Origin of the sequence: Chitinophaga sancti (genome assembly GCF_034087045.1) — a bacterium.
Lineage (GTDB): Bacteria > Bacteroidota > Bacteroidia > Chitinophagales > Chitinophagaceae > Chitinophaga > Chitinophaga sancti_B.
The window spans coordinates 1,902,467-1,960,137 of record NZ_CP139247.1 but is presented as its reverse complement, the minus strand read 5'-3'; the positions used below and the strand labels follow the sequence as shown (position 1 = coordinate 1,960,137).

Genomic DNA, 57,671 nt, shown 5'->3' with positions numbered 1-57,671 from the left:
CCAAATACAATAACATCGTACGTCAGGATCAGGCAGTAAAAAGCAAGTGGAGCAATGTGGAAGCACAGTATCAGCGCAGAGCTGATCTGATCCCTAATCTGGTTTCGACTGTTAAAGGTGCAGCTAACTTTGAGAAAGAAACCCTCACACAGGTAATGGAAGCAAGAGCAAAAGCTACCCAGATCACCATCAAAGGTGAAGACCTGACTCCTGAAAAAGTACAACAGTACCAGGCAGCACAAGGTCAGCTGAGTACAGCACTGGGCAGACTGCTGGCTGTATCAGAAGCTTATCCTGAACTGAAAGCTAACCAGAACTTCCGTGACCTGCAGGCACAACTAGAAGGCACTGAGAACCGCATCACCGTAGCACGTAATGACTTTACCACAGCTGTGGAAAGCTTTAATGCCACTGTCAGCACTTTTCCTAACAATATCGTAGCTGGTTTCGGTGGTTTCAAAGCCAAAGAATACTATATGGCCGATAAAGGTTCTGAAAATGCTCCTAAGGTGCAGTTTTAATATCAAATAGCCCATTCTTCTATGCGTTTATTCCCTAAAAAAGAACTGCTCACTGAAGCAGAAAAACAGCAACTGGTGCAAGCGATCCGGAATGCGGAAAGAATGACCAGCGGAGAAATCCGGGTATTTGTCGAAAGCCGTTGCAAATTTGTTGATCCCATAGACAGGGCACAGGAGATATTCATTCAACTGGGCCTGGAGAAAACAAGGTTTCGCAATGGAGTGCTCCTCTATTTTGCACTGAAAGATAAACAGTATGCTATAGCCGGGGATAAAGGCATTCATGAAAAAGTGGGTAAAGATTTCTGGAAAGAGAAAACAAAAAGCATGCTGGCACATTTTGCCAAAAACCAGGTGGTAACAGGTATCGAAGCCTGCATCGGTGAAATAGGCGAAGCGCTGTGTAAACACTTTCCACATGAAGGAGATGACATTAACGAATTACCGGACGACATTGTAGTAGGGAGATGAGGTCAATAAAAATAATTAAGATGAGGCAAGTATATTGCCTGCTTTTAGGTTTCTTCTTAGCCCTGGGAATGGTACAGGCACAGGAATTAAAGATTCCTCCCCGCCCAAATCCACCCCGGCTGGTGAATGACCTGGCAGGCGTGCTGCAAAGCGATCAGGTAGCCACACTGGAAAACAAACTGTTAGAGTACAACGATACCACTTCTACACAGATCGCCATTGTGACCATCCCTTCTACCAATGGAAGGGACATTGCCGAAGTAGGTCTGGCTATACTCCGTGACTGGGGTATCGGTACCAAAGAGAAAAACAATGGTATACTGATACTGGCAGCCATAGACGACAGAAAGATTCGTATCGAAGTCGGCACCGGTATGGAAGGCGTAGTACCAGATGCTATCGCTAACCGCATCATCGATGAGAACATTAAACCAAACTTCAAAGCCGGCAATTACTATCAGGGTTTTGATGAAGCGATAGACAGGATCGTTGAAGCGTCGAAAGGAGAATACAAAGGCACCCCCAACAGGGCAAAAGACGGTAGCAATGCACCAGGTCTGGTTATACTGATCATCATAATTGTAGTGATCATTTCGATCCTGAATAATCGCGGTGGCGGTGGTGGTAATACATTTAGTCGTCGTGGATGGACAGGTTGGATTGGCCCGGCAGTCTTTGGCGGCAGTAGCCGTGGAGGCAGCTGGGGCGGTGGCGGAGGAGGAGGCGGCTTTGGCGGCTTCGGTGGAGGCTCCGGTAGCGGAGGTGGTGCAAGCGGCAGCTGGTAAAATAATTGAAAAGGGGGTTACAGTATTGTAATTCCCTTTTCTTCTGAAAATGGTTTTTATACCCGTTGATAAATCTCCGCTTTTCATGAATGCTTTTATTCTTCGTCGAGGGGAAACCATACATTCACTCTCGTGCCTGATGGCAAATCTTCTATATCAAAGGTCATATCCAGGTTAAATCGTTTGTTGTACAAAGTCAGCCTGTCACGTGTTATTTGTATCCCCCTGGAATGATGCTCATCGCCAGTTTGTTGCTTCAATGCTGCCGACCTTTCCCTGCCTATACCGTCATCTTCAATAATACATAGTACCCGATCTATTTCTTTCGTGAATATAATAGTGAGTTTACCCCTTTCCTTTTTGTGCAGTAACCCATGCCAGATGGCATTCTCCACAAAGGGTTGTAAAATCATGGTAGGGATATCTGTAAAATCAGGATCCAGTGCGGCATCTACACGTATATCACAATCAAATTGATCCGCAAAACGTAACTTTTCCAGCTCTATGTAGTTTTCAATCATCCTGATCTCTTTGGAAATAGGGATACTATTCAGCTGTGAGCTATCCAGTACATTCCTGATCAGTCTTGCAAAACGATTCAGGTAAGAAAGCGCCTGCTCTGTTTCACGCTTCATCATAAATGTCTGAATAGAGTTCAGGGCATTGAAAATGAAGTGCGGATTCATTTGTGCCCGGAGGGCTTTCATTTCCAGCTGGGCTATCTGTTGCTCTATTTCTGTACGGCGGCGGGCTTCTCTTTTGATCAGGTAGATTCTTATCCTGAAATAAGTATAGATGATCGCCACTACCAGCAGCAGCCCCAACATACGGAACCAGGTAGTTTGCCAGAAAGCAGGCAGGATATTAAAATACAATGTCGTTATACCCGATGAAAAAGTGCCGGCAGTGTTCATACTTCGTACCCTGAACACATAACTACCAGGAGGCAGATTCGTATACCTGGCTACCAGCAGACCATTGGCCTGTACCCAGTCTTCATCTACACCATCCAATTGATAAAAATAGCGGATGGCTTCATGGTGATATTGCAGACTTTTGAATTCAATGTTGATAAAGTTCTGACGATGATTCAGTGCCAGCGGTACATTTTTGTCATACAGGGTACTCAGCTGTATACTGCTGTCTATGGCCCTGAAATTGATAATGGTCACATTGGGTGGCGAAGGTGCGACTTTCAATGCGGCCGTATCCAATATCACAAAATGATCGGAGGCCCCTATCATCAACCGGCCATCTGCCAAGCGTACGATCCGTCTTCTCACCTTCCGGTTGTTATCTATGATCTGTCCTGTCTGTACAAAGGTTTCCAGACCGGAATTCCGTCTGTTAAAACGATAAAACCCATATGGGGTAGTAAACCACAAACCCTTATTGCCTGAAGGTAACATGCTTAGTACCCACTCGTCAAACAGGTCGCCATTGATCAGTAATGGATCGGCTGTATGATTATGAATATTGTATACCCACAAACCATGTTCTGTACCTGCTACGAGCATCGTATCATCCAGCAGTTTCAGACAGGTGATATTACTGACAGATAAATGTGCGTAGGGAAACAGCTCCCGAGACACTATCTTCTGGGTAATATGATTATACCGGATCAAACCAGCATCACTGGTAGCGAGCCATAATATACTGTCTCCCTGCCTCGCTATATCCATCACCGTAATAGGATGCCGGATTTTGTTCAGCAGGTTCTGACAGGCCATAAATGTATCTGTTACAGGGTTCCAGCGTACCAGTCCTTTTTTATACAACCCTATCCACACGGTGGTATCATTTTCCGGTAGCATGGTCATGAGTGTCTGATCACCAAATACATCTTTATGTTTTTGTGCTACAAATTCCCCCTGCTTAGGATCAAATATTGATAACCAGCCATTCTCCTGGCCTACCAGCACCTTGTCATCCGGCATTTGGGCAAAACTCCATACCAGCCCCCGCTCCTCAGGTACTTCTTTGAGGAACTGCTTTTTTAGCTGCAGACCAGGTGAGAGCCAGCTAAAGCCCTTGCCCCAATAACCTGCATAGATATTTCCCTTATTATCCTGGAAAAGACCGGTCACTTCTGCCTGGGGCAATTTTGCATTGGGATCCCGCTGATCCATGATGCGAAACGCCGGATCAGGAGGATTCAGAATATTTAATCCCCTGTCAGTACCTATCCATAGACGGCCATCTCTGTCATTCAGGAAACAATTGACTTCAAAGTCGTAGTGGAATCTTTTATCGTCTTCGTTATTCGCGCGAATGTTGAGGTGGAAATCGTTTGCCTTTTCATCATAGCGGTAGATGCCGCCCAGTTCCGTTGCTACCCATATCTGGTTGTCTTTGTCTTCAGTAATGTCGGTGACCATATTCCCTTCAGGAGGTTGATTAATCCTGAAGGGCCAGCCTTTCAACTGGTTTTGTGCGGGTATATAGCAGTAGAGTGTGTCGCCAAGCCTATCTGCAACCCAGAGCCGTTCGTGGCTATCGATGAAAAACTGCTTAACGCTACCCAGTGTATTTAGCAGGGGAATCTGTAGAGGATTGTTATTTCTGCCGTACAGGTGTTTCCGGTCGGCACTCAGCATGTAGATACCTTTCCTGCCACTGATCCAGAGGTTACCTTTAATATCTTCAGTAATGGCGCTGTACATTTCAGTTCGCTGTGCTTCGGGTACTTCTTTGGGAATAACGAAGGTGGAAGACGGTTCATCATAGCGATATAATCCTTCCTGAGTGGTGACCCAGATCACGCCAGCATGATCCTGTATAATATGACTACAATATACATTGCCGGTGCCCACAGGGAGCATATCCATTTTCAGGACCTTTACTTTGGAAGTGACAGGATCATAAAAACGAATGTTGTCCGGAGCCCCCATCCAGATCCTTCCTTTTTTATCTTCACACAGGCAGATATCGTCATAATAAATAGAGCCGGGTACCTTGTCAAAGCTGGCAATGGTGATCAGGTTACTCCCATCATAACGTTGCAATGCCGTGCTGGCAATCCAGATAAACCCTTTGCGGTCCTGTAAGATAGCTGATACGTGATTACTGGCCAGCCCATCGTTGAGATCCAGGTGGCGGAATGAATATGAAAGTGTCGACTCCTGTGCACGCACAGAATAGCTATATATTGTCAGCAGACAGAATATAAAAGCAGCAAAGCAGTACTTCATATTCATAAGTGGGAACTAAAAGTAACTAATATTACTGAACACCTACAGCCAGCTTATACTTTTCTTCATCAAAAGCTTTTTCACTTTTTGCCATCACGATAGTGGCGACACCATTACCGATCAGGTTTGTAATCGCCCTGGCTTCACTCATAAAACGGTCAACTCCTATCAGGAGTGCAAGACCTTCCGCAGGGATCACTTTGATAACAGCCAGTGTGGAGGCGAGTACGATAAAACCGCTGCCAGTTACACCTGCAGCTCCTTTGGAAGTGATCATCAGGATGCCGATGATGGTTAACTCCTGCCAGATGCTCAGGTCTACTTTTGCTGCCTGTGCCAGGAAGATCATAGACATACTGAGGTATATACTCGTACCATCCAGGTTAAAAGAATAACCTGCGGGGATAACGAGGCCTACAACCTCTTTATGGCAACCCATTTTTTCCAGTTTCTCCATAATACCCGGCAGGGCAGATTCGGAACTGGATGTACCCAGTACGATCAGGAGTTCGTTACTTATAAATTTGAGGTATTTCCAGAGGCTGAATTTGTACAGATACGCGATCGTTCCCAGTACGATGAAGATGAACAGGAACATAGTCAGGTATACACAGAGCATGAGTGAGATCATGGGGTGCAGGGCTTTGAGGCCGAACTTCCCAATGGTAAAAGCCATTCCTCCAAAAGCACCAATAGGCGCGAGTTTCATGATAAACTTGAGGATATTGAAAAAGACTTCTGAAATGCGCTCGAAAGTATTCAGGAGGCCATCACCCTTTCCATTCAGTTTTGTAATACCGTAGCCAAAAAAAATAGCAAATACCAGAACCTGGATAATTTCGCCTTTGGCAAAGGCTTCTACAGCATTGGCAGGAACAATATGGAGCAGGAATTCCGTCCAGCTAAAGCCAGCTGCATCCTGTTGGATCCTGGCCGCTTTTGCAATGTCGGCACCCGATACACTGGAAAAATCAATGCTTTTACCAGGTTTTAAATAGTTCGCAACAAGGAGGCCGATTGTGATGGCGAGGGTGGTCACGATTTCGAAATAGAGTAACGCTTTGCCACCTACCTTTCCTACTTTCTTCATATCTCCCATTCTGGCAATGCCGAGTACAATGGTAAGGAAGATGATGGGGGCAATCAGCATCTTTATCAGGTTGATAAAGACGGTACTGATCAATTCTCCTGTAGGAGCGATTTGAGGATAGTAGTGGCCGACGAGAATACCGATGATGATGGCGATGATAACCTGGAAATAGAGGTGGCGCGTTAGTTTACTCATTCCATCAAGATAATAAAAAACTTTCTGCCCATTCCAAAAAACAAAGACACCTGATGTTTTTAGCACCAGGTGTCTTTGTTATCTAAAAAACTCAATAATAATTATGCTTTTACAGCAGCAATACCAGGCAGGGTCTTTCCTTCGAAATACTCCAGCATAGCACCACCACCAGTAGATACATAGCTAACTTTGTCAGCCAGGCCAAACTGGTTCACAGCAGCAACAGAGTCGCCACCACCTACCAGCGAGAATGCACCCTGTGCTGTAGCCAGAACGATGGCATCAGCTACAGATTTGGTACCATTCTGGAAAGCCTTCATTTCGAATACGCCCATAGGACCATTCCACAGGATGGTTTTAGACTGTTGAATCGTTTCGCTGAAGATAGCTACGGATTTAGGTCCGATGTCCAGACCCATCCAACCAGCTGGGATGTTATCATTGCTAACTTCCTGGGTGTTGGCATCAGCTGCAAATTTATCAGCAGCGATAGAATCAACAGGCAGGATCAGCTGTACCCCTTTTGCCTTAGCTTTAGCGAGCAGGTCCAGTGCCAGGTCCAGTTTCTCATTTTCGCACAGAGAGCTACCGATTTCCTTACCCTGCGCTTTCAGGAAAGTATAAGCCATACCACCACCGATGATGATGTTATTAGCTTTTTCCATCAGGTTTTCGATGATCAGGATTTTGTCGCTCACCTTAGCACCACCCAGGATAGCGGTGAAAGGTTTTTCTGAACCATGCAGTACTTTTTCTGCATTGCTTACTTCAGCTTCCATCAGCAGACCAAACATACGTTTGTCAGTTGAGAAGAATTCAGCAATCACAGCAGTAGAAGCGTGTGCACGGTGAGCAGTACCGAATGCATCGTTTACATATACGTCACCCAGTTTAGACAGCTTTTCTGCGAAGCCCTTATCACCTTTTTCTTCTTCTTTGTAGAAGCGCAGGTTTTCCAGCAGCAGCACTTCGCCAGGTTGGAGGGCAGCAGCAGCTTTTTCAGCTACTTCGCCAATACAATCGGCAGCGAACTTAACGGTCACACCTTCCAGCAATTTGATCAGGTGGTTAACCAGGTGTTTCAGTGAATATTTATCGGTAGGACCATCTTTTGGACGACCCAGGTGAGACATCAGGATTACGCTACCGCCATCAGCAAGGATCTTTTTGATGGTAGGAACAGCAGCGGTCATACGGGTATCATCAGTGATCTGGAATTGATCGTTCAGTGGCACGTTAAAGTCAACGCGCACTACTGCTTTATGACCTTTAAAGTTGAAATCGGAAAATTTACTCATTGGTTCTGGTTTATCTCTCTGGTGAATAAACGATAAATGGTGAACAGTGAATGGTGGAAACAATTTCACCATTTACCATTCACCATTTACATCTTATGATCTATAAAGCTTATTTGCTGATCAAACCGGCAAAGTACTTAACGGTACGAACCAGCTGAGACACATAGCTCATCTCGTTGTCATACCATGATACAGTCTTAACCAGTTGTTTGTCGCCTACAGAAACGATCTTAGTCTGAGTAGCATCGAACAGGGAACCGAAGTGGATACCGATGATGTCGCTGCTCACGATTTCGTCTGTAGTATAACCGAATGATTCGTTAGAAGCAGCTTTCATAGCAGCGTTGATTTCTTCAACGGTAGTCTTCTTCTTCAGAACGGTAGTCAGTTCAGTCAGGGAACCAGTGATGGTTGGAACACGCTGTGCGTTACCATCCAGTTTACCTTTCAGGCTAGGCAGTACCAGGCCGATAGCTTTAGCAGCACCAGTACTGTTAGGTACGATGTTGGCAGCTGCAGCACGTGCACGACGCAGGTCACCCTTAGGATGAGGTGCATCCAGGGTATTCTGGTCGTTGGTGTAAGCGTGGATAGTGGTCATGATACCCAGTTCGATACCATAAGTATCTTCCAGTACCTTAGCCATTGGAGCCAGACAGTTAGTAGTACATGAAGCGCAGGAAATGATAGTTTCGCTACCATCCAGGATATCATGGTTTACGTTGAATACAACAGTCTTCAGGTCACCAGTTGCAGGAGCAGAGATAACAACTCTCTTAGCACCAGCCTTGATGTGAGCTTCAGCTTTGTCTTTATCGGCGAAGAAACCGGTTGATTCGATAACTACGTCAACACCATGGTTACCCCAGGGAATTTGAGAAGGATCTTTTTGAGCGTAAATTTTCACCTCATTTCCGTCAACGGAGATAGCGTTATCGGAGTGCTTCACATCAGCATCGAAACGACCCTGAGCTGAATCGTATTTCAGAAGGTGAGCTAAAACTGCGGGACTTGTAAGGTCATTAATAGCTACCACGTCTATACCTGGCATTTTGTAGATCTGACGGTATACTAAACGGCCAATACGACCGAAACCATTAATACCGATTTTAAGATTAGTTCCCATTTTACACTGAGTTTGTTGAGATTGAAAAAAATTGATTGCGAAGTTACATGCTAGACCGGGATAAAGCAATAGAATTTTAAGTTAACGAAATTTTTTTTGGAAATATGAAAATCCCGCTTACCTTTGCAATCCTAAAATATGGAATCGCGCCATAGCTTTTAGACAAGCCGCGTTGGTCAATCGGCTAAGACGCCTCCCTTTCACGGAGGAATGACGGGTTCGACTCCCGTACGCGGTACCAGTAAGAAGGTTGCTCAATTGGGCAGCCTTTTTCATTTTGTGCCGCATATGTTTATACCAGAATCCCTGCTCCAGACCTATTGTATATCCATAATTAGCTTTCTGATAGCCACGCTGTTTATGGCAAAACTCCGAAAGGTTAAAAGCACATATCTCTCTACTGCCAATTCTACTGCTGCTGTTCCTGCTTTGGTGAATGTGATGCTGATGACCGTTGACCTGGTCAATGCGTGGGAGGCCTCCCCGGATCACATATTCTTCAAATACCGTTCAGCAGTCTACTTGCCGTTAATTGTCATTTATGTGGCTGCAATTTCGCTCTCTCTTTTAAAGAAACTAAGAGCTACGGTCTTATTTTCGTTGATTTTAGTCATTGTTTATAGCTGTCTGATCTCTCATGAACCTGCCTGTATGATCATTACTGGTTTCAATGGGGCCTCTGGCTGGTCTAATTACAGCGCCCCATTGTGGACGTATGTAATGCTATTGTCTGCAGCTGCCATCTATTCGTTAATTTGCTACCTTATAGCTGTAAGGATACATGCACGACAAAATCACTAAATACGAATTTAAAGCAGGCTTACCCGTGGAATTCGAAATCATTCCGCTGGAGAAACTATACAGCAATAATGCTGAAATGCTCATCACCCCACACCGTACCGGCTTTTACCACATACTCTGGTTTCAGCAGGGCACACCCGTACATTGGGTAGACTTTGAACCCATACAAATAAAGCCGGGCACGTTACTGTTCTTAAACAAAGACAGGGTACACCGGTTTGATGTGCACGCTAATGCGGATGGATATGCGATTTTGTTCACTGACAATTTCTTTAACAAGAACCTCAAATACCTGCATGGCAACATTCTCTTTAATGACCTCATGAAAGTGGTCATGATCCATCTTGATGACAGCAAACCCTTCAGTGAACTGATCACCCTCATGCAATGGGAACTCACACATTCCAAAGATGGAGGACAACCCGACATCCTGCATAACCTGTTACACAATTTCCTCCTGTATGCAGAACGCGAATACCGCCAGCAAGACTTTACAGAACTGAAGAAGAATGCCGACCTGGATTATTTACTGTTATTCAGGGAAATGCTGGAAAAACATTACCAGTCAGAAAAACAGGTGCAATTCTACGCCCGCGAACTCCTGGTTACAGAGAAACGGCTGAACACCGCCACGGCCAAAACTGTAGGCAAAACACCCAAGGAAATGATCGACGACCGTGTCATGCTGGAAGCCAAACGCCTGCTCGTCCATACCCAGGATACCATCAAGGAAATAGGTTACACCCTGGGCTATGATGAACCTACCAACTTCATCAAATATTTTAAAAAACACGCTGCTCAAACACCCGTTGAATTCAGGGAACAATTCCTGATGGCGTAAAAGTATCATACTATATCCTGTTTCTACCTTTTCCCGCGCCGGTAAATGCTACAACTTTGCAGTATGAAAGACAACAAACAAAAGGTTATCGACCTCCTAAACAGCCTGGAAACCGGCGATGCGGCTCCGGTGGCTTATATCAATCCAGAAAATTACACCCAGCATAACCTCGCTATTGCTGATGGTCTGGCCGGATTTGGTGCACTGGTACAGAACAAACCTGCACAGGGTTTTAAAGTGAATATTGTACGTGCCTTCCAGGAGGGCGATTATGTATTTACACATACAGAATACGACTTCTTCGGTCCAAAGATCGGGTTTGATATCTTCCGCTTTGAAGACGGTAAAATCGTAGAACACTGGGATAACCTGCAGGAACCCGTTTCTCCTACCGCTAACGGACATACAATGACTGATGGTGAGACTACGATCACTGACCTGGACAAAACTGCCTCCAATAAAACGTTCATTAAAACCTTTGTGGAAAAGTTCCTGGTAGGCGGCGATACTTCCATCATTCCTGCTTACATCAAAGCACCCGGCTATGTTCAACACAATCCGCATATTGCCGATGGATTGGAAGGGTTACAACAGGCATTGGTCTATTTTGCAGCGAATAAAATTGGCTTTAGCTATACTAAGATACACAAGGTGCTGGGAGAAGGTAACTTTGTACTGGTGATCAGCGAAGGTCTGATGGCAGATGTACACAGCACGTTCTATGATCTGTTCCGTGTAGAAGATGGAAAAATTGCTGAACACTGGGATGTGATTGAAGCGATTCCTGCTGCCAGTGAATGGAAAAATCAAAACGGGAAATTCGGATTTCGTTGACAACACAATTGAAGAAATATTAATGCCTTTGGGCCATCGCAGGCCAATGACCAGTGGCTTAAGCACTGTGGTTACATGCAGATGGAAAAGAAAATGACCGGTATTATTGCTTCGTCATTCTGACCAGGAAGACACCGTGCTGAATGAAGGTACTTTCAAAGAACTGGTACTCAGCCCAAAGGCTGTCGTCGAAAGACAGGACCACCTGATGGGTGCTTAATAATAGTACTTCGCCAGTCTGATAAGGGCTGGCGATTTTTTTGTTTATACCTGAGAATTCCCTAAACTTGCGTTACCATATCACTATTCTTATTAAAGACCACAATAAAAAAACTATAATCTCTTCAAGGCCCAATTCAGACACCCATTGGTCCCTTTACTTTGATTTTTAAATACTCTCCGATGAAAACCAGATTTTCCCTCATTCCTGCGAAGGGAGGCAAGCTGCTGCGCCTACCCATATTCGCCACCATCCTGACGATGGTATCCCTCAAACCCACGTATGCACAGAGCTACAACTATGCAGAAGTATTGCAGAAGTCTATGTTCTTTTACGAAGCACAACGCTCGGGTACATTGCCTGCAGACAACCGTGTCACCTGGCGTGGCAACTCAGCACTCACTGATGGTAGTGATGTAGGTGTAGACCTGACTGGTGGTTGGTATGATGCCGGCGACCATGTGAAGTTCAACTTCCCGATGGCTTTTTCAGCGACTATGCTGGCCTGGGGCGCGGTTGACTTTGCAGATGGTTATAATAACTCCGGTCAGATGAAGTACCTGAAAAGCAATCTTCGTTTTGTAAATGACTATTTTATTCGCTGTCATACCGCGCCAAATGAACTGTATGGCCAGGTAGGCAATGGCGGTACAGACCACGCGTGGTGGGGATCTTCGGAAGTAATGGCGATGTCCCGTCCTGCTTACAGGATTGATGCTACACATCCGGGCTCAGACCTTGCTGCCGAAACTGCTGCTGCAATGGCCGCCGCCAGTATGGTGTTCAAAACAGAAGATCCTGCTTATAGTGCAACGTTGCTTACCCACGCTATTCAGTTGTATAACTTTGCTGATACTTATCGCGGGGTATATTCTGCTTCCATCACGGATGCTGCCAGTTATTATAATTCTTACAGCGGCTACAATGATGAACTTGTATGGGGCGCCATCTGGCTCTACCGCGCCACCGGCGATGTTGCATGGCTCACAAAAGCAGAGACGTACTATGCAAATCTTTCCACTGAGTCTCAGACAGCCATCAAATCTTACAAATGGGGTCTAGCCTGGGATGATAAATCCACAGGCTGTTATGCACTACTGGCAAAGCTGACAGGCAAAACCCAGTACAAAGAAGATATAGAAAGACACCTTGACTATTGGACAGATGGTTACAATGGATCACGCATTACTTACACAGCTGGTGGTCTCGCATTCCTGGATGTATGGGGTGCACTGAGATATGCGATCAACACAGGTTTCCTGGCTGCTTACTACAAAGATGCCGCTACTACGACTGCCAAAGGCACGAAGTACTACACCTTTGCACAGTCACAAATAAACTATGCACTAGGTAGCAATCCAAACAATCGTAGTTATGTATGTGGCTTTGGTACAAATCCTCCTGTAAAGCCTCATCACCGTACTGCACATGGTTGCTGGACGAATAACCTGACCGGCCCTCCTACCGAGTCAAGACATACCTTGTATGGAGCACTGGTAGGTGGCCCCAACAATGATGACTCCTATACAGATGATCGTGGTAACTATGTGAATAACGAAGTGGCGACCGATTACAATGCGGCATTCTCCGGACTGGCGGCAAAGCTGGTACAGGATTACGGAGGTACGCCCCTCACTAACTTCCCGGTGGCAGAAACACCTACAGGTGAATTCACGATCGAGGCCAGGATCAATGGCAGTGGTACTACCTACACTGAATGGTCTGTGTGGGTAAACAATCATACTGCATGGCCGGCTCGTATTGCATCAAAACATGTATTCCGTTTATTTGTTGATATTTCAGAAGGCCTTACCGCCGGTTATAAATCCACTGACTACGTCGTCTCTTCCAACAATGCAGATGTAACTTTTACACCCTTACAAGCGTGGGATACTGCCCAGCATCTTTATTATACAGAGGTGACTTACAACTCCTCGCTTAAGATCTGGCCAGGTGGTCAGAGTGAGTCAAAGAAAGAATCACAGATCCGTATCCGTCTTCCTTACGAAGCGCCAGCCAGTGCATGGAACGCAGCGAATGACTGGTCTTCACAGGGTGTAAATAGTACATTGAAGGAAGTAAGTAATATTCCACTCTATGTAAATGATCAACTGGTATATGGCAGCACACCTACACCAGCTGTAGTCGTGCCTGTAACAGGTATCACTGTTAACCCTGCTACCGATACACTGAACATCGGTACTACGGCACAACTCACAGCAACTGTATTGCCTGCTAATGCGACCAATAAGTTGCTGACATGGACATCTTCTGCTCCATCCATTGCTACTGTGAGCAACACAGGATTAGTAACAACACTGGCTTCTGGCAGTTCATTCATTTATGCTACAACTGCTGATGGCAACTTTAAAGATACCAGCAATATCTACGTGACTAGTGTAGTCGCACCTAAACAATATTCTATCACTACAGCAGTATCTGGTACCGGTACAGTGGCGCTCAACCCCGCTGGTGGTACGTATACAGAAGGTACTGTTGTAACATTGACTGCCGCACCAGGTAGTGGTTACCTGTTTAATAATTGGAGCGGTGGCATTACTGACACGCTCAATCCTGTTACCGTTACAGTAAATACCAACCTGTCTGTCACTGCTAATTTCAAACAGAACGTAACCGGTGGTAGCTGTGATAATCCTTCTGTGGTGGCATTACCATTTACAAAAAATGGTAATGGAGAGTTCTGTTATGTAATTGCAGGTAATATCTCTTATATCAATTCATGGAACCTGGCTAAACTCGAGATCAATGGAGTGGATTATACCAATACATGGTCTAATAGCATGCCTGCGAGAGTGAATGGTAATTACTATGTGCATTATGTAGGTGCGTATGACTGGTCACACTTTGAAGCAGCCGGTACCGAAGCGGGTGCAAGACAGGCTGCTGTCGAGGTAACCTCTCCATCTATTTATCCTAACCCTGTTACACAACGTAGCTTTGCCATTCGTATATCAGACAAGGCAATTACGGATGTGATTGTAACAATGACAGATATGTCAGGCAGAGTGGTGTTGAGAAAATCAGCGAAGGCAAACGAGACAATGACTATTCCATCTGGTATACCTACGGGTATTTACAGCGTGGAAGTAAGCACTAAAAAGAAGAAAGTGATGAGCACTAAACTGATGATTCAGTAATTTTAAAAGAGCTTCTGCTATCAAAGGCAGAAGCTCTTAACTTTTTAGGCAAGACGTACTACATTTCAACCCTGTATCTTTCCTTCCAATATCAGGTTAATATTCTCACCTGGATTTCTCCAAAGGAATTTCATTTGCCAGCTGCGCTAATTGCGCTGGCTTCCAGCTTGTAGCCATCACATCTTAATTGAAACCACTATTTTCCCACGCGTTCTACCTTTCAGCTGTTGCTCATGAGCCAGTTCCATCTGTGAAAAATCATACAGGTTCAGGTTAGGCTGTAAGATGCCTTTGCCTAACAAGTCTGCCAGCACTTTCATATCTGCTCCACTGGATTGTACGAGGTAGAAGAATGCGTTTATACCTCTTTCTGCTGCCAGTTGCTTCATCTCATCAGGTACCCCATTGGGGATTTTAATATAGGTACCACCGTTCTTTACTGTTTTGATAGTAGCTGCAAAATCCTGGCTACGTACATTGTCCATCACAAGGTCTGCATCATTTACGACCTTATCTTCCTGCTGAGTGTTGTAATCAATATGCTCATCAGCACCAATGCTGAAAACATAATCTTTATTAGCAGCAGAAGATGTACCGATGACATGCGCACCTATATGCTTAGCGATCTGCACAGCGAAATGGCCTACTCCACCAGCAGCAGCTGTAATCAGTACTTTCTGTCCCTGGGTGAGTTTACCCTGTTGTAATAATGCCTGATAAGCAGTGAGTGCCGCCAATGTCGTAGCTGCAGCCGCTTCATGACTTACATTTGTTGGTTTTAATGCCAGATGGGCTGCAGGCGCCGCTACATATTCAGCATAGGCCTTACCATGCCCCGGGAAATTGACCATCCCAAATACTTCATCTCCTACTTTAAATTCCTTTACAGCCTCTCCTACAGCAGTGATCACACCACTGATATCCCAACCCAGTATGATGGGAAACTGATCCTTCAAACGGCCGGAAATACCCGTTCCTCCATGGGTTTGCACATCTACCGGATTCACGCTAAGGGCCTTTACCTGTACTAATACTTCGTCAGCTTTAATGGTCGGCACAGGTAGTTCTGTATAGATCAATTTGTCATTCCTATTGAAACTATTGATAATAATTGCTTTCATTTTTCATTAATTTACAATGCAAAGATGCCACGAAGCGAGGGTGAGGGCATTGTAAAATTCAAGGTATTAAAAGTATGTTTTGAGGTTATGTTAATAGAAAATACCATACAACCGTTTTTTGTAAGTGTCGAAGAACTGGATGCGTGGAGCCGTCGTCCGCATCAACATAATTTCTTTGAGTTGGTGTACATTGAAAAAGGAACTGGCAGACAGTGTATCAATGATCATAACATCGCCTATGCGCCTGATAATATCTTTCTGCTACCCCCATTCGACTGTCATTCTTTTCAGATAGCAACACCTACCCGCTTTGTATTCATCCGCTTCAATGCCCTCTTTTTTCAGAAAGATGCCAACCAGCTGATGGACTATACCAACTGGTTTAATAACCTGCATTACATCATCAGCACTTATAATCGCCAGCCGGGTGATATTATTCACAATGCCAGTGAAAAAGTCCTGCTGATTAACCTGATTCGTGGAATTGAACATGAATTCAATAATAAACAGGAACAATCTGACAGCATTATCAGGGCCAATATGTTTGCACTTTTAAATATACTGGTACGTAATTTCGAAAGCACATTCAGAGAAAGTAACCCTGTGAATGATAAAGCAGCTGGCGATCTGCTACAGTATATTCAATACAACCTGTTTGACAATGATAAATTAAGAGTGGATGCGCTGGCTAGTGAATTCAATCTCTCTGCCAATTATGTGAGTGAATATTTCAAGAAAAAAACAGGAGAAACCCTGAAGGAATTTATTCTCAAATCCCGTGTGAATGTGGCTTATAGCCGTATACAAAATTCAGGCAAGTCTATGAATGAAATAGCCTGGGAACTGGGATTTACAGATGCGAGTCATTTGTCCAAGATGATTAAGAAGTATTTTCCACCCTCGCACCAGGCTGCAGCTGACAATACTACCAGCTGCGTGCATCCATCATTATAAACCTGCAACCCATTCATCAGCATTCCTGATGGCTGCATGACGGGGGAAGATCTTTTTTACCGGGAATTGGTGTACTTCTGCATCGCTGTCGGCACAGCCATCAGAAAGTATCCACCACTTTGCGGCAAAGCAGAAAAGCCCATATTTCCCGTAGTCATAATTCTGTCAATACAGAAAGCAGGTCCAGTGCCTTCTTAATCACATCCTTTTCTTCCGTCGTATATTTCTCCGATACCACGAGTGCCAGCCATTCTTCCCTTTCCCTGCGGGATAGTTCTACTTTTTGTTTGCCGTGTTTGGTGAGGGAAACCAATGTTTTGCGACCATCAGATGGGGCACTTTTCCTGGAGATGTATTTCAGTCCTTCCATCCTGTTCAGGATCTGCGACATGAATTGGGAGGATATGCTTAGCTGCGCACCCAGTTCAGAAGGAAATGCTTCTTTCTGGATCATGAGGATGCTCAGTACATTGAATTCAGAGATGGATAGTTGTTCCGGGTTGCTCATCTGCTTGCGCAATCGCTTGTTCATGATTGTCACCAGATTGCGGATACCGTAAGCAATTTCTTCGTCCTGATTATTAAACATATGCCTATTAAATTAACTTTGCAAAGCTACTTTGGTATCTTCAAATAAACAAGGAGAATTCCATACCTTGCAAATCCAATTACTCAACTCAAATACTATCAGATGAAATTCACACTCGGAACTCTGCTTGCCATACCAGCAGCTGCGCTCTTTATGACAGCATGTAACAATGGCTCGTCGACCACTGAAACTAAAGACAGCACAAAAACGCCTACTGTACAGGTAACAGATGTTACCATCGAATCAAATGGCGTACCCCTGAACAGTGTTGTCGCTTTCAATGATGACACTGCTACAAAGAAACCAGTTATCGTAATAGTACCGGAATGGTGGGGCCTCGATACCCACGTTAAAAATGTAGCACAGCGCCTGGCTGAACTGGGTTACTTTGCTGTAGGTCTGGATATGTATGGCAATGGCAAACTGGCCGACAATCCTGATTCTGCAAAGGCATGGGCGACCCCTTTCTACGCTAATCCTAAATTGGCGTATGAGCGTATTGCTGCTGCTGTAGCAAAAGCAAAGACTTATGCACAGGTAGATACAAGTCGTATTGCTGCGATCGGCTTCTGCTTTGGTGGCAGCTGTGTATTGAATGCGGCTCGCCTGGGTGCGCCACTGAAAGGGGTGGTAAGTTTCCACGGAGGTCTGGCTACATCATTGCCTATCTCTAAAGACCTGTTCACGGCATCTGCCCTGATCTGCCATGGTGGTGCTGACAAATTCGTATCTCCTGAAGAAGTAGCTACATTCAAAAAGCAAATGGATTCTGCAGGTGTGAAATATGTGTTCAGGGAATATTCAAATGCGACACATGCATTTACGAATCCTGCTGCCACAGCAACCGGTAAGAAATTCAATATGCCGATTGAATACAATGCCGCTGCTGATACTGCCAGCTGGAATGATATGAAAGCCTTTCTGGGTGCTGAATTAAAATAGTTGAAAGGGCTGAATTAAAATTATTGAAAAGAGCTGAATTAAAATTATTGAAAAGGGCGGGTTCAAATGAACCGCCCTTTTTATTTCCAGTCCTGCGTAGTCCGCAGGTCTGTGATAAACTGATACAATGCCTCTAGTTGAGGTGTACCCTTTTTTCCGTAATCGTATATATTCTTCACCTTGCCATCATGCGGTATATGCAGTGTGATAGATGCCATATCTGTAATGGGTAGTTTGAATGAATCCTGCAGATTTGCATAGTTTGTTTGTTGTAGCAGGTGCTGCAGTTTTACAAAGTCTTCTTCTTTGATAGTTGTTCCATAAGTTCCCTGCTGATCTTTATTGAACCGGATCGCTTCGTAAGTAGCAGAACGATCCTGGTTAATAGTCATTTTAAATACCGGGCAGGAGCCGAAACACGGACCTGCTTCAACCTGTATCAGTTGTCCGGCTGAACCCGGAGTGGTTGTTTTACAGCTGACAAGAACAATTGCCAACAGCCAGTATAATGCTTTCATATTAACATGATTATCAATTTCTGTATTCTTAACCAAATCGGTAATTGGTATCAAGCACCGCTTTGCGATTATGAAGAATGAATATGTGCGTATCGGTCTGGGAGCTGCGATAGTAGGTGTGAGTATTTTCATATTCCCTCACCTGTTTGGAGACAGCTATAGTGGGGTGAAAGATATGATTGAACAATCCAGTCGCACACCCCTCACCTATACATTGGCATTCACGATACTGGGTATTGTTGTGCTGAAGCCGATCATCTCTTCAGTTACACTGGGAGCTGGTGGTGATGGTGGGGTATTTGCACCAGGTATTGTGATAGGTGCTTTGCTGGGGCTACTGGTAGCGCTTACATGTAACCAGTTCTTCCACACGCAGCTGGTAGTAAGCAACTTTATCATCCTGGGTATTGCAGCAGTATTAAGCGGCGCCATACATGCACCGCTTACTTCATCTTCCCTGGCAGTACGTTTATCAGGTAGCTTCATACTGACTTTCCCTATTCTGTTAGCCAGTATGGCAGCTCGCTATACTGCCGGGAAAATATATCCTTACACTGTTTATAGCTATAAGGATCAACATTAATATCCATAGCCTAACTGGTCGGAGCGCCGCTCACCCAATACGCGGTAATCCATCCTTTCCAGGGCTTCAGAGACTTTAGGTCTGTCTTTATAAATGGATTTGTGCTCGTAATTGTATATCGCCAATCCAATGTGGAAAATGAAGCCACAATAGACTACGACCCTCAGCACTTTCAGCGCCACTGCCTTTTGGGAGATCAGCCATTCATAGCAATAGAAGGAATAGATCATGGGTAGTGGTAACAGTAAATAGAAGGTGTGTGAAGAAGGCCCTTTTATTGAAAAGAAAAAGCTCACAAACAATAACCCGTAAGAGAAGATATTCAGCCAGCGCACCTTTTTCCACTCCTCATTCTCAGTCTTTATAAAGAATCCAATAATCAAAAGCCCCACTTGCAGGAAGCCGATTACCAACAGGAATACGATAAACGGAATCATCCAGTATTGGGTATGAAAGATCACATCCTTGTCAGTAGAATCACCTAGTACATAAGGGATTTCGTAAGTGGCAAATGACAGGTAACGTAGTAATATCGTGAGGATATTGCCGAAATTCCCCCAGTTGATCACCACATTCTCCCCTACCTTACCGGCCAATGGGTCCGGATGTAACCAGGTAGGTATCAGGGTGAGTAACCCGATCACACCTCCCAGGATATAGAAAAATATAACTTTTTTATTGGCTGTCTTCATCGTGAATGCCATTGCCGCCAGCGTATATGGCACCATCAATACCCATGACATGTGCAGTTGCATGATGAAGGTAGTCGTGATTCCCATCGTGAAATAAGCCAGTCCGGGTTTCATAAGTTTTTCCGTATAAATGGGTAATAATTCAAGTACGGCAATGAAAAATGGAATGGAAAAGACCAGTACATACGATGGGTTGACCACCCTGGTGCTATAATACAATGTCCAGGGAGTTGTCATACATAGGATCCAGACGAGCCAGTCCGGCACTCCTTTCACCCTTTTAGTCACATACCAACCAAGCAGACATAGGCTACTAAACGACAGGATGTTTAATATAATCGTAGGCAGTTCCGGCAACTTTCCGAGGTAAAAAGGAAGGCTCACCAGCAACCCTTGCAGGGCGCCGGGAATCTGAGTATGGGTATATACTACATCTGGTCCGTAGGTAGGCCACGTACCGGTAGTGTAAGATTTTAACCCAATCAGGTAGATCTGCAGTTCATCTGCAAACCAAAATTCTGCACATAGGCCGTAAATAAGCCTGAACATAAATAAACCTGCCAGTAGCAGGCACAATTTCTTTTTCTCCATTTGTTATAACAGCGTAGGGGCTAAAACTAATACGGATGATGATAGGGATTTGTTAAAATTTCTTGATTTCGCATCAAAGTAAAGCATTTCTACGCTGTCATTATATAGACCATATTAAAAAACATCTTTTCCTCATCAAAATAAACCATCATGAAGTACACATTCATGACACTGGCTGTAGCTATGATCGCTTTCACCAGTTGTACTAAAGAATCTACCCAACAGGCAGCAACCCCTGCCACGGAAACTTCCGCTGCCAGAGCAAGCGCTGCGGCTTCCACGATTACGTTCAGTGGATATACCTGGACGGTCAGAACAGAATCCGGCACCTCCGGCCCGGGCCCCAATTACTGGAGCAATAGTTCCAGCAATGTATGGGTAGACAGCAATGGCTTTCTCCATCTCAAAATCAGGAAAGATGCCAGTACTGGCAGATGGCTTTGTTCAGAAGTGTATACCAATCAGTCATTGGGGTATGGCACCTATGTATGGCAGGTAGAAGGTAGAGTTGACTCCCTGGACAGAAATATCGTTTTTGGGTTGTTTAATTACAAATCCGGAGATGATGGGCACCATGAAATGGATATTGAGTTTGCCCGCTGGGGGAACAATGCATGGCCTAATTATAACTATACTGTGTATCCGCAAACAGGTAGTGGCAGTGCATCTTATACGGCTGAACTGAAGCTGAATGGTACTTATAGTACTTATCGGTTTGTGCGGAACAGCAGTAGTGTGTCTTTTTCCGGTTTTCATGGTCATACACAGGCAGCTGCGAATGCCTTTTTTCCATGGACAACGCCATCAGGGTATAATGTGAGTACGGTAGCGATGCCGGTGCATATGAATCTCTGGCTGTTTAATGGCAATGCGCCGTCAGATGCTAAGGAAGTGGAACTGATCGTCCATTCATTCACATTTACAGCGCTTTAGTAGTAATAGGATCAAAACCAGGGCCGGCCTTCAGACAGCCGGCCCATTTATTAATTCGTTTCTTTGCACACCACCCAATCTCTTCTTATTTACTTTTGTACATTATAGATCTCTTCTATCACCTCTTTGTACTTTTCCAACACCACTTTTCTCTTCAAACTCATTTTGGGCGTCATCTCCCCTCCTTCCACGCTCCACTCATCAGGCAACAGTGCAAACTTTCTCACCTGCTCCACATGGTTAAACCTCGAATTATACCCTTCTATCACCTCATTGTATTTTTCTAACACTTTAGGCTCCTTAATGGCCGCTTCATGGGTGGTAAAATTGATCCCCTGCTGCTGCATCCATTGCTTTAAGTATGGAAATGCCGGCACAATGAGGGCACTCACAAACTTCCTGTCTGCCCCTATCACCATCATCTGCTCGATGAAGGGATCTTCCTTACATTTATTTTCTATCGGCTGAGGGGCCACATATTTACCCCCGCTTGTCTTGAACAGTTCTTTTTTACGATCGGTGATCTTCAGGTATTTCCCTTCCTGAAGTATACCGATATCGCCGGTCAGTAACCAGCCATCTTTTACCACCTCTGCGGTCAGGTCAGGTCTTTTATAGTAACCCACCATCACAGAATCACCTTTCACGCAGATTTCCCCATCTTCTGCCAGTTTCACACTAAGACCTTCCAAAACGGGACCTACTGTACCAAATCTGACCTCTTTACGGGTATTTACGCTGATCACGGGACTATTCTCGGTAGGTCCGTAACCTTCGTAAACGGGTATTTTAGCCGCCCAGAAGATGCGTAGCAGCTTTTCCTGGCAGGCAGCGCCACCCGTCACGATGAAATCTATCTTACCACCCAGGGCAGCTCTCCATTTACTAAAAATGAGTTTATCAGCTAGTGCGAGTTGCAGGTTGTACCAGGCGCCGCCACTTTTGACATTGTCATAGCGGGTAGCCAGGTTCACCGCCCAGAAGAATAAAGTTTTTTTGATACCGGTCAATCTATTACCGGTAGCGAGGATCTTATCATATACCTTTTCCAGAAGGCGCGGTACGGTAGTAAATCCGTCCGGTTGTATTTCCCGCAGGTTGTCAGCGATGGTATCCAGACTTTCAGCGTAGTAAATGCTGGTGCCACTGTAGAAGTAAATATAGGTGACGCATTTCTCGAAAATATGGTTCAGCGGAAGGAAGCTCAGTGCTTTTTTAGCAGGATCGTCATAAAAAGGGAACGAGACCTTGCCCATAAAGGCATCACTCACAATATTGTGATGACTCAGCATCACACCTTTTGGTGTACCGGTGGTACCTGATGTATAGATGATAGTAGCCAGTTGTTGGGGCGATATGCCTGCTTTCACTTCCTGCACTTTTTGCAGCAGTTCAGGCGTGGCCATATCTGTGACGGCCGACCAATGTGATGCATCAGGCACTTCGTCTAACGTATAGATCCCTTTCAGAAACGACAATTGCGGTCGAATGCTGTTGATCTTATCATACAATTCCTGGTTGCCAATGAAAATGTACTTCACTTCGGCATCATTTAGGATAAATTCCAGTTCCAGCGTGCTGGTGGTGGGATAGAGCGGTACAAGTATCGCTCCTGTTTGCTGCACGGCCAGATCGGTAAAGATCCATTCTGGTCGGTTCGAGCTGATAATGGCAATTTTGTCGGCTCCGGCAGCAGAACCATCATTGCCACTAACGCCCAGTTGCAGTAACCCGGCACTGAATTTATCAGCGATTTCTCTTACAAAAGCAGTGCTGTAGCGAGTCCAGGTGCCATTCACCTTGGCGGCCAGCATGTCTTCCTTAGGAAATTTTTCGAGTTGATAATCTACGGCATCGAACAGCCTATCCTTACGTGAATGCATCATAAACGTGAAAATGCGAAAATACGCCCGACTTTTTTTAAATAAATTTTGAAATATTCAATAATTGATTACCTTTGCAATCCCAATCGCGAAATGCCGCGTTGGTCAATCGGCTAAGACGCCTCCCTTTCACGGAGGAATGACGGGTTCGACTCCCGTACGCGGTACGAAGAAAAGGAACATCATCAGATGTTCCTTTTTGTTTTAGGCAAATCCTTTTTCTGGACCGATATATCTCTCGATCTAAAGCACTTGTTAACAAATCCATTTAGCCTTTTTATGAACAATCAATGCTTCATCCCTGAATGATGTGCAACCTAATTCTCTTTTCAAATTTTTTGTTGTAATAACCAATTCAAATATCCATGTAATTGTGTTCCCAGGTAATAAGGTATATTCATCAATAAATAAGGTTTTTTACCCGGTGTAATGGCTCTCTCTAAAGAAAATGTACCTCCGTAAATTCTAACCGCATAAGCATGATCTGCTGCATCAATGAACTGATGAAGTGATCTAAGCGTACCCGTACTGCCCGACTTTATTTCTATAGGAATTAAATATTCTCCATTTACCTGTACTAAATCGACTTCTGCATTGGATTGTGATTTCTCTCTTACCCAAAAATGCGGATTGTTAGGAGAGATTTCGCTCATTGAAATAACTTCTTGGGTAATCAAATGAGGAATCACTGCCCCCTTATAAGTATTACTCAAATCGCTCATGCTTAACATTTGCGCTTGAATAGACAACGTATAGTTTACAAGGCCTGTATCCAGTATTTGAAATCTTGGTGATTTTTTTAAATCAGCCCTTGGAGGAGGTTGTAAATCGGTAGTTGGATAAATTAATCGAATTATCTTCGCGTCTTCAAGCGTCCTAAATGCCTCTCCTACCTCCCTTGATCTATAAGAGGAATTACCAAAACCCTGAAATTTAACACGCTCGTCTAAATACAGCGGAGCCGTATCCATAATATGTTTAATTATTTTTCTTTCTGTTTCATTCGTAGTATATTTTTCAACATCATTTTTATATGTTCCCCATATACTCTCATATATCCTGGTAAGATCTGCAAGGTTGTTTTTCTCAATATCCGTTTTAATGATTTCCGGCATTCCTCCTATAATCGCGTAGCGATGAAAAATATCCATCAATAATTGATGAGCAACAGGCCTAACCGGAAGTGTTTTCAACTGCTCGATTAAGTCCCCCCTACCAATTGCTTCCAGATATTCCTCGAAGTTCATTGGATGGAGATACAGAAATTCAACCCGTCCAACTGGAAAACTTTTTACTTTTTGAATAGCAAATTCCAAAAGAGAACCGGCGCTGATAATATGTAAAGTTGGAACTTCTTCATAAAAGAAGCGTAGTAATTGAATTGCTTTGGGGCATTCCTGTATTTCATCTATAAATAATAATGTATTACCAACTTCCGCTAAGGGTATATTGTAGGTTAGGAATAATGATTCACAAATGGCTTTTACATCATCAAAATCCTCAAAATACTTTCTATCTGTTCCTTTTTCAAGATTCAAGGAAATAAAATGGGCATAAGAACTGGAAAAATCATTTACTAATGTTGTCTTCCCGACCTGTCTGGCACCTCTGACAATCAGTGGCTTTCGAGAAGAATTAGTTTTCCAAATGTGAAGATATTTTTCAACATGTCTTTTAAATGCCATACTATTTTGTTATATAACAAAGGTAAAAAACATAAATCAATGTAACAAAACAAGCTCATTTTAACTATGAAATTGTAATAAAATATACCCAATTACAAAATAATGTTATCTAATACATATATGTTGCCTTAAAATTTGCATGGTAAAAGTTAGGCCTCAAACAGTCTCTATTTCAACTTTTCTAATAATCCTACATCTTCTTTCCACTTAGCCAACTCTCTTTCATACGCATATTGCGTTTTAGTCAGCCTAAGCGTATGAGGGGACCCTTTCCTGATGGTTTCCATTTTAATGTCAATTACAACATCTCTGATAGCACACTCCATTTCATTCCGCTTTTCCAGTATAGCTTGATAATCAAAAATCTGTAGTGTATCAGATTTAAGAAAATCTGCCAGGATATCCCAAATATATCCATAGATACCAGATTTTTTAGGCACAGGTCTTGACCAGCTAATGGGAGCCTTAGGTTTATCCAGCACCCTGCGTTGGAGATCCCTTATGCAAACTGATAATAACTGCATAGCAAGATCTGACTCATTCCCGGAACCCAGTATTTCAACTATCAGGATGTCATTTACGTATTCTCGCGTTAGTTTCTTTGTAAGGGCTCCTGTTATCTTCTTCGGCCAATTTTTTTCTTTGATCACTTTCTTCTCGTCTACTTGCAAAAGGCTTCGTAAAATTTCTCTAACGGCCCCCTTCTCATTTTCTGCAGTCAATTTCAGATTTTCCAGATAGTCAGGTATGCACGAGGCTTGTTGTTCCACAAATGCCTTTACTGAAAGGGAGCTATTCTCCAACAAATCATTGAAGATGCCTAACAGATGTTTGATAACAGGCACTTCTTTTTTATTGCCGGCGGTTAAGAAAATATTTTCAAATTGATCTATTGGATAATGTTCAACCAGCTTTATCCATTTGTCAACGGCGATCCGAACAAAATGGTCTGTCAAAAATTTCGAGCCTTTCTTCAATAGATACTTCTCATCATTCAAGTTTATCAGCCAGTCTGCTAATGGACTATAATCGGTTTTCCCTTTCAGGTGATTTACCGGTATCCCAGCTTCTACCAGTTTTTTTGTAAGGGCAATATCTTCCATTGTGAGGATTTTCCAATCCTGGTTATAATAGTCGATCCATTCCAGCTTATTATTCGCATCAAGGTTGATCACCATGTCATAATGGTACTTACGAGGCCACAGGAAAACAGCGCCGTAGTGATACCAATATTGCATTTCCATACCTGCATTGCCAGTATATCCTTCAGCGGCTTTTTGTATCGGCTCTCCCTCATTAAGGGTTATAGCTGATATAAGGTCCATTTCATCAAACTGGATATTTCGCAACGGGGGTATACCTCCTTTCATCCAATGCTCGATGGAAACATTTTCATCATACACCTCTCCTATTATTCCATTTTCTGTCAGACTCTCATCGTCATACTCCTCATAATAACGATGAGGTCTTCTATAGCTACGACCTGAAGACGATTGCTTGGTATCATCTTCCGTTAGCTCTCCCACTTGATAGGAAGTAACCAAGCCCAGCTTTGTATAAAACCCTGCCAGCTCCGCTGCCCGGATAAGTGCCTCTGCCTTATGCCTGTCGTTTAATTTCAAAGCATTCATAGTGAAATTGGAAGGGGTATACTGGTGCCCTAATAGCACAATTTTGGGAATATCCCTTTCTTCTTCACTGGCCTTCAAAAGTGCAGCCAATTTCTTTACCTGATCATGTAGTTGTTGTGGCTGGATCTTCTTATTCCCCTTAATCTGAACAAGGTTATATACCAGGCAAACCCGGTAACCAGATGTGATGGGCCTGATCTCATGCTCACAATCAGCATAAAAGGCCGCAAATGGAATTTGATACGAGTTGACCGGGGCAGAAAAGTCAATAGTTTCAATACATCCGTCAAATTTTACAACTAACTCACCACCTGTATGCTTGGAAGGCAAACCTATAATCAGCGTACCGAACATCCCCGGCTCCTTCTCAGAATCTTTATGAGGTAGAAAGAAGTCCCCTTTCTGATATATCAGCAACTTGTACAGGTTTGCAGAAACTGAAAGCCCGTCAAGCCCCATAGAAGGCGTAATTTGTCTCACAATCCCGTCTACAAACCCTCCCCATTTTTTATTAACAAATTTTATTTGGTCTGCATCGATTTCCCAGACACTTCTCACAGCTTTGTCGAGCACCGTCTTGCTTCCCTTACCGAATGGCGCCTGGTGTGCTATTTTGATCAACGTTTTAATTTGGGTAGCATTGATAGGAAACCCGATTTCATCCATGCCCCGGACCTGTAAACCAGGGAAGAGGAAAGGCAGAACTCCACTACTTACAAAGGAGCCTGTTCCTTTAATCTCTCCTAAAATGTTCAGCATCTGTTTCCCGAAGTTTGCCATGTTACCTGATTGAGGGTGTTAATAATATAAAGCCATGAAAAATATTGATGCCAAATATCGTTAAATAAAATTTCCATGTCATGTTCGCTCATCTATTATAAATAATCCTGAAATCGCATATCCAATAGTTCGACTTCCGTCTCCTTCCCTGTACGATAGAAAAAGAACATCAAATGATGTTCCTTTTCCATTATAATACACATTATGCTCACCGAGCCTAGACAAAATTTCCGGATTAAACCTGCGTGCCAACTACTGTTCCATCTGTATCCGATGTTGGTCTTCCATTTTTTATTCTTAATCTTCCATTTGCATCTACCCAAAAGAAGTAATTACCTAATATGAATTTCCCTTTATTATACCCCTGATCAGGAATACCAACATCCATGTTTTCATTCAGGATGAATACATCTTTTTCGACACCAGCACCTGCGGATACATAAAAACGCTGCCCTAATTGATCAGAGTAATTCCCCCTGACATATTTGACACCTGCCCTATATGAAGCATTAACATCATTGACAGCTGTAAATCCACAATCAGAATAAGCAGTTCCCGCACTTGCTCCGGAGGGGAGACCATAACCAATCGTACGATGATTGCCCAATGCAATAGTAGTACCGGAAACATTGGTAATGCCTGTCGCCGATCCAGAAAAAGTATTACCGAAGACCTGGGAAGATGAATCTGTTACCAGACCTCCATTTAGGTCGATATAATAATTACCTGATACAATAATATTTTTGCCGGAAAAAGAAAATGCATTACCGGAAACAACAGTCGCACCTGCCTGAACCTGATTCCCTACTATAGAAGCACCTGTCAGATTAACAGTTCCGCCGATGCCAATGAATCCATTTACTCCCCGTGCAGCAATCCAGTTACCATGGGCCACCAAGTTTTGCCCATTTGACTGAAAAATTCCATAAGTGCGGCAAAAATCAAAGACATTACCTATAAGGGAGATCTGTGTCCCTGTGAGAATATTGACAGCTGCATTGGCATACACAGTGATACATTCAGTAATCAGAATACCTTCAGACTTATAACCCGCTGTAGGATGAGGAGTGGAGGAAAAATAAAATGCATTGTCGCAATAACCTAACATTGATTGTGAAATGGTATTATTTACACAATAGGAAAAACTGAAAATATTACCAGTATATCCTGTAATATCATTATCCACACGAATCATATTAAAGTGACTTTCCTTCATATCGTAACAATCAAATACAATAGCAAAGGTGCTGCCCGTCTGTATGTTACGAAACTTATGACGAATACCTGAAATTCTGAAGACAGTTGCTGTCGTAACCGATGCATTCTTTTTAGAAATATTCAAATCATGAATATCTACTGTATTTATAATGTTAATGGCTGCATCAGCATTCCCAATACATACCAGTGAAGAACCTTGTCCATCGATTGTTATTAACCTGTTGCCTAGTTCTATTGCAGAAATATAATACGTACCAGTAGGAAACATAATTGAGCCTGTTTCACTTACAGGAACTGCATTGATGGTATTCGAAATCGCAACTGTGTCATCCTGGGGATTATTGGTATCTGTATATCCCCAAGCACCAAACCAACGAACATTTAACGGTCCAGTAATAACCCTTTTCCACCTACCTGTACTTACGCCGGTTACAGCTATAATAGTGCCTCCATTGGCAGTTTCTGTGGAGCTGCTATCCCAATAAAATTCACCGCCTCCATCATCACCAGAATTATGATAACCCAAAAGAGAGGCTTGCTCACCTGTCGTCGCGCCAGGAGTTACGCTTAAAACAGCGAAAGTTGCAAAAACCATTTTGAATAATTTTAGTTAACAAAAATTTTATTGAAGGTAATGGAGGAGCACGCATTAGATTTGCGTAATAAAGTGAGGAATTTGCAGATGGTACGGGATTGAAATCATATGATTTTGGAGCACGTATGTATGATCCTACTATAGCAAGATGGATGAATAAGGATCCGCACGCTGCCAAATACTATGGGGTATCATCTTATAGTTATGTAGCAAACAATCCAGTGAATGCGATTGACCCTGACGGACGCGACATTATTATATTAAAAGCGCCTATGAATGTGGGTCGTTGCGAACATGCCGCAAAATTGATCTGTAATGCAAGTGGCGGTTACGGTTATATTCGAAGAATAGAACTACAGAAAATTATGGAATTTTCTGTCCTTCGTGGGATATTGGTAATTATCAAGCCCAAACATCCATGCAATATAGGAAGAAAACAAAAAACCTCACAAAAAATTAAATATCAATTAAATAATAATTCAATAATGATCGTATCAAATTAAAATCCTGCATGTAATAGTTCGACATCTGTCTCCTTCCCTGTCATAAGAAAGAAACCGTCTCATTTATTTATAAGACGGCTTCTTTCTTATTCAGTTTTGAACATGCAAATCCATTTTCCCAAAGGCGCCCTCCATTATTTCAGTACCAAAAACCAGCGAAATCAATCTTTCGGCACCACCATTTAAAATCATTTTGGATACCTGAAAATATTTTACTTTTGGAGAGTAATAAACCCTTTCCATGTAAATGGGAAATATCATCCGACTACATGCATGCATCCTTTCTCTATACCATGGCGCTGGGCGACAGCTATGGCATGAAATATGAATACCTGCCCCACGCTACCAATGCCGACCTATCTGACCTTGTACATGCGGAGCATCCTAAACTAACAGCTTATAAAAAGGGCGATTATACAGATGATACACAGATGTCACTGGCAAATATGGAACTGCTACTCGCAAAGCAATCTTTTGATATTACAGCAGAGGAATTTGTAAGCGCCTGGCTACATACATTCAAACGTGATCCTCACGTAGGATATTCAAGACACATGCAAAAACTATTAGCAGAGTGCGAAACTTCGGCAGAGTTTGTGAGTCAGCTTGCACCTTCCAGCAGAACTACCAGCGGTGCAGCGATGCGCGCAGGTGTTTTTGGAGTGATTGAAGATATTGAAGAAATGAAACGACTGACACTGCTACAGGGCCGTATTACCCATAATAACCTCGCTGGGACTACATCTGCATTGGCAGTAGCGCTGTCTGTGCATTTTTTGCATTACGGAGGTACTCGCCAGCAATTGGAAGCGTTTTTAACTGTGCAGTTAGGCGAAGGATGGGAACAAAATGGTATTGAAAATGATCCCGGAAATGCAATGATGATAGTGACACAAGCCCTCTCTGCATTGAAGAATGCAAAAACGATGGCAGACGTATTTTTAAATGTGGTAAACCAAATAGAGAATTCGGATACAGATACAGTGTGTGCAATAGCCGCAATTATTGCCTCCCGTTGTACTGTTCTCGAGGATTATGTGCCGGAAACATTGAAGAATGGATTGGAGAATGGAACATATGGAGCCGATTATCTTCGTAAGATTGATATGCAGGTAGAAGCAATTTTTCCGCGGAAAATGCTTTATCATTACCTGCCGTAAATCTGTTGAAGCGGGTTATTCAAGACGAAATCCAACGAATTCCTGCAATTTGCTTACATACCATAAAGAATCAAAGCCAATGTCAAATAACCAAGGCCAAGGGTGGTTTCGAAAGGCCCTTCAACCTGGGATCTATGATCATTGTCCAGGCAATGATCAATACTACCTGCTGTGACGCGGGAACCTGCTATGTAAAGAAACGCATTGGATGATGCTATAAAATCGAAAATCCGGTAATACTCAGCTAAACTCCTGTAATAATTTTATTTCATTACGGTACAATAATACCTTACCATCATTTTCCAGTAGTTTAAGTAGCCGGGATACTACCACTCTGGACGTGGCAAGCTCATCGGCTATCTGGTAATGGGAAGCTTTGATAACGTTTGAGCCAGAGAGCCGCTTCTTTTCTTTCAGGTAAGCAATCAGCCGTTCATCAAGCTTAAGGAATGCAATGCTTTCAATAGATTTTAAGAGTTCGGAAAACCGTTCGTTAAAGCTCCGCAAAATGTAATTTTTCCAGCTTGGATATTTGCAAAGCCATTCATCCAGTTTATTATGCGGGATCGCAATGATCTCCAGATCGCCTTCAGCAATAGCTTTAACTTCACTCTTCTTCTCTTCAAGGCAACAGCTATAAGCCATTGAGCAAGTCTCACTACTGGACAGATAGTACAATAGTATTTCATTGCCGTTATCGTTCCTTTTAAGGACCTTTAAGGAGCCTTTGACAACCAGTGGCATCATACGGATATATTTACCATAATCTATGATAATATCTCCATCTTTAAATGATCGCATTTCACCGAACTCCTTAATCTCTTCCATTAAGGCAGGTTCAAGTACAAAATCTAAACGGGCTGACTCATTCATACCCCTAAAGTTAACAGAAATGCGTTAATCCGGAACATTGAATTCTCTGAATAGTGCATCTGCTGAACTTTTCTATTGTGCTTATTATGCCTGGCAATATTTTGCAACATTATTCCAGCTCCCGCCATTGATCACCTGGCTAAACCCATTCTTTTCCAGGATAGACTTAGCCTGACTGCTTCTGCCACCGCTTTGACAAAATACAACGATGCTTTTTTTATCCTTAAATCTGGAAAGCTGCGAAGCTATCTGATCCAGGGGTATATTTACCGAACCCTTCACATGCCCATTGGCAAATTCTGCAGCAGTACGTACGTCCACTAAAAACGCACCATCCTTAATAATTTTCCCCAGATCAATTGCTGGAAAACCACTAAATAATTGTTTGAAAAAATCCATAAAACCAGTTTATATGAAAACACTTTTGTTATACCCGTTACATTCTACTATTATTGGTTTTTGACACCCAAAGCTTTTAAAAGCTTCTCCAGCGGGCAAAATCCGGTGAATGCAGATTGTAACAAGTTGAGGCCTACAAAAACACCTAACCATAGCCAGTTGGTATTTAAAGTATAAGCTAATGTTATACTTGTCAGGAAAAACGTGCCGGCAACTACACGGACTATTCTTTCTATCATTTTTTAATAATTGTATAATTAAACAGATCTTTCAACGGGCAAAACGAATGCTCTAACCGGAAAGTTTTCTTTAAGATTTTTATTATAATCGACGATCAGTTTCATTCCATGATCGGCTCCCGCTTCGCTCGTAAAAGAGAAGATCATCATCGAATCAATATCTTCTGTACCACTGGCAAACCAGTCATCCAGAAGATTAGAGGGTTTACCCTGTTTATGACCAACAATATCAACAGTGCTGAAAACATGAATATTGGCCTGATTAAATATTTTGGATATATCTCCCAGGTACTCTTTCAAAGAGGTTACTACAAATAATTTCATCATTCAGATTTTAAGTTCTTTTTACGCATCATCTTAAAGTATAATAATGGCACTACGATTAATGTCAGGAAAGTAGACGTAATTGTCCCGCCCATTAACGATATGGCTAGTCCCTGGAAGATCGGGTCAAACAAAATGATGACCGCTCCCAACGCCACCGCTCCTGCCGTCAATAGGATCGGAGTGGTACGTACAGCACCGGCTTCAATAATTGCCCGCTTTAAAGGGATCCCTTCTTTCAGCCGGATATTTACGAAGTCAATAAGTAGTATGGAATTTCGCACCATGACACCCGCCAATGCAATAAAACCGATCATAGAGGTGGCGGTGAAATACGCATGCATCATCCAATGCCCCAATACAATCCCAATTAATGACAACGGGATAGCAGCAAGCATCACTAAGGGTACAGTAAAATTCTGAAACCATCCAACGATCAAAATATAGATCATGATGATCACCACAGCGAAAGCAATACCCAAATCACGAAAAACTTCAAAAGTGATCTGCCACTCTCCATCCCATTTCAGGCTGTAGTTATCTTCCAGTTCCGGCTGATGAGTATATTCCTCTTTTAGAGAAAATCCCTTAGGCAACCTGATGCTTTTTAAATGATCTGATACATCTGATATGGCATAAGATGGGCTCTCTAAATCCCCCGCCATATCTGCCAGCACATACACTACTTCCTTCTGATTTTTGCGGTAAATACTTTTGGGTTTTAATTGACGTGTAACATTTACGAGGTCCCTTATCGGTACGGCATTGCCCTGCATGCCTATAACTTTCAGGTTAAGTATATCGTCTATATTGCTCTTATCAGGATCACTCAATTGCAGCTTTATGCCTGTTTGAACAAATGCCGCCGGCTGAGATATACTTCCTGCAGACATGCCAGACAATGCAGCATTAACTGTTGCGGCAACCTGCCCGGTAGCTATGCCATAACGCATTGCCTTTTCTTTATCAACTTCTAAATGATACTCCTGCTGGTCTGCTTCTGTCATCCAGTCCACATCTACCACATCATTGGTGGTGCCAAGTATTTTTTTCACCTCGCCGGCGATTCTGATCTGCTCATTATAATCAGGCCCATAAATTTCTGCAACTAAAGTTGATAATACCGGAGGTCCTGGTGGCACTTCCACCACCTTCACATTGGCATTATATTTCCTGGCGATAGATTGTACGGCTCCACGCATTTCTTTAGCAATATCATGACTCTGGATACTCCTGTTCTTTTTATCTACCAGGTTAATCTGTATATCAGCCACATTATCACCACGGCGTAAATCGTAGTGCCTTACCAGTCCATTAAAACTGATTGGGGCTGAAGTCCCTATATAGGTCTGATAATTTTTAACCATAGGCTGGTGTGCAATATAGCTGGCAATATCTTTCGCTACAGCCTGCGTTTTTTCAAGGGTCGTACCTTCCGGCATATCTATCACTACCTGGAACTCGTTCTTATTATCAAAAGGCAGCATTTTTACCGCTACGGCTTTAGTATAAAACATAGACAGTGAAGCGAACAGGATCACCACTATACTTAGTATGAACGTCCAGCGTTTCCAGCGGGTTTCCAGTAAAGGATTAATAAAGGAACGATATATTTTATAGATACGGGTTGATTCCAGTAATGGTGCATTGCTACCTTCGTGCACCACACCATGTTTTTCTTTCTCACGCAGGAAAATATATCCCAGATAAGGTGTTAATGTAAGTGCAACGATCAGTGATAGTATCATAGCAATAGAGGCGCCTATAGGCATGGGACTCATATATGGTCCCATCATACCGGATACAAAAGCCATTGGCAGTACTGCTGCAATCACCGTAAAAGTAGCCAGTATCGTTGGGTTGCCCACCTCATTAATGGCATAAATGGCGGCCTGTAATGGTGGTAACTTTTTCATTTTAAAGTGACGGTGCATGTTCTCTGCTATAATGATAGAATCATCCACCACAATACCTGTTATAAACACTAAAGCGAACAAGGTGATCCTGTTAAGCGTATAGTGCATAAAATAGTAGGCGAACAAGGTAAGCGCAAAGGTGACAGGTACTGACAAAAACACGACCAGACCACCACGCCATCCCATCGCCAGCATCACAAACACAGTAACCACTACAATAGCGATAAACAAGTGGAACAGCAATTCGCCTACTTTATCCGACGCACTTTCCCCGTAGTTGCGGGTAACAGTTAAATGTACATCAGCAGGAAGCAGCCTCTTCTCCAGATGTTTCACCTTGTTCAGGATCTGTTCTGATAATTGCATGGCATCTGCACCCTTTTTCTTGGCAATGGAAAGCGTGACAGCCGGGTAATTGGATTTGAAAGTATGCGCATTTGCAGCATCTGCTCTCCCATAACCAAACAATACATACTGCCTGGGCGTTTCTGCATCTTCTACCACTGTTGCAATCTGCTTTAGATATACGGGGTGCTGTTGATTAATACCCACTACCAGATTACCCACGTCATCTGAAGAAGTCAGAAAATTTCCTGTTTCAACTGAAAACGCCGTATCCTTTAGAAGCAACGTGCCACCTGCCAACTGCACATTACCTGCCTGCACCTGTTTGCTGACAGATAAAAAGTCTACATGGTTTTCTGCCATTCTATTCTTATCCAGCAAAACTTTTACCTCGCTGTTTCGCCCACCAATAATATTGACATCCGAAACGTCATTTATCTTTTTCACCTCATTCGCCAGCTCCTGTCCTATCTGTTTCAACTGGTAATCATCATATTTATCACTCCATAGGGTTACACCTAATACCGGCACATCATCTATTGCCCTGGTTTTAATCAGAGGCAGCGTAACCCCCTGTGGCATCCTATCCATATTTTTCATAAGCTCACTGTATAATTTCACCAATGAGCGCTCCACATCTTCCCCTACATTAAACTGTACTACCAACATCGCTTGTCCCTGCATGGAAGTGGAATACACATATTCCACTCCTTTAATGTTGGAGACCATTTTTTCCACCGGGATAGCCACTTTCGTTTCCACATCTTTGGGTGATGCTCCAGGATAACCAATAAAGATATCGGCCATTGGTACCTGTATCTGTGGCTCTTCTTCACGAGGAATTAAAAAAGTACTGTAGCCGCCAATTAACAAAAAGGCGATCATCAGCAGTATCGTTAATTTCGACTGTATAAAAGCCTTTGCTATATTCCCTGAGAATCCGTTTTTCATCGTTATTATTTTTTTATCTGAACAGCAGCACCGTTAAATAACCGGCCTTCAGCATTAACAATAAACTGTTCGTTTGCAGCTAATCCACTCAGCACTTCCACCAGATTCCCATTTGCTTTTCCCAACCTTACCCAGCGTAATAGAGCAGTGCTGTTATTACCCACTGTATATAACCCGGTTAATGCATCTTTACGCTCAATACAGGAAAGCGGTACCATCACCTGATCATTCTTTATCTCACTGGTTGCTGCCACAGGAATAGATACATTGGCATACATGCCTGCATACAAACCCTCTTTTTCATGATCAGGAATTTGCACTTTGATGATGTACTGCCCACCTGAAAATTGTGAGGACTGACTGATCTGGGAAATCTTTCCATTGATGGTTTTATTCACTGCACTGACACTAATGATTGCGGCTGATCCCTGACGGATCCGGCTGATGGCATTTTCAGGAACAGCAGCACTTACCTGGTAACTGCCACTCTGTTCCAGCGTTAATATCGGCATACCAGGATTGGCCATGTTGGCTACGTCAGCCAGCTTTTGAGTAACCACACCACTAAAAGGTGCGATTAAACGGGTATAACTCAGGCTTGCGTTTACTTCATTACGCATCTGTTTCGCACTTTCCAGCCGGGATTTCGCAGATGTATACTGCAGGCTGATATTTTCAAGTTCCTTTGCGGAAGCACTTTGCTGCCTGTATAGATTAGTAAAGCGCTCAAAATCCTTTTGCGCATTTTTATAGGCAGCATCTGCTTCAATGATCATTGCATCCGTCTGCGCCCTTTTTGCCAGTATATCCTGATTGCTGATAGTAACCAGCAATTGTCCCTTACTCACCTTATCCCCCACTTTTACATTTATCATAGTAATGTAGCCCATCACCCTCGTGCTGATACCTGCTGTTTCACCCGCTTCAATCTGACCACTTATATTTAACCCCGATTGTCCTGTCGATGAAGGAGTGGCGACCGTTACGACTATTGCGCTATCTGTGCTTGTTTTATTATCCGTATTCTCATGTGAAGAACATGAGGTTAAGGATAATAATCCAAAACCGGCGCATATAAGTGCTATTGTTTTTGAGATGTAAACGCTGTTCATTTATGAAAATTTATTTATTAGTGCTTGTGGTTAAAAATTGCAGGTAAGCCAGGGTCACATTAGCAGAGAACTGTGCCTGTGCCAGCAATAATTTTTGTTGCGAAAGTTGCATTTGAGCCAACAATACGTCTGTCGTGTTCACCAGCCCCTGCTCATACCGGTTCTGTATAATGCGTAACGCTTCCGCCGCCTGCTCAACGGATACTTCCCCCCTTCCGGTTTCTGACCGGGCATCAGCCAGATCGCGATAAGCTTTATCCAATTCCAACTGGCTTTGATTCTTTTTTTCTTCTAATTGTGTAACTAACCTATCACGTTCCAGCTTTTGGGTAGTGATCGTGTTCTTAGTACGGTTACCATTAAAAATATTCCATGACAATTGCACACCAACGAGATAGGAATTCGCACCAAAACCTACCATACTATTATCATTGTATTGAAAGTTTCCAAATGCATTCAATCTGGGCAGGTATTTCATCTGTGTGGACCTGATCACCAGGTCAGATGCTTCTACCGCTTTTTGCATAGCCATAAAATCTGCTCTTGAAAAAGTAACATCCCGCACGGCATCAGGAATTTGCGGAGCCGCTGTAATGCCATCCGTGATTTTGTATATGGTGCCGGTTTTTTCACCCATCAATAAACTGAGATGGTCAGATGCGTTACGGATATTACTGTTTGCTTTGGTAAGATTACTTGTTATTGTTGCCACCTGTACCTGCGCATTTAATACATCTGATTTTTGAATCAGCCCCTGATCAAAATGATTTTTGGTATAAGTATAAATATCATTGGTTGTCTGCAAAGCCTCTTCCAATACTTTAACAGCTGTATAAGTCAATTGTAACTGCAGGTAAGCTTTTTGCACTTCGAAAGTTAAATACTCCTTTGTTCGTTGTGTTTTATATTGATAAACCTCTGTTTTCTTTTCGGCCCCCCGGCGTTGATACAGCATATCCATATTCAACAATGGCTGCTGTAATTCCAGTTTGGCCATATAATCCGGTGTAGCAGATGGATGATTCAATGTGGCCGGGTTAAAATCTCCTTGTGTTATCGTCCTTTGCTGTAGCTTGAAGCCAAAGGCATTCAGTGGATTGTTCGTGCTCATAGCAGTATAAGAAACATCCACCTGTGGAAGAAAGATCGCTTGTGTTTGCTTATAGTCAGAAGCTGCAATACGTTCATCCAGCAGTGCCAGATGAATATCTTTGCTATTCAACAGGGCTGTTGAGATTGCCTCCGTGAGACTTATATTCCGGGTATTTTCCTGCGCAAATGCAACTGAGAGCAAGCCATTTGTTCCCATCAACAGGAACAGGCTCAATTTTATAATGTACTTTGTAGCATTCATTAACTTCCTATTTGCTACAAAAGTACTGGCAGCAAATAAGTAAAACGGTAACATTTGTTACGCAGACGTTATGACAGGCAATTAATATAAATTAAAATGTTGATAAAAAGCCTTATAATTGGGCAAAGCATTTATTTTTCAGATTTTACCGGACGATATGTGCCTGAAACTTCTATTCTTTTGATTGTTGATACCTGTCAAGAATATCATAAGTTTTAACAATTACCCAGAAGCATAAAACCAGGGCTATTATTATGCCGGCAAGCGATAATAAAAAGAATGGAGACTGAAGGTTTAATGGCCGGTGCTCACCTGGAATATCTAAGTAAACTAACTGATGCAAAACACTACTTTTCCCTGCATACGGCTTATCATCGTCCAATACAGCGGGTACTGCCGGTAAAGCCGCAAGTCTTGTACTTTCATCTTTAATATAGGCAATAATACTTTTGATGTCATCATTACTCAAATCCGGATGATTGGGCATGATAGTATTATTGAACTTTTCAAACAATTGGACAGCAACGGGATCTCCTGATTTGATAACAGATTGCGACCCTTGTACAAACTTTATAATCCAATCTTCTGTATGTCTTTTGTCAACATCTTTTAACGCTGGTCCGGTTACATCTTTTGCTATAGCATGACAAGCGGCACAACGATTAGTAAATAACTGTTTCCCATGTGTGGCATCTGGCTGTGCATCAACATTGCTAAACATAAACAGCAATAAAATCACAATAAAACCTGATGCAAAGTATCCTTTAAAAATTCTTTTCTTCATAATTCTACTTATCTCCAAGCAAACGCCTGATATCGTTAATCAATAGTTGAATGTCATATTTTTCGGTTCCATCATAATATCCCCGTATATGCCCTAACCGGTCTATCAACACCAATTTTTCACTATGAATAAAATCTCCGTCTCCTCCATCACCGTCTGTAGCCACAATAAACAATCCTCTACGGGCATATTGATATAGCATTTTCTTATCACCGGTTAATAATCCCCACTGCTTGCTTTGTATGTTCCGGAATTGAGCATATTGTTTTAAAACAGCAGGGCTATCCTGTTCCGGATCTACAGTAAAAGATACAAGACGCACATCATCATTATCAACAAATGCTTTCTGCACATCAGACATCCCATTCATCATTTTGGGGCAGATAGTAGTACAGGTGGTAAAAAAATAATGAGCCACCCATATTTTATCTTTTATAAAATTATTGTCAATCAAATGGCCGTCCTGATTTACAAATGAGAAATCGGGAACTGTATAGTATGGGCGATCGGTTTCCATTCTGTAATTTTCCCCGTAATAGGGCAAGCCTGCAATACGATGATTGTACCAGTATAATGCACCATAAGTCATTGCCGGCAATATAAATGCAATACCGAAAAAAAGGGCCCATGCTCTTTTACTTAGCTTTTTCATTTATCACAGGTTGAGCATACTTATAATCACTACCGCTTTCATTTACAGGATTTTCTGCATTAAATTTGTTGGGAACAGGCCTGCTGTATTTGAATACATTCATTAAAGAAGGAATGTAAGTGAGTATTACCATTATTATACTGGCTATAATCCAGGGTTTCATGTTGTGTAATAGTGGAATCGGTTTTTCTTCATGCAATTCTTCCGATTCCGGTAGCGAAATTGCTGGTTGTCCTGTTCTTTTCCCAAATGCAGTAGCAAAAAAACTGACAAAATAAATCAATGCTGCAACTCCCATCAGGATCCCACCGAACATAGTAATTGTTGCTGTAGGTATCCAATGTGAATTAAACAGATTGCTTTCAGGATTAGTATAAGACATTCCCATATTAGTTCTTCTGGGCTCCCCCATCAATCCTCCTGCCATTAATCCATGTGAGAGTAATGCCACACCAATCATCCAGATGTATGGAACAATGGTCACCATTCTTAAAAATTTCACGGGTTTTCCGGATACCGTATTATACATATAAATGCTCATGCCTAATATTACCAGTAGTACTGGTCCGGCCACTGTCATATGAAAATGTCCGGGTACCCAACCAGTATTATGCACCATTTGGTTGAGAGAATAGGACGCATTGATAATTCCTGACAGTCCTCCAAAAATGAATAATATCAACCCACAAAGGAAATATCCGAACAGGTAATTTCCAGAGCGGAACCAGGGTAATTTTGCCATCCAATCAAACAACCCCCTGGCCCCCCGGTTTCTTCCTGCCAACTCTAAAGAAGCACCAACAGTAAATGCAGTCATAAAGCTGGGGATAGACACCGCATAAGTTAGTATGCTTACCCATAGTTTGGTTCCCTGCCCCATTACCGGTTCACTAAACTGATGGTGTACTCCTACCGGAGTAGATAATATAAGAAATAACAGAAAGGCTAACCGTGCCGCATTTCCGGAGTATAATTTTCCCCCGCTTATTTTGGGCAGAATGGTATAAAATGCTATATATGCAGGCAATAACCAAAAGTAAACCAAAGGATGTCCAAACATCCAGAACAGCATGCGGGTAAGCGGCACATTAATATCTTCTGTCCAGCCGGCCGACCAGGGCATTAACAATACCAATGATTCATATGCCACCGGGATGCTACTGATAACCCACATTGTAAAATTCACAAACGTTCCTAAAACGGCAATGGGCATTTTCCCGTCAGGATGTTCCTTCTTCCAATCGATATACATTTTAATCCAGCCAAAGAATGCAACCCAGCTACCCACAATCAATAAAGATGTACCCAGATAAAACAAAGGTGAATTTTTAAGCGGCGCATAAAATGTATAAAGTGCCTGCGCCTTACCCATTATCATTAATACAGCGTCTATTAAGGTACCAATGACCATCAATATCATCGATATGCGGTAAGACCATCCAGGAGGCTCCTTCTTCAGGTAATGACTCATGGTTACATGTCCAAAAACCACAGCAAAAAATGTGGTGAGAACAATAGCATTAATAACACCATGCATAGTAAGCCCCTGATAATAATTAATACCTGCAACCGCTGCTTTATGAATAACGCCTGCTCTGTAAAGTGTTTGCATTACACCATTATAAGCACCCAATATAAAGAGTGTCATAGGCATAAAAAGACCGGTAAGAATTGTTCTTCTATATGATGCTGATATGTTCATTCTTTATCTCTTTAAATAAGTAACTAATACCCGGGCCATCATATTATGATGCCCCGCACCACAATATTCATGACATACAATTCTATAAGTTCCATAGTCTGTAAATTTTACAGTTACCTTATTAACGGCACCCGGTACAGCCATCAGGTTGACTCCTTTTCGTTCAATATTGAATCCATGTACCACATCAGCAGAGGTCAGGTAAAAATCAACTGTACTACCCACTGGTATAGTAATTTCCGCGGGATCAAAGGCCCACATTTTTGCAATAACATATACTTCATAATGTGTATTATCAACCTGCTTAACCACTGACTGCTGAAAGGATGCCTGGTAGGGAATACAGGTAGGGACATCTATTTTCCTGGCGAATACATTATAAAGGAGAGCAAAAAAGAATATTGCCATTACCGAACTACTCAGTAAAATGACTTTTATTTCATACTTATTCATAATAATAATTATTAACTCAATGTCTCTCCAGCTGAAGATTATACACGCTGAACCATACTAAAACAGTAAGAAGCAACAATAAAATTATGAAAGCGATGGTACCTCTGGGTTTGAAGTTTTTTTCGATATCAGAATGCGCATTTGTGTTCATGTTCCTATATATGTGTTATTTCAGGAACAAAATTAGATACCCTAAGAAGCCGGCAGTTATCCTATTTACCTCAATGATGTACCTTTTTACTTATTATTAAAAAATATCGACCTCCGGGCAGGGGTTGGGCTATAAAATCTTCATGGGGATGTTTCATTTTCTTGAATTTTTCAGGACTTATCCCTTCATACTTCTTAAAGAAACGGGAGAAGGGTCCGCTAATTCTTTATCAATGCCTGACAGTACGTTTGTTAATCTTCATAAATTAAAACGGGCTCTACCAATTCTCTCCAATTCCCATTGCTAACATAATCATCCAACTCCTCCTTAAAACCCTCAAAAGGCAATTTGAAAAAATCTTCTGCATTTTGTTGACCCAATAATAATGTCAAATGGTTTTCCCCCTTTCCATTCACAAGGGTTTTGTATGGCGCCCATTCAAACCTCCCTTTATAAGTATCCATGATCAGCTTAATCAATAGTAACCCGGTTTTTACTGCATGAAACTGGTATCTGTCTGTCACATGCAACATTATACCTTTACAACTATTACCTGCATATCTACCCACTTCCGGCACGAAATCAACTTCACGGGCCACAACAGCTGTTCTAATATTATCATTAAATATGTCCGCCAGCTCTCCTGCATTTATCCATGGAGCACCTGCTACCCTAAAAGGCACAGCGGTACCTCTACCCTCACTGATATTTGTCGCTTCCAGGAAGCAAAGACAGGGATAAAGCAAGGCAGTCTCAAAAGTATTAATAGCAGGAGAAGCAGGTACAAATGATTCGCTCCAATCAGGATGAAACATATGACGCCTCCACCCAGTACATGTAACAACCTGGAGGTCACACCCAATTTTTCTTTCGATGTTAAAATAATACGACAGCTCACCTATTGTACAGCTATGACGAACGGGGATCGCCCACCTGCCAATAAAACTGGCAGCATTTACTTCATCAAGCATCGGACCTTCGGCAAGCAGGAGATTTCCAGAAATTGGATTAGGCCTGTCTAATACAATCAATTTTTTTCCATAGAGCGCTCCTGCCTCCAGCACATAAGTCAAAGTCCATAAATAAGTATAAAAACGACTACCAATATCAGGCAGGTCAATCAGGATTACATCCAGATCTTCAAAGTCCTTCTGATCCGGGGCCAACTTGTCACCATATAAGCTCACTACCGGCAAACCTGTCAGAGTATCCATCGTATTTCCCATAAAGTGACCATCCGGCCCGGTAGTATCCAATCCGTGCTCCGGAGAAAATAACCTGACAACATTAAATCCATTCCTTATTAAGGCTTTCCTGGAAGCTTCATAGTTTGAGGTAACAGCCGCATTGTTCGTTACGAAACCTATCCGCCTGGCTTTCCAGTCCCATGCAGTAAGTAGTAGTCTGTCTATACCCAATTGTACCATGATATTTTTAATCTAAAACTAAATATGTAACAATAGTTACAGTCATTCTCTTTTTCCTATCGGATTTTTACAACCAAATCGCGAAAGAACTTATGAACAAAATAATTAAAAACTGGAGCTTTTTCAGGATAATAAGACTGATTGCCGGCATAATTTTAATCGGTGTGGCTATACAGATGCAACTCCTGATCATTGCCATATTTGGTACCATGATCATCATTCAGGCACTGGTCAATACTACCTGCTGTGATAGCTGTAATAATGGATCATGCAATACCAGGTAAGTACAACACGCTGAAAAAGAACGGCGACTTACTAAGGCGCCTTCTTTTTGCTTTCCCAATTTATTTACACAACACATTCTAACTGCCGATGAAATGAATAATTAATTCCACCAATACATCAATACTCAACCATACATATTCAAAATAATCTCTATAACTACCTCACTCTTAACCCATTCTAATCGAGCTCATGAAAAACTACTTACCTTTACACCGGGTTTAAAAAAATACCCGGGGGCTTTTATGAGCTACGTCCAAATCAAAAGAACAGCACTACGAACATTGAAGATTGCCGGCATTTCTATTGTATCACTTTTATTACTGCTATTCCTCCTCCCCGTCCTCTTTCCATCGACTGTATCCAACAAGATCAAGACATGGACCAATAACAGTATTACTGGTGATCTCAACTTCTCAAAGGCAAGACTTTCCTTTTTCAACCACTTCCCTTCCCTCACGTTAACCCTCTATGATTTTAGTCTGAAAGGCGCGGCGCCTTTCCAAAAAGACACACTGATCGCCGCTGATGAAGTAGCCCTCGGTGTAAACCTCGCCAGCATTTTCTCAAACGCCATCAGCATCGATGAAATCTACCTCACGAAAGGAAATATTCACGTGCTGGTAGATGCTGCCGGCCATCCAAACTATAACGTCTACCAATCAGCACCATCTACTAATAACACTAAAACAGATAGCGGTAGCGCCTCTCTGAAAATAGCCCGGATTCAGCTGGAACACTGCAATATCATTTACAACGATCAGTCACTCCCGCTTTATGTAAAGGCCCAGAATGTGGATTACCTGGGTAAAGGAGATCTCAGCAAAGCCCAGTTTGATCTGTATTCCCGCCTTCGTGCCTCCTCTTTCGATCTGAGCTATGGCAATACACCCTATATCCAGAATAAAAAGCTGGATGGAGAGCTGATTACAAAAATCAATACCAATTCACTGGATCTGATCTTTGAAAAGAATGACCTGAAAATCAATGAACTCCCTGTACAATTAAATGGGAAATTCGGATTTTTAAAGAATGGATATGCGATGGATTTCAAACTCAATTCAAAAGAATCCAGCCTGGGCGCCATTTTTAGTGCCCTGCCACATGAATACACCTCCTGGCTGGAACATACACATGTAGCGGGAACCGCTGATGTAAATGCCACCCTGACCGGTCAATACATAGCAGCAACCAACACCATGCCTGACCTCACATTTAATATGCAGATCAGAAATGGTACCATCTCCAATGCAAAAGCACCCGCCCCTGTAAAAAACCTGTTCCTCAACTTCCAGTCACAATTACGACAACTGAATACCGATAGCCTGGTTGTGAATATCGACTCTATTTTCTTCAATATAGACAAGGATTACTTTAGCGCGATCATGAAACTGAAAGGTATCAAAACGCCGGAAGTTCATGTTAAACTGAATACAGATATAGACCTGGAAAAATGGAGTAAAGCCGTAGGACTGGACTCATTTGCCATGAAAGGCAGACTACAGGCCCACCTGCTGGCTGATGGAAAATATGCAAAGTCCATTGTATACCGAGGACTGCGGAAACAAGCCGATACCGTCATCAGCAGCATTCCGGCATTCAGCTTCCAGTCTTCCTTCCATAACGGGTATTTCAAATTCGCTTCTTTACCAAAAGCTGTTGACAATATCAATTTTGACATCCAGGCTTCCTGCCCCGACAGCAACTATGCACATGCCATGCTTGCCGTTAAAAACATCAATGCAAATGTGCTGAGTAACTATATCAAAGGCTATTTCCAGGTCAGCAATGCCAGCAGTCCACTCGTGGATGCCAGTCTGGAAGGGATACTTCACCTGGACGAGGTGAAGCAGTTCTACCCATTGGATAGCCTATCTATGGCCGGAGACCTGCATATCAACATTGTCACAAAAGGCAGTTACGTACCAGTAAAAAGATTGTTCCCTGTCACCATCGCCACGCTCACTATGAACAATGGCGTTGTGCAGACGAAATACTACCCCAATCCTTTGGAAAAAATAAATATTGATGCCACTATTACCAACACTACAGGTACTTTCAAATCACTAAATGTAAATATCAAACCGATATCATTTGAATTTGAGGGACAGCCATTTGTGTTGAAAGCGGATCTGAACAACTTTGATAACCTGCGTTATAATATCACCTCCAATGGGAATATTGACCTTGGTAAGATCTACAAAGTGTTTGCACAGCAAGGGTATGATGTGAAAGGTCTGATCAAAACCAACCTGTCATTACGTGGTACACATAGCGATGCAATGGCAGGACGTTACAACAAATTATACAACAAAGGAAGCCTGGTTGTAAAAGATATCACTCTTACCTCTGAATTATTCCCACTCCCATTTTATATTGCTAACGGTGTATTCCGTTTTGACCAGGATAAGATGTGGTTCGATCAGTTCAATGCCCGTTATGGTAAATCTACTATCCGCCTGGATGGCTATTTGACCAATGTGATCGGGTATGCTACGCAAAAAGATCAGGTTTTGCATGGGCAGTTTAATTTTAAAAGCGATTATATACTGGTAGATGAACTGATGGTATATGGAGGTCATTCAACATCCACCAACACCACAGGTATCACTTCTACAACCACCAACACTTCTTCCTCTTCCGGTGTGGTCATGGTACCCGCCAACCTGTCGCTTACCCTGAATGCCAATGCAGCAAGGATATATTTTAACGGTATTAAAATCAACGATTTCCATGGCCAGCTGGTAATTGACAGCAACTACCTCCAGCTGAACCAAACCGGCTTTACTATAATCGGAGCGCCGGTGGAGATGGATGCAAAGTATACCAGTATCAATACCCGAAAGGCCACTTTCGATTACCATATCTCCGCTGCTGAATTTGATATAAAGCGCGCCTACAATGAAATCAAATTATTCCATGACATGGCCACCTCCGCAAGTAGTGCCAGTGGTATCGTAGGACTTGAATACCACCTAAGCGGAAGACTGGATGAGAATATGCAGCCAGTCTATCCTTCTCTGAAAGGAGAAGGCGTACTGTCTGTGAAGAAAGTAAAAATGAAGGGATTCCGGTTATTCAATGCCGTAAGTAGCGCCACCGGAAAGGATGACGTACGAGACCCGGATTTGTCAAAAATCAATATCAAATCCAAAATCAATAATAATATCATTACGATAGAGAAGACCAAAATGCGTGTGGCTGGTTTCCGCCCCAGATTTGAAGGTCAAGTGAGTTTTGATGGAAAACTAAACCTGAAAGGCAGACTGGGATTGCCACCATTAGGGATATTGGGCATCCCGTTCAATGTAACTGGAACACAAAGTAACCCGAAGGTGAAGCTGAAGAGAGGGAGTGATAAGGATCAGCTGGAAGAAACAGAAGATGAAGAAGATCAGGAATAATAAAAAGGGAACATCGTCGGATGTTCCCTTTTTATTATACGCTGGTAACCCCTATGCTAATCTCTACAGGCTGATTTTTTTATGAGTTCCGAATTAATCAACTCATAAACAACTCCCCCGAAAAAAACTGCTCCTGCAACAACCTCAACTCCTGCCTCAACAAGCGGATTAATTAAGATTTTCTCATATTTTTGTCGCTATGAAACGCGTACCATACATCCTGCTCTATATCCTCCTCGTCATATTATGGAGCATCTTGTTCTATAATTTCTTCGCTCCTGAAAAAGGTAGCTTCGTTATGCTGGGCTTACTGGCAGCCGCCGGCTTTTTCAGCCTGATCTGGGGTGTGCTGGTATCTCTTACCCAAAAGTGGATTGGATGGAAAGGATATGGTATGATGATCTTACCCGTGGTTATCCTGATTGTGTTCATCCTGGGCGTAGATCCGTCTACTTTCAAATATGCATTGGGGATCACTGCTATCAGCGAACTCGTCTCTTTTGTGAAGATCATTTTTCACAGGCGAAAGCTTCTGCGATCTCTTTAATGCTGCCAATAAATACCACACAGGTGATCATCACATTCTCTAATAAGAAATGAGCCACACAAATCCAACTGGCAGGTGCAACAAATATTGTAGTAAGGTATTAATCATTTTCATTTAACCAATCATCATACCCACAGCTGATGAGTTGTTCTCTCACATCAAGATACTGACTTTCGTCTGCATTATAATATCGGGCTATATCATCCTTGATCATAGCTATCTCTTTATCTACCATGTAAGACAATACCTGCGCCAGGCATTCGTCAGACATGTCATAATACAAAAACCGTATCACGCCTTCGTATGTATGTTGTTCCAACGGATGTGTAAAAGCACATGTCAACATACTGTATGTAGATTGTAGATGCAGTGGAATCATAACAAATTAGGTTGCGGGGTAAAAACTATTCAAATATAAATTTTTAAATTTAAGCCATGAAAAGAACCTTATTATACATTTGCCTGTTCTTGTGCGCCCACACTGCCATTGCGTCTCCCGACACCACAGGCACCTGGATTGACCAGGTCCGTACCCTTAGAGACGCTATCTATCAGAGAGATAAAGAAACAACTAAAACCTTCTTTAACTTTCCTTACAACAATGCTGAATTCTGGTACATGGTCGGAGTACCTAACCTCGCAGAAAAGGAAGCCCCCGTCACAGAGAAATCGTTCGACCTATATTTCGACAAAATCTTCGATAAACAATTCATTACCGCCTTCCTGAAAATTAAAACAAAAGACCTATACGAAAAAGGCACGTCCAAAACAGCCGAATTCACAGATGATCAGGAAGAATACTATAGCATGGAAGCTACCTACGATAAGGATGAACAAACTGTAACGCTGCAACTCAGTAGCTATAATAAAAAATCCGATCCTGAATACGGTAGCGGCGAATACGCCATCTTCTACGTATTCAAAATCAAGGCCGGCAGGTTGAGATTTGATAAAATCCTAATGGCTGGATAAAGCAAGCAAACTACAGGGTCTGCTTTTTAACAAAATGTGAAAGTTCCCCCGCCACCCGCCACCAAGGTTGGTATTAAAATCAAACTTCCTTACTTTTGGCCCTGTTTATGTTCGTATACAATTTTACCGTTGCCTCTTTATTCATTAAAACGGATCATCCATGCCATCACCCATATTCATATCCTTACTTGAAAGCAGCCGTCTGGAACAGCAACAAATCAGTATCTACATCACCCACGCCACACTACAAGGTGTTGTGAGTAACCTGTATCCGGAAGCCGTAGAGTTAAGAACCCATGATGGCAAAAGATGCGTCGTTGCCTTGGACAAGATCGAGGCGATCAGCACATTGTAAGCCCACTTTTATACCAGCATATCTTTAATTGAAAATAGTATGGACAAAACCCAACAATCCCTACCGGGACTGATCAGACAAGTACTGGGTAGCCTTTACGCAGAAACAGTGATCAAAGCACAGATACTACAGCTGGCCAAAAGCCACCTGCACGAACCAGAAGTCATCACCGCCCTGCTACAGGTATTACCTGATGTCAAAGACAAAAGATTACGGGATGAAGTTATGTTCTTCCTTACTTCGTTGAACACCTCCCGCTTTCCGGAACCACGTGTCCTCTTCGATGCCCTCCTTCAGTTCTTCAGACAGGAAAAGGAAAGAGATACCCGCGTTGCCCTCTTATTCAGACTACAGGAAAGTATTCACCAGGACCAGCAACTGGTAGACTTCTTCATCGAACTCTCTGCCACCCCTCACCTCAGTGAACCCGAAATGGTCGCCATCCAGGATACCCTGGCCAACCTGCCACTTATCACTGAAGATATGGCCGTTGCCGCACTGGAAAAACATCGTAACTCTCCTACCCTGCTGCAATCTCAAGCACTCACGCTGGCAGAGAAATGCACCCGCTGGGGCGATCAACTCTTTGCTGCGGCACAACCTTACCTCGATATTAAAAATGATCCGGACATCCGCATACGCGTCATGCGCCGTCTCGCTGATAATAAACAAATGAGCGATGCACAGCTCATTACTTTAGCAACAGCACTGCCTCAAACGGGAACTAATGGCATCCGCTACGATCTGCTGGAACTCATCAAACCCGCCATGCGTATTCCGGAAATCAGGCTAGCCGTGGCCAACGCCTTCGCTGCCAATCCTTCTGTATACGACGATGGAGAATTTGCTGCCATCACCGATATGCTGGCCCCTTACATGGGCAGAGATATGCACATCAGCAATATCATGCTGGAAAGCATCAAAGACCTCCCGGTTGCCGAACATAGAAAAAAGGTACTCTCGCTCGTTACCAGCCGCCTGAAAACTGAACAGATCCTCGATCCGCTTTTACTCCTCTTCTCCCGCGAAAGGGACGAAAGCATACGCGAAGTATTGTTCAACCAGGTGAAAGCTCTTTCTGTAGCACGTCATCCACAGCTGGTAGATGTATTTGCCACAGAACTCACAGAACCTGGTTCTCCGTTCAGGGTGACCTGTGCCGGTCTGCTGGCCAATGTTGCCGGGATCTATCCACAGGTGGTCCCTGCACTCGAAGATGTACTGCTCTACGATACAGACAGAGAACTCCTGCGCCTGTGCCTCGATGGCTACCTGCACCCCGGCATTACCCACCACTTCGATGTACTGCTGGCCGTAGTACGCAATGAACTAATTGATACACTCTCCAGGCAAAAAGCCCTGGATGCTATTGTTAAACTGGATCTGGACGCAACTCAGCAACAAACACTTACTGACGCCCTTTCCGGTATTAAACCCAACGTATTAAAATATGAGTAAGATCACTGACGAGATCAGGGAAAGACGGGCTGCACATATCTCCCAAACCTTAATGATGCTGGATATGGTACCCCTCTCTGATACTGATACAAAATATTCTCTATTGTCCGGCGCCTCCCGTTATCTACATGACCCCGCCATTGCTGAGAAATGGTTGTCGCTCATTGCCACCGAAACGGATACCATCCTGAAAGCAGATATGATCCGTCAACTGGCAGGCACCGGCCTTCGCCAACTAAACAATACCACAGCGCTGATCGATATTATGATCGCCTCGCTGGCACAGGATGAGTCACGCGACCTGATCCTGCCTATATTAGGCCGATTGTCCATCACTGATCAAACAGCAAGACAATACCTGATTCAATTCTATAAACAACAGGAGAATGCAGACACCAGCCGCCTCATTCTCTCCTGGTTATTAATACCTGTAGACGCCAGTCCAGATGACATCGCTTTCTATAAAGAGATCATGCATCAGGCAGGGGAAAACGATAAACTGGTAATTGTAAACAGGCTCCTATTGCAGGATTCACTGGACATCGCCACAATCGCATCCCTATTAACACCTGATGAACCCATTGCCATCAGGGAAATGGTACTTAGTTTCTGCTTTGACCGCTCCTTCGTACCTGTAGCTGCTTTATTAGCACTACTAAAAACAGATACCACCCCCTTTATCCGTATCTGGTGTATACAATTACTGGCCGTACATGGCATAGATAGTACTGAACTGACAGATGCCATCCTGCATGCCTATACACAAGATCCTGACCAAAGTGTAAAGCAGGCTGCATTAAGAGTATTTGAATACAGCCTGCAGCTTACCCCTGCTATCATTGAGCACCTGTGTACACAACTCGCTACCGCTCAAAACCTACAACTGTTATATCTCTTAGCTGCTTACACAGCTAAAAATGAAACGCTCGTAAATGCACTGCTGGCACTGTCCTCGCAAAACATCAGGGCACATCTGGCAGTGGCCATTTACAATATTCTTGGTAAACTTATTGCACAGCGCCCGGCACTCTTCGAACGCTTTGTACAGGCTTACGAACAGGAACAAAAAGAAGAATGCCGCACTGCTATTCTCCAGGCCATTACAAACTTTACACCTAATGATGATAGCCTGAACAGTTTTTACAGCAAAGCATTGCAGGCTCCATCTCCTGCTATCAGAGAAGCAGGGATCAAAGGTATCCTGCTTATTCCACTGACCAAGGCGAATATCGAAGTCGTAGCTGCTGCCGCTCCTGTTTTGTTACACACACAACTGAACAGAGAACTGCGTCGCCTGCTGGCGAAGAAGATCAGTACGATCCCGCAACTCAGTCCTGCTACCGTGAAGGTTTTCAGCCACCTTGCAGATCATGAACAGGATCAAACGATGAAGGATATCTGCACACAGGTACTGGAAAATGCCATTTCACAGGCAGGCAGCTCCAATATCAACTGGGAGCAATGGTTGCACAAGGCTGATGTGGAGCATAACTTCTCCGGTATCTTCCCACATATCTGGATGTATTATGGTGAAAACCCGGAAATGGCCAACCGTATACTCTGGGCTGCCCTTACACCGGGTAACAGCAGTAGCCTGTACCAGGAAGGCGTATCTGATATTGAAATACTCCGCTTCCTCGCCATACACAAAGGCATGGATGATAACCTGAGCAGATATGCACTCACTCAGCTATTGACCATTGACCTCGGCAATGAATCAAAGTTCAATCACTACCTGCTGGCACTGAAAACGAATCCTGCATTCGCTGAACTCCGGGAAGGACTGTGGCAAATATTGGAAAAGAGAGGCAGATACGTTAACCAGATTTTACTGCACGAGGTTTTACAACCCACTGAAACCGAATTCAGGCAGCAGATCGAAAAACAACAAACCCCTGCCGGCATGCTGCCATACATCAGTTATCTACAGGCAAACTGTAGCTGGGCACCCGTTCCGGAATTGCTGCAAGCCATCATGGCCAAACCATTTGTACCACAGGAGAATGACGTGATGCGTGCTATGAAAGATGCCTGCCGCAATGCATGCATGGATGTAGAAGACTTACAACGCAGTACGACAAATGATGAAGGACCTGGATTTGCTGATTAACCTAAACTAATTTTAAAGATGTCAGAAGCACTTGCTTTATTCGATATATTAATTTCTGCAGAACGATCAGAACACGAAAGACTGGAAGCACTCGATAGCCTGCAACCTTTTCTTGAAACTGACGAAGCAGTAGAAAAACTGGCAGCAGCAGCCAGAGAGGAGAATACCCTTTCTGTACGTGCACGTATGCTGGAATCGTTATGCGCCATCCCCGTTACCCGCCTGAGCCAACGGGAATCACTGATTGATATCCTGAGCTGGTTTGCCTGCCTGGAGCCGGAAAGGCCATTGCGCCTGCTGGCGATTGAGACCATCAGCCAGCTCGCTGCTCATCTGGATAGTGTACAGGAAATACTCGCCGATACACTGGTCAATGACCTCGATCCAATCATTCAACAAGTGTGCATAAATGGTCTCTTACACACTGTTAATAAATCTGCGGATACAATTTCTACAGTGAGTGAGTTTATTGCACTGGCTCCCGCCAGCGTAAAACCTGCTTTGCTGGAATTAATAAAACAGTTCCCGACAGATGCAGCAGCTACTTTAGCTTTGCAGTTCCTCTCTCCACTAGAGCATAGAACTACAAGACTGGTAGCCATCGGGTTCTTAGCCGGATTAACAGCGCCTTCCGCTACAGTGATTGAACATCTTGCAGCGCGATTCATGTCAGAAACTGATCTGTATGTAAGAGCAGCCATCATTCAACTATTATCAAACCTGCGGGAAATAGACACCACTTTATTCAGTGGCATCTTCTCCGCTTTACAAAAAGCACCTGATCAGCCGGAACTGCTGGCATTGATCAGAGACAGGCTGGTAGCTCATCCAGAGTTGCAAACGGAATTAACACAACTGTTTGCACAAACACCTTCTGCTGGTTTGAAAATACGCGTGCTGGCTTTATTAGAACATGCTGAAATACCAGACCTGTTGATCACGGCGCTAAACGAGCAAAACCCTTATGTAAGAGAAGCAGCTATTCCATATCTTCAGAAGCAATTCGTACAGCACCAGGTCAAACTGGAACCCGCACTGGCAGTAGCCATCAAACAGGAACCCCTGCTTGCGCTACGTAGTGCGTTCATAAATATCCTCTTAAATACCGGCCGTAAATCAGCAACCACTTTACAGGTAGTCACCGGCCTCGCTGTCACTGAAACAGACCATTACCTGAAAACACAGCTGATTAATGCCGTGCTGGAAGTACCCGTTACTCCCGCTAATAAAGAGGCATTATTACAACTGTTCAGAGAAGTACTGGAATCCAACTGGTATCCTGACCAAACACGAAACGCAGTCATAGAGCGGCTCAAAACCTTCTCCTACAGCGACTCTCCTGATCTGAAACGTAGTCTGGGGTTACTACTGGAACAATCCAAAGATATCCGCGAACTGGCAGCTACCTACACTTTGCTCAAAACACTGGAAGTAGATTTCAGCCAGATAGCACCCGCGATCACCACTTCATTGTACAGACATATTGCCTACTATCCACAGTCTCCGCTGGATGAGTGGGTTCAGCTGCTTGGTAAACTAGCAGCTACAGATGCCAATGTCAGAGCCCAACTTCCACATATCGTATCGCTCACAAAAGCAAACTGGCTGCTGAGTGACACTGACAAGAGTGACCAAACCGGTGTTTTCCTCCCTGCCTTCAGGCAAACCATGATGAAGAAAAATGGGATGCAATCCTTCATGGAAGCAGAAAGAATGCTACAGGATGCCTGGCAGAACAGGACTATCAGGAAAGCAGAAGTGATCGAACTCTATAAGCTGCTTTTGAGCATGCCTAAACCCGGTGGTATTCTCCACCAGTTATTACAGATCATGCAGACAGGCAAACTGGTTACATCAGAACTGGTGCAGATCAGTCTTGACTACCTGCAAAATGCTTCTGATAAGGATGCACAATACATGGTACGGAAATATCTCGAAGGAACAGGTTTCATAGAACCTGAATACCGGGCACAACTGAACCGCTTATTCACCCCTGAGAATTATGCACAGCATATAAAATTCAGTATGCCTACACTCCATTCAAAGAGACGATATGCTACCTTGAATGACTGGGAATACCAGGGATGGGCTGCCTTGTATAGCCAATGGCCTATAGCAGAACTGCTCTTTGCACTTGAACCGGAAGATCTGATCACACAGGTATTTACCAACATCCCTGACTCCAACAGTCCAGAGGCGACTTTACCTTATGTAGTATTGGAACACCTGTTCAGACAGGCAGGTGGTAAATGGGCAAGGTCTATTTACAGCGACCCGCAAAAACTACAATCGTTTATAACCCTCCTCTATAATAATATACAGCAATTGCCGGAAGGGAATGCACTCAGAGATAGAATGGTGTATTTGTTCTGGAAAAAGTGGAACGATTATGCAAGACAAGGCACACCTACGCAGGAGCTTACAGTAGCCGCTGCAAACGTATACATAGAGGTGTGCAAAGTGGTAAAACGACTGGAACCCGCATTTGCAGGAAAACAATTCCCACTTGTATTGAGTAAGATGGATAAAGAAACCGTAAAACAACAATGGCCCTGGTCCCCCGAATTGTGGGAACTATTGGCACCTAAACTATAAAAATAAAAAACGCTTTTGCCACAAACCGGCAAAAGCGTTTTTTATGCAAATGCAAAATGAAATCTATTTACCCGACCGGAAATAACAATGTAAACACTGCACCCTCCTCCGGCTTTCCCTCTGCCGTTATCACCCCGTTATGATTATCCATTATCTTCTTACAAATCGCCAATCCTATCCCCGTTCCCTCAAACTGGTTCCGCACATGTAAGCACTGAAACACCTGGAAGATCCGCTCACTAAACTGCGGATCAAACCCAATCCCATTATCGGCAATCGTAAACTTATGATAAGGTACTCCTCCTACCAACGTATACACATTATCCTCCATCTTTACCCTGATAAGAGGCTTCACCCCCTTTCTCGAAAATTTCAACGCATTGGTCAGCAAATTCATAAACAGTTGCTCTATCTGGAAAGGAATTGCCGACAACACCGGCAACAAATCATATTCTATTACCGCCTCTTTCTTATCTATCTGATCACTCAACTGCTCCTTCACTCTCATCAACACCTTGTTCAGATCCACATACTCAAACAACTGCTCCCCATTATTACTCGTCCTCGAAAACGATAACAGGTCTTCTATCAGCTGCCGCATTCGCTGCGCCGCCGCCTGCATACGGGAAAAGTAATCCTTCCCTTTTTCTGTGATGTTCTTAAACTCCGTTTCCAATAACCGGCTTGCAAATGTCTGGATCTTCCTCAACGGCTCCTGCAGGTCATGACTTGCCACATATGCAAACTGTGCCAACTCTTCATTCGATTTCCTCAGCTCATCATTGGATCGCTGTAAGGCCTTCGTTCTCTCCTGCACCTCTGCTTCCAGCTTATCTATAAACATTTTGCCTTCATGAATATCCGTCGTAGATCCTACCCACATATTCACATTACCTTCCGCATCTTTCTGGGGCACCGTCCGTGTCAGGTGCCAGCGATAAGTACCATCTGCTTTTCTCATTCTATGCTCTATCTGGTACTCAACTCCTTTACTCACCGCCTCCTGCCATATAGGTAAGTTCTTCATCAGGTCCTCCGGATGTATCACATTAAACCAACCTATCCCATTCAACTCCTCCAGTGTCATGCCTGTAAACTCAAAATACTTCTTGCTGGCATAATTCAATTTGCCTTCCGGATCAGTGGTCCAGATCATCTGTGACAGCGTATCACCCAATACCCTAAATCGTTCCTCTGACAGTCGGAGTGCCATCTCTTGCTCTTTTCGCTCTGTCACATCAGACACTGTGGCCATGATGGCATAAACATTCTTTTCCAGGTCAAACAAGGGCTTATATTCAAAATCCAGGTAAAACCGCCTCATGCCATCCGGACCATCTACATAAGCGATCGCTTCTTTTTCCTGGTAGGCAATCCCACTATTGTACACCTGTTGTAATAACTCAGGAAACTTCTGCCCTGTCAGTTCAGGGAACACATCCAGCAGGTTCAAACCCATTACCTGGGCAGATGTTCTGCGCCACATTGTCTGTAGCATGGTATTATTTGCCATATCAATCATCATCTCCCTTCCTTTGAAAATAGCCATGGCAATAGGCGATTGCATCACAAGATTGCGAAACTGGTTCTCGCTTTCCATCAGGGAGTGCTTGGCTGCTACCGCTGCTGTCACATCTGTCGCAGCCACCATCACGCCATCAATTTCCCCGGTACTATTCTTCAGTGGTTGGTAGACGAAGTTGAAATACACCATCTCCGGCACCCCATATCTGTACAGAATAACAGGAAACTCATTTCCATAGTGCGGAGTAACGGTATCCCAAACATTGTCCAGCAACGGCTTTACCGATTCCTTTACTTCCGGCAATACGTCGTAGAGCGACCTGCCTACCACTGCTTCCACAGGACGGGTGATCAGTTCCAGGTACATAGCATTCGCCATTTCAAACACCATATTCCGACCTCTGAAAATAGCAATACCTACCGGAGCCTGCTCCACGCTTTCTCTGAAACGGCTCTCGTTGTTAATTGCTTTTTTTGTCGTCTCGACCCGGATTTGTTCATCCAGATTTTGCACGGATTGACGTAATGCCAGTAATTCTTGTAAGTGTTGTTCTATATTTTCCACGACAGGAGCGTCGTTTTTTTCTGATGATAAAAGTTGTTGTTCAATAATGGATAGCAAACCTACCAGTTTATCGGCAATCGCTTCCATCTCTGTCAGCCCATTCCTGGCGGCTTCTTCATTACCACTTTCATATAAACCAATCAGTTTTTTTGCACAGATATGGATGTCTGTATGCACCTGTTCCAACTGCTGCATTTCTTCAATATGACTGTAGCGTTGTAATGCATGCTCGTACATCCACACACCCAATGCACATTCGTGTTCGGAT

48 protein-coding genes and 2 tRNA genes (2 of these 50 running past the window's edge) are annotated in these 57,671 nt (G+C 43.2%); 23 read left to right on the top strand and 27 right to left on the bottom strand.

Annotated features, from left to right (window positions below; translation table 11 throughout):
• The 3 genes in view from SIO70_RS08255 to SIO70_RS08245 are tightly spaced (at most 21 nt apart) and all read left to right on the top strand, a layout consistent with a single transcriptional unit that may run on beyond the window.
• On the top strand, window positions 1–521 hold the 3' portion of the coding sequence (locus SIO70_RS08255; protein WP_320580460.1) for a LemA family protein. The gene continues 70 nt to the left of window position 1, outside the view; only the last 521 of its 591 coding nucleotides appear in the window; its start codon lies off the left edge, out of view; its stop codon occupies window positions 519–521.
• A 21-nt stretch (window positions 522–542) separates the two neighbouring features.
• Window positions 543–992: a TPM domain-containing protein gene (locus SIO70_RS08250; RefSeq protein ID WP_320580459.1), complete on the top strand. Its 450-nt coding sequence runs from the start codon at window positions 543–545 to the stop codon at window positions 990–992.
• Window positions 993–1,012: 20 nt separating this feature from the next.
• Complete coding sequence (locus tag SIO70_RS08245) at window positions 1,013–1,777, top strand: TPM domain-containing protein (RefSeq protein WP_320580458.1); 765 nt, start codon at window positions 1,013–1,015, stop codon at window positions 1,775–1,777.
• Window positions 1,778–1,872: 95 nt separating this feature from the next.
• Here SIO70_RS08245 and SIO70_RS08240 read toward each other — a convergent pair whose 3' ends face one another.
• The 4 genes from SIO70_RS08240 to gap all read right to left on the bottom strand — a co-directional run bounded on the left by SIO70_RS08240 (window position 1,873) and on the right by gap (window position 8,677).
• The gene (locus tag SIO70_RS08240; protein WP_320580457.1) at window positions 1,873–4,968 is read right to left on the bottom strand and encodes a two-component regulator propeller domain-containing protein; all 3,096 of its coding nucleotides are present in this window, start codon (window positions 4,966–4,968) and stop codon (window positions 1,873–1,875) included.
• A 31-nt stretch (window positions 4,969–4,999) separates the two neighbouring features.
• Window positions 5,000–6,253, bottom strand: coding sequence for a C4-dicarboxylate transporter DctA (gene dctA / locus SIO70_RS08235; RefSeq protein WP_320580456.1), 1,254 nt, complete (start codon window positions 6,251–6,253; stop codon window positions 5,000–5,002).
• Between the two features lie 101 nt (window positions 6,254–6,354).
• A complete protein-coding gene (locus SIO70_RS08230) occupies window positions 6,355–7,551 on the bottom strand; it encodes a phosphoglycerate kinase (protein ID WP_320580455.1) in 1,197 nt (398 codons plus the stop codon).
• Window positions 7,552–7,660: 109 nt separating this feature from the next.
• Window positions 7,661–8,677: a type I glyceraldehyde-3-phosphate dehydrogenase gene (gap, locus tag SIO70_RS08225; RefSeq protein WP_320580454.1), complete on the bottom strand. Its 1,017-nt coding sequence runs from the start codon at window positions 8,675–8,677 to the stop codon at window positions 7,661–7,663.
• A gap of 166 nt (window positions 8,678–8,843) precedes the next feature.
• On the opposite strand from gap, the gene SIO70_RS08220 reads away from it, so the two are divergent.
• The 5 genes from SIO70_RS08220 to SIO70_RS08200 all read left to right on the top strand — a co-directional run bounded on the left by SIO70_RS08220 (window position 8,844) and on the right by SIO70_RS08200 (window position 14,531).
• Window positions 8,844–8,918, top strand: a tRNA-Glu gene (locus SIO70_RS08220).
• A 119-nt stretch (window positions 8,919–9,037) separates the two neighbouring features.
• On the top strand, window positions 9,038–9,478 hold the full coding sequence (locus SIO70_RS08215) for a hypothetical protein (RefSeq protein WP_320580452.1): 441 nt from the start codon (window positions 9,038–9,040) through the stop codon (window positions 9,476–9,478).
• Window positions 9,459–10,319 (top strand): helix-turn-helix transcriptional regulator, encoded by an 861-nt coding sequence (locus SIO70_RS08210; RefSeq protein WP_320580451.1) that lies wholly within the window; start codon window positions 9,459–9,461, stop codon window positions 10,317–10,319. Before SIO70_RS08215 ends, SIO70_RS08210 begins: the two co-directional genes overlap by 20 nt.
• A 63-nt stretch (window positions 10,320–10,382) precedes the next feature.
• Window positions 10,383–11,153 carry a nuclear transport factor 2 family protein gene (locus tag SIO70_RS08205; RefSeq protein WP_320580450.1) on the top strand — a complete coding sequence of 257 codons (771 nt, stop codon included), beginning with the start codon at window positions 10,383–10,385 and terminating at the stop codon, window positions 11,151–11,153.
• A 402-nt stretch (window positions 11,154–11,555) separates the two neighbouring features.
• On the top strand, window positions 11,556–14,531 hold the full coding sequence (locus tag SIO70_RS08200) for a glycoside hydrolase family 9 protein (RefSeq protein ID WP_320580449.1): 2,976 nt from the start codon (window positions 11,556–11,558) through the stop codon (window positions 14,529–14,531).
• Window positions 14,532–14,707: 176 nt separating this feature from the next.
• Here SIO70_RS08200 and SIO70_RS08195 read toward each other — a convergent pair whose 3' ends face one another.
• Complete coding sequence (locus SIO70_RS08195; RefSeq protein WP_320580448.1) at window positions 14,708–15,652, bottom strand: NADP-dependent oxidoreductase; 945 nt, start codon at window positions 15,650–15,652, stop codon at window positions 14,708–14,710.
• 87 nt (window positions 15,653–15,739) lie between these two features.
• On the opposite strand from SIO70_RS08195, the gene SIO70_RS08190 reads away from it, so the two are divergent.
• Entirely contained in the window at window positions 15,740–16,606 is an 867-nt protein-coding gene (locus SIO70_RS08190; protein ID WP_320580447.1) for an AraC family transcriptional regulator, read from the top strand.
• Between the two features lie 154 nt (window positions 16,607–16,760).
• Here SIO70_RS08190 and SIO70_RS08185 read toward each other — a convergent pair whose 3' ends face one another.
• Complete coding sequence (locus tag SIO70_RS08185) at window positions 16,761–17,195, bottom strand: MarR family winged helix-turn-helix transcriptional regulator (protein WP_320580446.1); 435 nt, start codon at window positions 17,193–17,195, stop codon at window positions 16,761–16,763.
• 102 nt (window positions 17,196–17,297) lie between these two features.
• Here SIO70_RS08185 and SIO70_RS08180 point away from each other — a divergent pair, with 102 nt between their 5' ends.
• Window positions 17,298–18,137, top strand: coding sequence for a dienelactone hydrolase family protein (locus SIO70_RS08180; protein ID WP_320580445.1), 840 nt, complete (start codon window positions 17,298–17,300; stop codon window positions 18,135–18,137).
• An 80-nt stretch (window positions 18,138–18,217) separates the two neighbouring features.
• Here SIO70_RS08180 and SIO70_RS08175 read toward each other — a convergent pair whose 3' ends face one another.
• Complete coding sequence (locus SIO70_RS08175) at window positions 18,218–18,655, bottom strand: DUF6438 domain-containing protein (protein ID WP_320580444.1); 438 nt, start codon at window positions 18,653–18,655, stop codon at window positions 18,218–18,220.
• Window positions 18,656–18,725: 70 nt separating this feature from the next.
• Here SIO70_RS08175 and SIO70_RS08170 point away from each other — a divergent pair, with 70 nt between their 5' ends.
• Window positions 18,726–19,238: a chloride channel protein gene (locus tag SIO70_RS08170; protein ID WP_320580443.1), complete on the top strand. Its 513-nt coding sequence runs from the start codon at window positions 18,726–18,728 to the stop codon at window positions 19,236–19,238.
• Here SIO70_RS08170 and SIO70_RS08165 read toward each other — a convergent pair.
• A complete protein-coding gene (locus SIO70_RS08165; protein ID WP_320580442.1) occupies window positions 19,235–20,521 on the bottom strand; it encodes a hypothetical protein in 1,287 nt (428 codons plus the stop codon). The two genes, SIO70_RS08170 and SIO70_RS08165, sit on opposite strands and share 4 nt — an antisense overlap.
• 150 nt (window positions 20,522–20,671) lie before the next feature.
• Between SIO70_RS08165 and SIO70_RS08160 the strand changes: the two genes are divergently transcribed.
• Window positions 20,672–21,454, top strand: a complete 783-nt coding sequence (locus SIO70_RS08160) for a glycoside hydrolase family 16 protein (RefSeq protein ID WP_320580441.1) — start codon at window positions 20,672–20,674, stop codon at window positions 21,452–21,454.
• Window positions 21,455–21,543: 89 nt separating this feature from the next.
• Here the strand turns inward: SIO70_RS08160 and SIO70_RS08155 are convergent, their stop codons facing one another.
• Window positions 21,544–23,340 (bottom strand): long-chain fatty acid--CoA ligase, encoded by a 1,797-nt coding sequence (locus SIO70_RS08155; RefSeq protein WP_320580440.1) that lies wholly within the window; start codon window positions 23,338–23,340, stop codon window positions 21,544–21,546.
• 92 nt (window positions 23,341–23,432) lie between these two features.
• Between SIO70_RS08155 and SIO70_RS08150 the strand changes: the two genes are divergently transcribed.
• Window positions 23,433–23,504 (top strand) — tRNA-Glu (locus tag SIO70_RS08150).
• Window positions 23,505–23,666: 162 nt separating this feature from the next.
• Here the strand turns inward: SIO70_RS08150 and SIO70_RS08145 are convergent.
• From SIO70_RS08145 to SIO70_RS08135, 3 genes are all read right to left on the bottom strand, one after another.
• Window positions 23,667–25,022 carry an ATP-binding protein gene (locus tag SIO70_RS08145; protein ID WP_320580439.1) on the bottom strand — a complete coding sequence of 452 codons (1,356 nt, stop codon included), beginning with the start codon at window positions 25,020–25,022 and terminating at the stop codon, window positions 23,667–23,669.
• 167 nt (window positions 25,023–25,189) lie between these two features.
• Window positions 25,190–27,433 (bottom strand): hypothetical protein, encoded by a 2,244-nt coding sequence (locus SIO70_RS08140; RefSeq protein WP_320580438.1) that lies wholly within the window; start codon window positions 27,431–27,433, stop codon window positions 25,190–25,192.
• A 235-nt stretch (window positions 27,434–27,668) separates the two neighbouring features.
• Window positions 27,669–29,246, bottom strand: coding sequence for a hypothetical protein (locus SIO70_RS08135; protein ID WP_320580437.1), 1,578 nt, complete (start codon window positions 29,244–29,246; stop codon window positions 27,669–27,671).
• 125 nt (window positions 29,247–29,371) lie between these two features.
• Between SIO70_RS08135 and SIO70_RS08130 the strand changes: the two genes are divergently transcribed.
• Both SIO70_RS08130 and SIO70_RS08125 read left to right on the top strand, forming a co-directional pair.
• Window positions 29,372–29,749, top strand: coding sequence for an RHS repeat-associated core domain-containing protein (locus SIO70_RS08130; RefSeq protein ID WP_320580436.1), 378 nt, complete (start codon window positions 29,372–29,374; stop codon window positions 29,747–29,749).
• Window positions 29,750–30,018: 269 nt separating this feature from the next.
• Window positions 30,019–30,909, top strand: coding sequence for an ADP-ribosylglycohydrolase family protein (locus SIO70_RS08125; protein WP_320580435.1), 891 nt, complete (start codon window positions 30,019–30,021; stop codon window positions 30,907–30,909).
• 240 nt (window positions 30,910–31,149) lie between these two features.
• Here the strand turns inward: SIO70_RS08125 and SIO70_RS08120 are convergent, their stop codons facing one another.
• The 13 genes from SIO70_RS08120 to SIO70_RS08065 all read right to left on the bottom strand — a co-directional run bounded on the left by SIO70_RS08120 (window position 31,150) and on the right by SIO70_RS08065 (window position 43,591).
• Window positions 31,150–31,782: a Crp/Fnr family transcriptional regulator gene (locus tag SIO70_RS08120; RefSeq protein ID WP_320580434.1), complete on the bottom strand. Its 633-nt coding sequence runs from the start codon at window positions 31,780–31,782 to the stop codon at window positions 31,150–31,152.
• Window positions 31,783–31,866: 84 nt separating this feature from the next.
• The gene (locus SIO70_RS08115; protein ID WP_083726027.1) at window positions 31,867–32,181 is read right to left on the bottom strand and encodes a rhodanese-like domain-containing protein; all 315 of its coding nucleotides are present in this window, start codon (window positions 32,179–32,181) and stop codon (window positions 31,867–31,869) included.
• 50 nt (window positions 32,182–32,231) lie between these two features.
• Window positions 32,232–32,420, bottom strand: a complete 189-nt coding sequence (locus tag SIO70_RS08110) for a DUF2892 domain-containing protein (protein WP_320580433.1) — start codon at window positions 32,418–32,420, stop codon at window positions 32,232–32,234.
• 18 nt (window positions 32,421–32,438) lie between these two features.
• Complete coding sequence (locus SIO70_RS08105) at window positions 32,439–32,747, bottom strand: hypothetical protein (RefSeq protein WP_320580432.1); 309 nt, start codon at window positions 32,745–32,747, stop codon at window positions 32,439–32,441.
• Entirely contained in the window at window positions 32,744–35,956 is a 3,213-nt protein-coding gene (locus tag SIO70_RS08100) for an efflux RND transporter permease subunit (protein WP_320580431.1), read from the bottom strand. The genes SIO70_RS08105 and SIO70_RS08100 overlap by 4 nt, the downstream gene beginning before the upstream one ends.
• Before the next feature lie 5 nt (window positions 35,957–35,961).
• Complete coding sequence (locus SIO70_RS08095) at window positions 35,962–37,068, bottom strand: efflux RND transporter periplasmic adaptor subunit (RefSeq protein ID WP_320580430.1); 1,107 nt, start codon at window positions 37,066–37,068, stop codon at window positions 35,962–35,964.
• Between the two features lie 10 nt (window positions 37,069–37,078).
• Complete coding sequence (locus SIO70_RS08090) at window positions 37,079–38,422, bottom strand: TolC family protein (RefSeq protein WP_320580429.1); 1,344 nt, start codon at window positions 38,420–38,422, stop codon at window positions 37,079–37,081.
• Between the two features lie 172 nt (window positions 38,423–38,594).
• Window positions 38,595–39,206 (bottom strand): cytochrome c, encoded by a 612-nt coding sequence (locus SIO70_RS08085; RefSeq protein ID WP_320580428.1) that lies wholly within the window; start codon window positions 39,204–39,206, stop codon window positions 38,595–38,597.
• 4 nt (window positions 39,207–39,210) lie between these two features.
• Window positions 39,211–39,858, bottom strand: coding sequence for an SCO family protein (locus SIO70_RS08080; RefSeq protein WP_320580427.1), 648 nt, complete (start codon window positions 39,856–39,858; stop codon window positions 39,211–39,213).
• On the bottom strand, window positions 39,842–41,560 hold the full coding sequence (locus SIO70_RS08075; protein ID WP_320580426.1) for a cbb3-type cytochrome c oxidase subunit I: 1,719 nt from the start codon (window positions 41,558–41,560) through the stop codon (window positions 39,842–39,844). The genes SIO70_RS08080 and SIO70_RS08075 overlap by 17 nt, the downstream gene beginning before the upstream one ends.
• Before the next feature lie 3 nt (window positions 41,561–41,563).
• A complete protein-coding gene (locus SIO70_RS08070) occupies window positions 41,564–42,013 on the bottom strand; it encodes a cytochrome c oxidase subunit II (RefSeq protein ID WP_320580425.1) in 450 nt (149 codons plus the stop codon).
• Between the two features lie 16 nt (window positions 42,014–42,029).
• Window positions 42,030–42,164 carry a cytochrome c oxidase subunit 2A gene (locus SIO70_RS33385; protein ID WP_414017914.1) on the bottom strand — a complete coding sequence of 45 codons (135 nt, stop codon included), beginning with the start codon at window positions 42,162–42,164 and terminating at the stop codon, window positions 42,030–42,032.
• Window positions 42,165–42,415: 251 nt separating this feature from the next.
• Window positions 42,416–43,591, bottom strand: coding sequence for a DUF1343 domain-containing protein (locus SIO70_RS08065; RefSeq protein WP_320580424.1), 1,176 nt, complete (start codon window positions 43,589–43,591; stop codon window positions 42,416–42,418).
• A 92-nt stretch (window positions 43,592–43,683) separates the two neighbouring features.
• On the opposite strand from SIO70_RS08065, the gene SIO70_RS08060 reads away from it, so the two are divergent.
• The 3 genes from SIO70_RS08060 to SIO70_RS08050 all read left to right on the top strand — a co-directional run bounded on the left by SIO70_RS08060 (window position 43,684) and on the right by SIO70_RS08050 (window position 47,824).
• Entirely contained in the window at window positions 43,684–43,875 is a 192-nt protein-coding gene (locus tag SIO70_RS08060) for a hypothetical protein (protein WP_320580423.1), read from the top strand.
• A gap of 243 nt (window positions 43,876–44,118) precedes the next feature.
• Window positions 44,119–47,277, top strand: coding sequence for an AsmA-like C-terminal region-containing protein (locus SIO70_RS08055; RefSeq protein ID WP_320580422.1), 3,159 nt, complete (start codon window positions 44,119–44,121; stop codon window positions 47,275–47,277).
• Window positions 47,278–47,476: 199 nt separating this feature from the next.
• Window positions 47,477–47,824, top strand: coding sequence for a hypothetical protein (locus SIO70_RS08050; RefSeq protein ID WP_320580421.1), 348 nt, complete (start codon window positions 47,477–47,479; stop codon window positions 47,822–47,824).
• Window positions 47,825–47,924: 100 nt separating this feature from the next.
• Here SIO70_RS08050 and SIO70_RS08045 read toward each other — a convergent pair whose 3' ends face one another.
• On the bottom strand, window positions 47,925–48,170 hold the full coding sequence (locus tag SIO70_RS08045) for a hypothetical protein (RefSeq protein WP_320580420.1): 246 nt from the start codon (window positions 48,168–48,170) through the stop codon (window positions 47,925–47,927).
• Window positions 48,171–48,259: 89 nt separating this feature from the next.
• Between SIO70_RS08045 and SIO70_RS08040 the strand changes: the two genes are divergently transcribed.
• From SIO70_RS08040 to SIO70_RS08020, 5 genes are all read left to right on the top strand, one after another.
• Window positions 48,260–48,796, top strand: a complete 537-nt coding sequence (locus tag SIO70_RS08040; RefSeq protein ID WP_320580419.1) for a hypothetical protein — start codon at window positions 48,260–48,262, stop codon at window positions 48,794–48,796.
• A 160-nt stretch (window positions 48,797–48,956) separates the two neighbouring features.
• Entirely contained in the window at window positions 48,957–49,151 is a 195-nt protein-coding gene (locus SIO70_RS08035) for a hypothetical protein (RefSeq protein WP_320580418.1), read from the top strand.
• Window positions 49,152–49,190: 39 nt separating this feature from the next.
• Window positions 49,191–50,609: a hypothetical protein gene (locus tag SIO70_RS08030; protein WP_320580417.1), complete on the top strand. Its 1,419-nt coding sequence runs from the start codon at window positions 49,191–49,193 to the stop codon at window positions 50,607–50,609.
• Window positions 50,602–52,719 (top strand): hypothetical protein, encoded by a 2,118-nt coding sequence (locus tag SIO70_RS08025; protein ID WP_320580416.1) that lies wholly within the window; start codon window positions 50,602–50,604, stop codon window positions 52,717–52,719. The genes SIO70_RS08030 and SIO70_RS08025 overlap by 8 nt, the downstream gene beginning before the upstream one ends.
• An 18-nt stretch (window positions 52,720–52,737) precedes the next feature.
• Window positions 52,738–55,314 (top strand): hypothetical protein, encoded by a 2,577-nt coding sequence (locus SIO70_RS08020; RefSeq protein WP_320580415.1) that lies wholly within the window; start codon window positions 52,738–52,740, stop codon window positions 55,312–55,314.
• 67 nt (window positions 55,315–55,381) lie between these two features.
• On the opposite strand, the gene SIO70_RS08015 is transcribed toward SIO70_RS08020, so the two are convergent.
• On the bottom strand, window positions 55,382–57,671 hold the 3' portion of the coding sequence (locus SIO70_RS08015; protein WP_320580414.1) for a PAS domain-containing protein. Its footprint extends 110 nt past the window's final position; only the last 2,290 of its 2,400 coding nucleotides appear in the window; its start codon lies beyond the right edge, outside the window; its stop codon occupies window positions 55,382–55,384.

Coding starts and splice junctions, on each gene's coding strand:
- SIO70_RS08250 (WP_320580459.1), top strand. CDS start 543: ATGCGTTTATTCCCTAAAAAAGAACTGCTCACTGAAGCAGAAAAACAG.
- SIO70_RS08245 (WP_320580458.1), top strand. CDS start 1,013: ATGAGGCAAGTATATTGCCTGCTTTTAGGTTTCTTCTTAGCCCTGGGA.
- SIO70_RS08240 (WP_320580457.1), bottom strand. CDS start 4,968: ATGAAGTACTGCTTTGCTGCTTTTATATTCTGTCTGCTGACAATATAT.
- dctA (WP_320580456.1), bottom strand. CDS start 6,253: ATGAGTAAACTAACGCGCCACCTCTATTTCCAGGTTATCATCGCCATC.
- SIO70_RS08230 (WP_320580455.1), bottom strand. CDS start 7,551: ATGAGTAAATTTTCCGATTTCAACTTTAAAGGTCATAAAGCAGTAGTG.
- gap (WP_320580454.1), bottom strand. CDS start 8,677: ATGGGAACTAATCTTAAAATCGGTATTAATGGTTTCGGTCGTATTGGC.
- SIO70_RS08215 (WP_320580452.1), top strand. CDS start 9,038: ATGGCAAAACTCCGAAAGGTTAAAAGCACATATCTCTCTACTGCCAAT.
- SIO70_RS08210 (WP_320580451.1), top strand. CDS start 9,459: ATGCACGACAAAATCACTAAATACGAATTTAAAGCAGGCTTACCCGTG.
- SIO70_RS08205 (WP_320580450.1), top strand. CDS start 10,383: ATGAAAGACAACAAACAAAAGGTTATCGACCTCCTAAACAGCCTGGAA.
- SIO70_RS08200 (WP_320580449.1), top strand. CDS start 11,556: ATGAAAACCAGATTTTCCCTCATTCCTGCGAAGGGAGGCAAGCTGCTG.
- SIO70_RS08195 (WP_320580448.1), bottom strand. CDS start 15,652: ATGAAAGCAATTATTATCAATAGTTTCAATAGGAATGACAAATTGATC.
- SIO70_RS08190 (WP_320580447.1), top strand. CDS start 15,740: ATGTTAATAGAAAATACCATACAACCGTTTTTTGTAAGTGTCGAAGAA.
- SIO70_RS08185 (WP_320580446.1), bottom strand. CDS start 17,195: ATGTTTAATAATCAGGACGAAGAAATTGCTTACGGTATCCGCAATCTG.
- SIO70_RS08180 (WP_320580445.1), top strand. CDS start 17,298: ATGAAATTCACACTCGGAACTCTGCTTGCCATACCAGCAGCTGCGCTC.
- SIO70_RS08175 (WP_320580444.1), bottom strand. CDS start 18,655: ATGAAAGCATTATACTGGCTGTTGGCAATTGTTCTTGTCAGCTGTAAA.
- SIO70_RS08170 (WP_320580443.1), top strand. CDS start 18,726: ATGAAGAATGAATATGTGCGTATCGGTCTGGGAGCTGCGATAGTAGGT.
- SIO70_RS08165 (WP_320580442.1), bottom strand. CDS start 20,521: ATGGAGAAAAAGAAATTGTGCCTGCTACTGGCAGGTTTATTTATGTTC.
- SIO70_RS08160 (WP_320580441.1), top strand. CDS start 20,672: ATGAAGTACACATTCATGACACTGGCTGTAGCTATGATCGCTTTCACC.
- SIO70_RS08155 (WP_320580440.1), bottom strand. CDS start 23,340: ATGATGCATTCACGTAAGGATAGGCTGTTCGATGCCGTAGATTATCAA.
- SIO70_RS08145 (WP_320580439.1), bottom strand. CDS start 25,022: ATGGCATTTAAAAGACATGTTGAAAAATATCTTCACATTTGGAAAACT.
- SIO70_RS08140 (WP_320580438.1), bottom strand. CDS start 27,433: ATGGCAAACTTCGGGAAACAGATGCTGAACATTTTAGGAGAGATTAAA.
- SIO70_RS08135 (WP_320580437.1), bottom strand. CDS start 29,246: ATGGTTTTTGCAACTTTCGCTGTTTTAAGCGTAACTCCTGGCGCGACG.
- SIO70_RS08130 (WP_320580436.1), top strand. CDS start 29,372: ATGTATGATCCTACTATAGCAAGATGGATGAATAAGGATCCGCACGCT.
- SIO70_RS08125 (WP_320580435.1), top strand. CDS start 30,019: ATGCATGCATCCTTTCTCTATACCATGGCGCTGGGCGACAGCTATGGC.
- SIO70_RS08120 (WP_320580434.1), bottom strand. CDS start 31,782: ATGAATGAGTCAGCCCGTTTAGATTTTGTACTTGAACCTGCCTTAATG.
- SIO70_RS08115 (WP_083726027.1), bottom strand. CDS start 32,181: ATGGATTTTTTCAAACAATTATTTAGTGGTTTTCCAGCAATTGATCTG.
- SIO70_RS08110 (WP_320580433.1), bottom strand. CDS start 32,420: ATGATAGAAAGAATAGTCCGTGTAGTTGCCGGCACGTTTTTCCTGACA.
- SIO70_RS08105 (WP_320580432.1), bottom strand. CDS start 32,747: ATGATGAAATTATTTGTAGTAACCTCTTTGAAAGAGTACCTGGGAGAT.
- SIO70_RS08100 (WP_320580431.1), bottom strand. CDS start 35,956: ATGAAAAACGGATTCTCAGGGAATATAGCAAAGGCTTTTATACAGTCG.
- SIO70_RS08095 (WP_320580430.1), bottom strand. CDS start 37,068: ATGAACAGCGTTTACATCTCAAAAACAATAGCACTTATATGCGCCGGT.
- SIO70_RS08090 (WP_320580429.1), bottom strand. CDS start 38,422: ATGAATGCTACAAAGTACATTATAAAATTGAGCCTGTTCCTGTTGATG.
- SIO70_RS08085 (WP_320580428.1), bottom strand. CDS start 39,206: ATGAAGAAAAGAATTTTTAAAGGATACTTTGCATCAGGTTTTATTGTG.
- SIO70_RS08080 (WP_320580427.1), bottom strand. CDS start 39,858: ATGAAAAAGCTAAGTAAAAGAGCATGGGCCCTTTTTTTCGGTATTGCA.
- SIO70_RS08075 (WP_320580426.1), bottom strand. CDS start 41,560: ATGAACATATCAGCATCATATAGAAGAACAATTCTTACCGGTCTTTTT.
- SIO70_RS08070 (WP_320580425.1), bottom strand. CDS start 42,013: ATGAATAAGTATGAAATAAAAGTCATTTTACTGAGTAGTTCGGTAATG.
- SIO70_RS33385 (WP_414017914.1), bottom strand. CDS start 42,164: ATGAACACAAATGCGCATTCTGATATCGAAAAAAACTTCAAACCCAGA.
- SIO70_RS08065 (WP_320580424.1), bottom strand. CDS start 43,591: ATGGTACAATTGGGTATAGACAGACTACTACTTACTGCATGGGACTGG.
- SIO70_RS08060 (WP_320580423.1), top strand. CDS start 43,684: ATGAACAAAATAATTAAAAACTGGAGCTTTTTCAGGATAATAAGACTG.
- SIO70_RS08055 (WP_320580422.1), top strand. CDS start 44,119: ATGAGCTACGTCCAAATCAAAAGAACAGCACTACGAACATTGAAGATT.
- SIO70_RS08050 (WP_320580421.1), top strand. CDS start 47,477: ATGAAACGCGTACCATACATCCTGCTCTATATCCTCCTCGTCATATTA.
- SIO70_RS08045 (WP_320580420.1), bottom strand. CDS start 48,170: ATGTTGACATGTGCTTTTACACATCCGTTGGAACAACATACATACGAA.
- SIO70_RS08040 (WP_320580419.1), top strand. CDS start 48,260: ATGAAAAGAACCTTATTATACATTTGCCTGTTCTTGTGCGCCCACACT.
- SIO70_RS08035 (WP_320580418.1), top strand. CDS start 48,957: ATGCCATCACCCATATTCATATCCTTACTTGAAAGCAGCCGTCTGGAA.
- SIO70_RS08030 (WP_320580417.1), top strand. CDS start 49,191: ATGGACAAAACCCAACAATCCCTACCGGGACTGATCAGACAAGTACTG.
- SIO70_RS08025 (WP_320580416.1), top strand. CDS start 50,602: ATGAGTAAGATCACTGACGAGATCAGGGAAAGACGGGCTGCACATATC.
- SIO70_RS08020 (WP_320580415.1), top strand. CDS start 52,738: ATGTCAGAAGCACTTGCTTTATTCGATATATTAATTTCTGCAGAACGA.